This window comes from Pseudoalteromonas sp. SR43-5 (assembly GCF_014163835.1).
Taxonomy (GTDB): Bacteria; Pseudomonadota; Gammaproteobacteria; order Enterobacterales; family Alteromonadaceae; genus Pseudoalteromonas; species Pseudoalteromonas distincta.
In genome coordinates this window covers 1-57,671 of the sequence record NZ_JACJEA010000003.1, presented here as the reverse complement: position 1 = coordinate 57,671, position 57,671 = coordinate 1, and the positions used below count along the sequence as shown (strand labels likewise).

General features: G+C 37.5%; 56 protein-coding genes and 3 pseudogenes (1 of these 59 running past the window's edge). 21 read left to right on the top strand and 38 right to left on the bottom strand.

Annotated features, from left to right (window positions below):
- Together H5090_RS02695 and H5090_RS02690 are read left to right on the top strand one after the other, a co-directional pair.
- Positions 1–598: the final stretch of an alpha-glucosidase family protein gene (locus tag H5090_RS02695; protein ID WP_182694967.1), read on the top strand. 1,025 nt of this gene lie to the left of the window's left edge; the window shows 598 of its 1,623 coding nt (coding positions 1,026–1,623); its start codon lies beyond the left edge, outside the window; it ends in the stop codon at positions 596–598.
- A 510-nt stretch (positions 599–1,108) separates the two neighbouring features.
- Positions 1,109–1,351: a hypothetical protein gene (locus H5090_RS02690; protein WP_002959734.1), complete on the top strand. Its 243-nt coding sequence runs from the start codon at positions 1,109–1,111 to the stop codon at positions 1,349–1,351.
- A 355-nt stretch (positions 1,352–1,706) separates the two neighbouring features.
- Here the strand turns inward: H5090_RS02690 and topA are convergent, their stop codons facing one another.
- Positions 1,707–4,415 carry a type I DNA topoisomerase gene (gene topA / locus H5090_RS02685; protein WP_149602799.1) on the bottom strand — a complete coding sequence of 903 codons (2,709 nt, stop codon included), beginning with the start codon at positions 4,413–4,415 and terminating at the stop codon, positions 1,707–1,709.
- Positions 4,416–4,675: 260 nt separating this feature from the next.
- Entirely contained in the window at positions 4,676–8,107 is a 3,432-nt protein-coding gene (locus tag H5090_RS02680) for a hypothetical protein (protein ID WP_024606769.1), read from the bottom strand.
- Between the two features lie 193 nt (positions 8,108–8,300).
- Between H5090_RS02680 and H5090_RS02675 the strand changes: the two genes are divergently transcribed.
- Positions 8,301–9,635, top strand: coding sequence for a dicarboxylate/amino acid:cation symporter (locus H5090_RS02675; protein ID WP_024606768.1), 1,335 nt, complete (start codon positions 8,301–8,303; stop codon positions 9,633–9,635).
- A 96-nt stretch (positions 9,636–9,731) separates the two neighbouring features.
- On the opposite strand, the gene sohB is transcribed toward H5090_RS02675, so the two are convergent.
- Together sohB and H5090_RS02665 are read right to left on the bottom strand one after the other, a co-directional pair.
- Positions 9,732–10,748, bottom strand: a complete 1,017-nt coding sequence (sohB, locus tag H5090_RS02670) for a protease SohB (RefSeq protein WP_182681383.1) — start codon at positions 10,746–10,748, stop codon at positions 9,732–9,734.
- Between the two features lie 100 nt (positions 10,749–10,848).
- Positions 10,849–13,278, bottom strand: coding sequence for a VolA/Pla-1 family phospholipase (locus H5090_RS02665; protein ID WP_182694966.1), 2,430 nt, complete (start codon positions 13,276–13,278; stop codon positions 10,849–10,851).
- A gap of 206 nt (positions 13,279–13,484) precedes the next feature.
- Here H5090_RS02665 and H5090_RS02660 point away from each other — a divergent pair, with 206 nt between their 5' ends.
- A complete protein-coding gene (locus H5090_RS02660) occupies positions 13,485–14,231 on the top strand; it encodes a YciK family oxidoreductase (protein WP_002959717.1) in 747 nt (248 codons plus the stop codon).
- Positions 14,232–14,314: 83 nt separating this feature from the next.
- On the opposite strand, the gene rluB is transcribed toward H5090_RS02660, so the two are convergent.
- The 4 genes from rluB to H5090_RS02640 form a co-directional block, all read right to left on the bottom strand.
- Positions 14,315–15,187: a 23S rRNA pseudouridine(2605) synthase RluB gene (gene rluB / locus H5090_RS02655; RefSeq protein ID WP_024595359.1), complete on the bottom strand. Its 873-nt coding sequence runs from the start codon at positions 15,185–15,187 to the stop codon at positions 14,315–14,317.
- Positions 15,184–15,774 (bottom strand): SMC-Scp complex subunit ScpB, encoded by a 591-nt coding sequence (scpB, locus tag H5090_RS02650; protein WP_182672229.1) that lies wholly within the window; start codon positions 15,772–15,774, stop codon positions 15,184–15,186. The genes rluB and scpB overlap by 4 nt, the downstream gene beginning before the upstream one ends.
- A 151-nt stretch (positions 15,775–15,925) precedes the next feature.
- Positions 15,926–16,447, bottom strand: coding sequence for an EF-hand domain-containing protein (locus H5090_RS02645; RefSeq protein ID WP_002959711.1), 522 nt, complete (start codon positions 16,445–16,447; stop codon positions 15,926–15,928).
- A gap of 227 nt (positions 16,448–16,674) precedes the next feature.
- Positions 16,675–17,106 carry a hypothetical protein gene (locus H5090_RS02640; protein ID WP_007582577.1) on the bottom strand — a complete coding sequence of 144 codons (432 nt, stop codon included), beginning with the start codon at positions 17,104–17,106 and terminating at the stop codon, positions 16,675–16,677.
- 240 nt (positions 17,107–17,346) lie between these two features.
- Between H5090_RS02640 and xthA the strand changes: the two genes are divergently transcribed.
- The 3 genes from xthA to H5090_RS02625 are packed head-to-tail and all read left to right on the top strand — an operon-like array spanning position 17,347 to position 19,618.
- The gene (gene xthA, locus H5090_RS02635) at positions 17,347–18,153 is read left to right on the top strand and encodes an exodeoxyribonuclease III (protein WP_182694965.1); all 807 of its coding nucleotides are present in this window, start codon (positions 17,347–17,349) and stop codon (positions 18,151–18,153) included.
- A gap of 5 nt (positions 18,154–18,158) precedes the next feature.
- Positions 18,159–18,806, top strand: a complete 648-nt coding sequence (locus H5090_RS02630; protein WP_024596545.1) for an energy-coupling factor ABC transporter permease — start codon at positions 18,159–18,161, stop codon at positions 18,804–18,806.
- Positions 18,803–19,618: a putative RNA methyltransferase gene (locus H5090_RS02625; RefSeq protein WP_182694964.1), complete on the top strand. Its 816-nt coding sequence runs from the start codon at positions 18,803–18,805 to the stop codon at positions 19,616–19,618. The genes H5090_RS02630 and H5090_RS02625 overlap by 4 nt, the downstream gene beginning before the upstream one ends.
- On the opposite strand, the gene yfbV is transcribed toward H5090_RS02625, so the two are convergent.
- The gene (gene yfbV / locus H5090_RS02620; protein WP_024596543.1) at positions 19,615–20,061 is read right to left on the bottom strand and encodes a terminus macrodomain insulation protein YfbV; all 447 of its coding nucleotides are present in this window, start codon (positions 20,059–20,061) and stop codon (positions 19,615–19,617) included. The two genes, H5090_RS02625 and yfbV, sit on opposite strands and share 4 nt — an antisense overlap.
- A 282-nt stretch (positions 20,062–20,343) precedes the next feature.
- Here yfbV and H5090_RS02615 point away from each other — a divergent pair, with 282 nt between their 5' ends.
- The 7 genes from H5090_RS02615 (at position 20,344) to H5090_RS02585 (ending at position 27,011) form a co-directional block, all read left to right on the top strand.
- Positions 20,344–21,558: an acetate kinase gene (locus H5090_RS02615; protein ID WP_024596542.1), complete on the top strand. Its 1,215-nt coding sequence runs from the start codon at positions 20,344–20,346 to the stop codon at positions 21,556–21,558.
- 1 nt (position 21,559) lies between these two features.
- Complete coding sequence (gene pta / locus H5090_RS02610) at positions 21,560–23,719, top strand: phosphate acetyltransferase (protein WP_002959697.1); 2,160 nt, start codon at positions 21,560–21,562, stop codon at positions 23,717–23,719.
- Positions 23,720–23,946: 227 nt separating this feature from the next.
- A complete protein-coding gene (locus H5090_RS02605; RefSeq protein ID WP_002959696.1) occupies positions 23,947–24,333 on the top strand; it encodes an ACT domain-containing protein in 387 nt (128 codons plus the stop codon).
- Between the two features lie 3 nt (positions 24,334–24,336).
- The gene (locus H5090_RS02600; protein WP_002959694.1) at positions 24,337–24,834 is read left to right on the top strand and encodes a PTS glucose transporter subunit IIA; all 498 of its coding nucleotides are present in this window, start codon (positions 24,337–24,339) and stop codon (positions 24,832–24,834) included.
- A gap of 4 nt (positions 24,835–24,838) precedes the next feature.
- Positions 24,839–25,186 carry an ArsC family reductase gene (locus H5090_RS02595; RefSeq protein ID WP_165742933.1) on the top strand — a complete coding sequence of 116 codons (348 nt, stop codon included), beginning with the start codon at positions 24,839–24,841 and terminating at the stop codon, positions 25,184–25,186.
- Entirely contained in the window at positions 25,183–26,313 is a 1,131-nt protein-coding gene (gene dapE, locus H5090_RS02590) for a succinyl-diaminopimelate desuccinylase (RefSeq protein ID WP_182694963.1), read from the top strand. The genes H5090_RS02595 and dapE overlap by 4 nt, the downstream gene beginning before the upstream one ends.
- Positions 26,313–27,011, top strand: a complete 699-nt coding sequence (locus tag H5090_RS02585; protein ID WP_182694962.1) for a M15 family metallopeptidase — start codon at positions 26,313–26,315, stop codon at positions 27,009–27,011. Before dapE ends, H5090_RS02585 begins: the two co-directional genes overlap by 1 nt.
- A gap of 6 nt (positions 27,012–27,017) precedes the next feature.
- Here H5090_RS02585 and H5090_RS02580 read toward each other — a convergent pair whose 3' ends face one another.
- From H5090_RS02580 to H5090_RS02565, 4 genes are all read right to left on the bottom strand, one after another.
- On the bottom strand, positions 27,018–27,887 hold the full coding sequence (locus tag H5090_RS02580) for a DMT family transporter (RefSeq protein ID WP_024595107.1): 870 nt from the start codon (positions 27,885–27,887) through the stop codon (positions 27,018–27,020).
- Positions 27,888–27,928: 41 nt separating this feature from the next.
- Complete coding sequence (locus H5090_RS02575) at positions 27,929–28,702, bottom strand: DNA-binding domain-containing protein (protein ID WP_182694961.1); 774 nt, start codon at positions 28,700–28,702, stop codon at positions 27,929–27,931.
- Positions 28,699–29,529: a DUF692 domain-containing protein gene (locus tag H5090_RS02570; protein ID WP_182694960.1), complete on the bottom strand. Its 831-nt coding sequence runs from the start codon at positions 29,527–29,529 to the stop codon at positions 28,699–28,701. Before H5090_RS02570 ends, H5090_RS02575 begins: the two co-directional genes overlap by 4 nt.
- 71 nt (positions 29,530–29,600) lie before the next feature.
- The gene (locus H5090_RS02565) at positions 29,601–30,059 is read right to left on the bottom strand and encodes a hypothetical protein (RefSeq protein ID WP_182694959.1); all 459 of its coding nucleotides are present in this window, start codon (positions 30,057–30,059) and stop codon (positions 29,601–29,603) included.
- A gap of 225 nt (positions 30,060–30,284) precedes the next feature.
- Between H5090_RS02565 and H5090_RS02560 the strand changes: the two genes are divergently transcribed.
- The 4 genes from H5090_RS02560 to H5090_RS02545 are packed head-to-tail and all read left to right on the top strand — an operon-like array spanning position 30,285 to position 33,238.
- Positions 30,285–31,649: a COG3014 family protein gene (locus H5090_RS02560; RefSeq protein ID WP_024595111.1), complete on the top strand. Its 1,365-nt coding sequence runs from the start codon at positions 30,285–30,287 to the stop codon at positions 31,647–31,649.
- 8 nt (positions 31,650–31,657) lie between these two features.
- The gene (locus H5090_RS02555) at positions 31,658–32,083 is read left to right on the top strand and encodes a YcfL family protein (RefSeq protein WP_002959678.1); all 426 of its coding nucleotides are present in this window, start codon (positions 31,658–31,660) and stop codon (positions 32,081–32,083) included.
- 11 nt (positions 32,084–32,094) lie between these two features.
- Positions 32,095–32,715: a penicillin-binding protein activator LpoB gene (gene lpoB, locus H5090_RS02550; RefSeq protein ID WP_007375407.1), complete on the top strand. Its 621-nt coding sequence runs from the start codon at positions 32,095–32,097 to the stop codon at positions 32,713–32,715.
- Between the two features lie 55 nt (positions 32,716–32,770).
- Positions 32,771–33,238, top strand: a complete 468-nt coding sequence (locus tag H5090_RS02545; RefSeq protein ID WP_002959676.1) for a glycine zipper 2TM domain-containing protein — start codon at positions 32,771–32,773, stop codon at positions 33,236–33,238.
- Positions 33,239–33,305: 67 nt separating this feature from the next.
- Here H5090_RS02545 and H5090_RS02540 read toward each other — a convergent pair whose 3' ends face one another.
- Together H5090_RS02540 and H5090_RS02535 are read right to left on the bottom strand one after the other, a co-directional pair.
- A complete protein-coding gene (locus H5090_RS02540; protein ID WP_024597609.1) occupies positions 33,306–34,523 on the bottom strand; it encodes a pyridoxal phosphate-dependent aminotransferase in 1,218 nt (405 codons plus the stop codon).
- 367 nt (positions 34,524–34,890) lie between these two features.
- Positions 34,891–35,235: an Hpt domain-containing protein gene (locus H5090_RS02535; RefSeq protein ID WP_002959674.1), complete on the bottom strand. Its 345-nt coding sequence runs from the start codon at positions 35,233–35,235 to the stop codon at positions 34,891–34,893.
- A gap of 137 nt (positions 35,236–35,372) precedes the next feature.
- Here H5090_RS02535 and H5090_RS02530 point away from each other — a divergent pair, with 137 nt between their 5' ends.
- Positions 35,373–35,969, top strand: a complete 597-nt coding sequence (locus H5090_RS02530) for a tRNA-uridine aminocarboxypropyltransferase (RefSeq protein ID WP_024597610.1) — start codon at positions 35,373–35,375, stop codon at positions 35,967–35,969.
- A gap of 24 nt (positions 35,970–35,993) precedes the next feature.
- A complete protein-coding gene (locus H5090_RS02525; RefSeq protein WP_182695028.1) occupies positions 35,994–36,773 on the top strand; it encodes a CLCA_X family protein in 780 nt (259 codons plus the stop codon).
- A gap of 49 nt (positions 36,774–36,822) precedes the next feature.
- Here the strand turns inward: H5090_RS02525 and H5090_RS02520 are convergent, their stop codons facing one another.
- From H5090_RS02520 to H5090_RS02475, 10 genes and pseudogenes are all read right to left on the bottom strand, one after another.
- Positions 36,823–37,320, bottom strand: coding sequence for a DUF6795 domain-containing protein (locus tag H5090_RS02520; protein WP_182694958.1), 498 nt, complete (start codon positions 37,318–37,320; stop codon positions 36,823–36,825).
- Between the two features lie 32 nt (positions 37,321–37,352).
- Positions 37,353–38,204 (bottom strand): immunity 49 family protein, encoded by an 852-nt coding sequence (locus H5090_RS02515; protein WP_182694957.1) that lies wholly within the window; start codon positions 38,202–38,204, stop codon positions 37,353–37,355.
- 31 nt (positions 38,205–38,235) lie between these two features.
- Positions 38,236–38,457, bottom strand: a complete 222-nt coding sequence (locus H5090_RS02510) for a DUF6795 domain-containing protein (protein WP_182694956.1) — start codon at positions 38,455–38,457, stop codon at positions 38,236–38,238.
- Positions 38,458–38,569: 112 nt separating this feature from the next.
- Positions 38,570–39,113, bottom strand: a pseudogene (locus H5090_RS02505) (transposase); the annotation flags it as partial.
- Positions 39,114–39,288: 175 nt separating this feature from the next.
- Positions 39,289–39,741: a hypothetical protein gene (locus tag H5090_RS02500; protein ID WP_182694955.1), complete on the bottom strand. Its 453-nt coding sequence runs from the start codon at positions 39,739–39,741 to the stop codon at positions 39,289–39,291.
- Positions 39,735–40,109 (bottom strand): lysozyme, encoded by a 375-nt coding sequence (locus H5090_RS02495; protein WP_310736301.1) that lies wholly within the window; start codon positions 40,107–40,109, stop codon positions 39,735–39,737. The genes H5090_RS02500 and H5090_RS02495 overlap by 7 nt, the downstream gene beginning before the upstream one ends.
- A gap of 86 nt (positions 40,110–40,195) precedes the next feature.
- A complete protein-coding gene (locus H5090_RS02490; RefSeq protein WP_182694954.1) occupies positions 40,196–40,513 on the bottom strand; it encodes a peptidoglycan-binding protein in 318 nt (105 codons plus the stop codon).
- Between the two features lie 185 nt (positions 40,514–40,698).
- On the bottom strand, positions 40,699–41,058 hold the full coding sequence (locus H5090_RS02485) for a hypothetical protein (RefSeq protein ID WP_182694953.1): 360 nt from the start codon (positions 41,056–41,058) through the stop codon (positions 40,699–40,701).
- Between the two features lie 65 nt (positions 41,059–41,123).
- Positions 41,124–41,969 carry an immunity 49 family protein gene (locus tag H5090_RS02480; RefSeq protein ID WP_182694952.1) on the bottom strand — a complete coding sequence of 282 codons (846 nt, stop codon included), beginning with the start codon at positions 41,967–41,969 and terminating at the stop codon, positions 41,124–41,126.
- Between the two features lie 240 nt (positions 41,970–42,209).
- Positions 42,210–43,254, bottom strand: a pseudogene (locus tag H5090_RS02475) (transposase).
- Between the two features lie 456 nt (positions 43,255–43,710).
- Here H5090_RS02475 and H5090_RS02470 point away from each other — a divergent pair.
- On the top strand, positions 43,711–44,763 hold the full coding sequence (locus H5090_RS02470) for an SMI1/KNR4 family protein (RefSeq protein WP_182694951.1): 1,053 nt from the start codon (positions 43,711–43,713) through the stop codon (positions 44,761–44,763).
- Positions 44,764–44,869: 106 nt separating this feature from the next.
- Here H5090_RS02470 and H5090_RS02465 read toward each other — a convergent pair whose 3' ends face one another.
- The 13 genes and pseudogenes from H5090_RS02465 to H5090_RS02405 all read right to left on the bottom strand — a co-directional run.
- Positions 44,870–46,003 carry a hypothetical protein gene (locus H5090_RS02465; RefSeq protein WP_182694950.1) on the bottom strand — a complete coding sequence of 378 codons (1,134 nt, stop codon included), beginning with the start codon at positions 46,001–46,003 and terminating at the stop codon, positions 44,870–44,872.
- Positions 46,004–46,092: 89 nt separating this feature from the next.
- Positions 46,093–46,395 carry a hypothetical protein gene (locus tag H5090_RS02460; protein WP_182694949.1) on the bottom strand — a complete coding sequence of 101 codons (303 nt, stop codon included), beginning with the start codon at positions 46,393–46,395 and terminating at the stop codon, positions 46,093–46,095.
- A gap of 250 nt (positions 46,396–46,645) precedes the next feature.
- Positions 46,646–47,386, bottom strand: coding sequence for a DUF1266 domain-containing protein (locus H5090_RS02455; protein ID WP_182694948.1), 741 nt, complete (start codon positions 47,384–47,386; stop codon positions 46,646–46,648).
- Positions 47,376–49,478 (bottom strand): tol-pal system YbgF family protein, encoded by a 2,103-nt coding sequence (locus H5090_RS02450; protein WP_182694947.1) that lies wholly within the window; start codon positions 49,476–49,478, stop codon positions 47,376–47,378. Before H5090_RS02450 ends, H5090_RS02455 begins: the two co-directional genes overlap by 11 nt.
- Positions 49,479–49,522: 44 nt before the next feature.
- Positions 49,523–51,184, bottom strand: coding sequence for an Hsp70 family protein (locus H5090_RS02445; RefSeq protein WP_182694946.1), 1,662 nt, complete (start codon positions 51,182–51,184; stop codon positions 49,523–49,525).
- Between the two features lie 334 nt (positions 51,185–51,518).
- Entirely contained in the window at positions 51,519–51,713 is a 195-nt protein-coding gene (locus H5090_RS02440; protein WP_182694945.1) for a hypothetical protein, read from the bottom strand.
- A gap of 87 nt (positions 51,714–51,800) precedes the next feature.
- On the bottom strand, positions 51,801–51,959 hold the full coding sequence (locus H5090_RS02435; protein ID WP_182694944.1) for a hypothetical protein: 159 nt from the start codon (positions 51,957–51,959) through the stop codon (positions 51,801–51,803).
- Between the two features lie 90 nt (positions 51,960–52,049).
- Positions 52,050–53,129, bottom strand: coding sequence for a hypothetical protein (locus tag H5090_RS02430; protein WP_182694943.1), 1,080 nt, complete (start codon positions 53,127–53,129; stop codon positions 52,050–52,052).
- 21 nt (positions 53,130–53,150) lie between these two features.
- A complete protein-coding gene (locus H5090_RS02425; RefSeq protein WP_182694942.1) occupies positions 53,151–55,004 on the bottom strand; it encodes an HSP90 family protein in 1,854 nt (617 codons plus the stop codon).
- A gap of 615 nt (positions 55,005–55,619) precedes the next feature.
- Positions 55,620–56,039 (bottom strand): lipopolysaccharide assembly protein LapB, encoded by a 420-nt coding sequence (locus H5090_RS02420; protein WP_182694941.1) that lies wholly within the window; start codon positions 56,037–56,039, stop codon positions 55,620–55,622.
- Positions 56,039–56,461, bottom strand: coding sequence for a hypothetical protein (locus H5090_RS02415; protein WP_182694940.1), 423 nt, complete (start codon positions 56,459–56,461; stop codon positions 56,039–56,041). Before H5090_RS02415 ends, H5090_RS02420 begins: the two co-directional genes overlap by 1 nt.
- A gap of 289 nt (positions 56,462–56,750) precedes the next feature.
- Positions 56,751–57,248: a hypothetical protein gene (locus H5090_RS02410; protein ID WP_182694939.1), complete on the bottom strand. Its 498-nt coding sequence runs from the start codon at positions 57,246–57,248 to the stop codon at positions 56,751–56,753.
- Between the two features lie 30 nt (positions 57,249–57,278).
- Positions 57,279–57,671 (bottom strand): annotated as a pseudogene (locus H5090_RS02405) (immunity 49 family protein); the annotation flags it as partial.

The window sequence follows — 57,671 nt, the reverse complement described above, 5'->3', positions numbered from 1 at the left end:
AAATGGCGAAGTAAACCCTCAACAATGTAAAATGCTAACCGCCCTATTAGCTTCTCTTCGCGGCAGCGTGTGTATGTATCAAGGTGAAGAGCTAGGTTTAGGTGAAGCAAGTGTGGCATTTGAAGATTTACAAGACCCATACGGCATTACATTTTGGCCTAATTTTAAAGGGCGTGATGGCTGTAGAACACCAATGCCTTGGGATCTAGCTGATTCATCTCATGCAGGTTTTAGTGAAGTAAAACCTTGGCTACCCGTTGATAATGCACATAAGCAGCAATCAGTAGCTATACAAACAGATTATAACAATTCAATTTTAAATGCCTACCGTGAGTTTATGGCATGGCGAAAAAGCCAAACAGTTTTACTTGAAGGTGATATTGAATTTATAGAAACGCCAGAGCCTGTGCTTGCTTTTTATAGAACGCTTGGAAAGCAAAGAATGCTTTGTATGTTCAATCTCAGCGCTAAGCAAACAAGTATTGATATGCCAACATCAATCGTTAAAGAATACACCGAGCTTAGCCACCACAGCGCAAAGTTAGACCGAGGCACCACAATACTTGAGCCTTACGCATGTTTTTACGCTCAGTGTTAATGACTCAAAAGTTACGTTTAGTGTATACGTAAGCGCGTTACACACGAAAAAGCCCAAGCTATTCACTTGGGCTTTTTTGTATTTAACGCATTCTAGTGACTTTTAGTTTCAACATTTAGACATTCAGTTAAAGCAAATAATACGGCTGATATTACAAATTTAAAATATCCTCATAGCAGAAATATACAATGGCGCTTATCCATTTCATTTTTGAACCTAAAAAATCACTTTTCCTAAAACAATCTAAAGGTTATTAATATAAAGCGCAGAATCAAGTTTTCTTAGCTACTAAATATATTACTCCAGCTGATAATGCTGTACTTACTAAAGTTTAAAAACCGACAAGTAAATTACTCATCCTCACGATAAAAAAATTTCGTTATCTTTTATTTCAATTTCGATTAAAAATCAACATACCAACAGAGTTGTTCTGGATTGGGCACTACTGATTTATACCTAACTTTAAACTGGATAAATCAGTCATCACACCATTTTTTTAGGAATAAACGAATGAAAAAAGCATTGCTAGCATTAATCGTAGCACCACTATTTGCAGTATCTGCGACTTACGCGGTTGCAGACGATGCGCCAACAGCTTCAGCCGAAATGATAAAAGAATACACAGAAATGTGTGTTAACTGGGCTAAAGATGATGACGTAAGCAATGAAGAGCTAAATGCCTACGTATTAAAATGCGTAAATGATGAGCTTGAATCTGAAGGCTATAAAAAAGTATCTTCTGTTAAGATTTAATTATACCAATTACATTTAATTAGTGATCTGTTAAAGCTATAAGAATATAGCTCAATAGCTAAGCGAAAAAGCATGGCATATATTTGTTCTCGGCAGCTGCTCCCTGCAATGCCTACTTTCTGCATCTACGCAGTCATATATGAATAGTGTTTAACGCAGTAACTGAGTTATTTAATACGCTAAAATGACCATGTTTTTAATCAAATTGGTAACACGCTTAGGTGAATGTACTGCTAATAAAGCCGTTGCGAAAGCATTCAACTAGGCACAAAAAAACCGGAATAGACACAAGCTGTGCATTCCGGTTTTTTATGACTTTTTAAATCTACAAAGCTATGAATAAGCAATAACGAGCTTATTCATCTTCTTTTTTAGCTTTCGCTTTAGGCTTAGCTTTAGCTGGTGCCTTTTTTGCAGCTGCTTTCTTTTTAGGCGCTGCTTTTTTCTTCGCTTCTTCTGTCCATTTACCTGCCTCATAATGAGCAGTCCAGCCGGTAGCTTTACCGTCAACTTCAGTCATAACATACTGAGATTTATTTTTACGGCTATAGCGTACAACAGCAAGATTACCATCAGGATCTTTAGCTGGTGCATCTGCTAAATAATAAAACTTAGGCGAAATGCGGTCTCTAAAGCGTTTTAGTTCTTCAACCTTAGGTGCACGTGTTTCACGTGACTTAGGAAAAGTATTTGCGGCTAAAAATATACCCGCAGCGCCATCACGTAAAACAAAATACGCATCTGACTTCTCACACTCTAATTCAGTAATGTGAACAGGATCTTCTTTTGGTGGAGCAGCCTCACCATTTTTAAGTAACTTACGTGTGTTCTTACACTCGTCGTTATTGCAACCAAAGTACTTACCAAAGCGACCCGATTTAAGCTCCATGTCAGAACCGCACTTATCACATTCGATAATTGGTCCGTCGTAGCCTTTAATTTTAAAGGTACCTTCTTCAACTATATGCCCTTTACATGCTGGGTTATTACCACACACATGTAGTTTACGGGTTTCGTCAATTAGGTATGAGTCCATTGCAGTTTCACAAATAGGACAACGCTTCATCTGCATTAATTTTTCGGTTTCTACGTCTTCGACATCAGCAGCAACCGCTTCATCGCCCGACACTAAGTTCATTGTTGTAGTACAACGCTCTTTTGGCGGAAGGCTGTAACCAGTACACCCTAAGAAAACACCGGTTGAAGCCGTACGTATGCCCATTTTGCGGCTACATGTAGGACATTCTATATCGGTTTCAACCATCTCATTAAGACGCATGCCACCATTCTCTGGCTCGTCTTTAGCGACAGTTAGTTGCGTTGAAAAATCAGCATAAAACTTATCTAAAACTTGAGTCCATACACGCTCGCCTTCAGCAATGTCATCTAAACGACCTTCCATTTTAGCTGTAAAATCAAAGTTCATTAAATCAGTGAAGTTTTCAACTAAGCGGTCAGTAACAATTTCACCCATTTTTTCAGCAAAGAAACGGCGATTTTCTACACGTACATAACCACGATCTTGAATTGTTGATATAATCGACGCATAAGTAGATGGACGACCAATACCACGCTTTTCAAGCTCTTTTACTAAACTAGCTTCACTAAAGCGAGCTGGCGGCTTAGTAAAATGCTGCTTAGGATCAAGTTCTATTAAAGTAAGTATTTCACCTTCTTTAACAGCTGGCAGTGATTGATCTTCTTCGTTCTTTTTACGCACCGCAGGTTGTACTTTTGTCCAACCATCAAAGCGAAGCACGCGGCCTTTTGCTTTGAGCTGGAAATCGTTAGCAGCAACAGTCAGTGTTGTTAAGTCGTATTCAGCAGGTACCATTTGACACGCTACAAACTGACGCCAAATTAGCTCATACAGCTTTTTAGCATCGGCATCTACGCCTTCGATATGACCAGACAACACTGTAACGCTTGAAGGACGAATTGCCTCATGCGCTTCTTGTGCATTGCCTTTAGAGCTATAGTTAATTGGATCTTTTGGTAAGTATTTAGCACCAAACTCGTTCGTTACATACTCACGACACATTTCAACCGCATCTTTTGAAAGATTGGTTGAATCGGTACGCATATAAGTAATATAACCGCCTTCATACAAACGCTGAGCGAGCATCATAGTCTTTTTAACGCCATAACCTAGGCGTGTACTTGCCGCTTGTTGCATGGTTGAAGTAATTAATGGCGCACTTGGGCGACTTTTACTTGGTTTTTCTTCAACGCTAATTACTTTGTATTCTGCATTCTCAAGGCTTTTAACAGCTGCGCTAGCCTGAGCTTCATTTACAGGCTTAAATGCCTTTCCTGCTTGTTTGGTTACTTCTAAGCGTAACTCAGACTCAGTATTCTTAACATCAGCGTGAATATCCCAAAACTCTTCAGGGATAAATGCCTTAATTTCACGTTCACGCTCAACTAATAAGCGTACCGCAACAGACTGAACTCGTCCTGCAGATAGACCACGTGCAACTTTTGCCCACAACAAAGGAGAAACCATAAAGCCTACAACACGGTCTAAAAAGCGTCGTGTTTGCTGAGCGTAAACCATGTCTGTATTAAGCTCACCTGGTGTTTCGAAGGCTTGTTGTATTGCGTTTTTGGTAATCTCGTTAAAAACTACGCGCTTATACTTTTCAGGTTCACCGCCAATGATTTCTTGAAGGTGCCAAGCAATTGCTTCCCCTTCTCTATCCAAATCCGTTGCGAGGTATATTTGATCTGCATTTTCAGCCAGCTTTTGTAATTCTTGAACAACCTTCTCTTTACCTGGCAGGATTTCATAATGCGGCTCCCAACCTTGCTCAGGATCAATACCCATGCGCGCGACCAGGTTAGTATAATCTCGTTGCTTTTTATACGCTGCTTTCTCTTCAGGTTCCATTTTGCGAACTTCTGCTGGCGTTTTAGTTGCCGGCACTTTAGCTTTGCTCGAACCTGAAGTAGGTAAATCACGTACATGCCCAATACTGGACTTTACGATGAAGTCATTACCTAAATATTTATTAATTGTTTTAGCCTTAGCAGGTGACTCTACAATTACTAGCGATTTGCCCATAGTTGCCTATTTCTAACCAAATATTAAAAATGTGTTTTGCCGACATAAGCGGCGCGAATATTTATAGGTATATCTACAAACACTAGTTGTTACAAGCTTTTAATACAAACTTTTCAGTATTTACTGAATAAACGAACAATTTTTGTCGTTAAATTAAACAAACAGGTGTTTTTAGATTAATTGATGTGGAATATATAGAACAGAAACAAAAATGCCAACCTAAAGGTTGGCATTTTTTATTTTAAACTACTCATTAGCAATCAACTATCATCACTTATTGCAATTTGAGCTGTCGAAATGTTGCCTTTACCAGTCGTAAACTCAACGGTTAAGAAGCCTTCCGTTTTATCATTTCCTTCTGCTTCGCGGCTAATTGATAGAGCTTCACCAAATGCAAACGTTGCACTTGAATTGCGAATATCAAAACCGTCTGTACCGCTGTACTCACCATTATCAGCAGATATAGCTACACTGGTACCTGTAGGCATTGGGTTATTATATATATCAGAGTAGTAAACAGCGAAAGTTAATGCTGATAGCTGATTCCCTAAATCTGCAGTAGTAATGTTGATAGAACCTACATCACAGTAATCTGTGTTATCGGTTGCTTCTAAGCGCAAGATAATAGCGCCAGACTGAGTGTCAGCCTGACGATAGATATTATTACACTCTTCGATATCCTGTCCGAGCTGCATAGCATTATCAGTAAATACTGTAGGATCATCTATAACTGTTTCTTCTAATGCTTCAGCAAAGCGATAACGTAACTCACTTTTTGTGACCACAAATCTACTGTATGCGGTACTACCCGACATAATGATTTCAAAAGAATCACGAATATCAACTAGTTCTTTAGTACAAAGGCTTTCAAATGTGTCACCTTCTGTTGGTGTTGTTGCTTCTGCTTTACATACTAAACCATTGTATTTTTCATCAGCTAGCGTGTGCATGCCATTGAGATCAATATCCCAGTTTTCTTCAAAATGCCCAGCATTTGTATTCTCTGGGCTACATGGATCATCACTATCGCCTTCTTGACAGTTATCAGCGGCTTTTATCACTGTCGCTGTAACAGGATCATAAATACCCGCTAAGCCATCATAAACACCATTTTCATTGTGATCGATAAATGCCTCTGTTAGATCATAACCACTATAATATTCGTTGGTATCAAAACGCCCATTTCCGTTAATGTCAATGAAAGATTCTTGACCTTTAGCGGTAACAAGCACTGTTGCACGACCACCAAGAGGGACGCCATTTTCATTGAAAGCAGCATTTAAAATACCGGCCATACAAGGTGCTGCAGAACCAAAGTAAAGATCACAGTTAAGTTCATTAGTTTTAGGGTTAATACTGTTAATTGTATTACCCCATTTTGCATCTGTGAATGGTTTTGGGTTTTGTGAACGCCATTGAGCAACGCACTGACCGTCGACTGTATTACACTCTAGCTGCGCATTAAATTCTGTACCATCAATGGTACCAATAGCACCCCCTTCAGTTGTTAAGTATACCGATGTACCATCAGGAACAGGGTTGTTAAAATGATCAGCTAAATAAACATTAACTTCTTCAATATCACCGGTATAATTTAACGCTTCAATATTGAAGTTAGTTGGTGCAGCAGTGAAACTATTGCCATCAGGTAAACCCGAACTAATCGAAACTAAATCAGATACTGTTATTACTTGCTCATCTAATGAAACTAATGAGAGTTCTCCGGTTGGACATGAAACATTGATATCACGCTCTGCGTCATCAAGAAGACACTCATCATAAAGTTCTTTCCAGCATGTAACGTTGTCGTTTTGGTCAGCTGGAATAAGTTCATCTGGGATGTAGCAAGCTTGCACACGCACAGCCTGAGGAACAAAACCAGAGTTCACTTGAATACGTGCTAAACCTTCAGAGTCTGTTGAAACACTAGCATGCGAATAACCGGTTGCATCTGTAACTTCAGAAAGTGAGATGCCACCATTAGTCGAGCTTAAACGAAAGTCTAAGCGCTTTTGCTTAGCAGTATTACCTATTTCATCTGTTAATTTGAATGTAAGTTGGCTGATTTCTTTACGAGAAACTCCACCAGTCCCTTTTAGTGCAATTACATTTTCTGATGCTTCAACAAATTCAATCGAGCTTACTGCGGCAGCCGATACAGGTACATTAACTGTAACAACTTTTGGTGTACCACCAGTAAGCACTGTCGCTGTAACCGTATCGCCTTGTGATATGTTACAGCCATTACTTCGGTATGTCGCTGTTGCAATACCACTAATACTCGTTGCAGTATCATCCATTACCGCAAGATCAGATTCAACACAACCAGATGTAAATTCAACATCTAGTGGAGTTACAAACAAATCTCCATTTGCATCATAAATATTTACTGAAATAACCGTTGTAGCTCCAGCTGCTAGCGGCACAAATTCGTTATCAATCACATTGCCAGCATCATCTAATTTATTATATAAACCATTTGAAATTTCAACACTTAATTCTGCTGTAGCGATTTCAAATGCTTTTGAAGCAGTAACTGATTTAGCAGTAACAGATACTTCTCCCGCACCACTGCTTGCCCCTGGCTGTAATTTTAAAATTGCAAAACCAAAGTTATCTGTTAGTGCTTTACCTGATTCTGGTAACAAGGCACCAAGGTCTGTAGATAGCTCAGCTATAATGCCATCAATACCATCACCTGAACTTGTATCTGTGACTTTAATCATAACGTCAATAAGTTCATCAGAAGAGAATTGATTTACAACATTACAACCAGATGCTAGATATGTGCTTTCGAGGGATGTTGTGTTGCGATTAGCATCCCAATCACTTGCACAGCCTTGTAATAACTTGATATCAAGCTCTGCTTCAGCACTTTCCACAGGTGCATCATCACCATTTGAAATAAAGCCTGCAACTTTAGTGATGCTATTACCGCTTTCATCCGTATAGATGGCAACGACTTGACCCGCACCTTTTGAATCACCGCTACTGAGCGTTACGGAAGCTTTACCACTCGCGTCTGTTAATGCCGTACCTAACACAGGTGTGATTTTACCTGTGTAGTTAGTTGTAAAAGAAATTAGCTGGCCTTGTAAAGGTTCATCTTCATCTAACAAGGTAGCGGTAACCGTCCCTTTATTATCTTTACTGACTGGATTTTCAGCTGTAAATGGCGAACCAGTAATATCTAAAATTGAAATATCTAGTTCAATACTTCCACTCACACTTGAGTCATCATTCTCAGAACCATCTGATGCAAATCCAAACGAATCACTGTAGGTGTCTTCACCGTTAATATGGGTAGCAGTAATAATACCCGCCCCCGCAGTATCGCCTGCCGTAAGAGTGATCGATGCTACACCATCAGCGTTAGTTAAAACCGTGCCAGAGACTGGGTCAAGTAAACCAATAGAGTCTGCTAACGTGAATGTAATACGCTCGCCAGACACTGCATCACCATCTTCATTAACTAAACTAGCTCTTAATTCTAAAGGAGCATCAGCAGTCACACTATTCGACTCAGTATCACTCGCTTTCAAATAACCTTTCAAACTTATTGTATAGGTTGATGTTTCCGTCGTGGAATCACCATCACTAATAGAGCCGTCTTTTTCAAGTGACCCACCGCCACCACAGGCTGTGAGTAAAAAACTTAGCAATGAAATGCCGAGCAGTCGCATTAAAGGCATGAACCTCTCCCTAGCGTTGTTATTATAATCAAAATTAATTTTCACTTAATATTAACCTATAACTTAGTCTAAAATCTCAGTTTTTTATTACTTTTTTGCGCAAAATAATTTTAAATAAATACCAATTTTTTCTGTAGTAAATATTTCCTTGCTGGTAGTCTATGGCAAATTTATAAAATGTAGATCAGGGAATATGTCAAAAATCCGTTCAATGAGTTTAACCACTCGCATCATGATTGGTATGGCGCTTGGGGTTGCAGTAGGTTTTATATTTCAGGCTATATTAGCTGGTGAAGACGATTATCTAATACCACTTGGGTTATTCTCTTTGCCAATTAAAGCCTTTTTTGTTGATGGTATTTTCCATGTTGGTGGCCAAATATTTATTGCCAGCTTAAAAATGTTAGTTGTGCCTCTTGTTTTTGTATCGCTCGTTTGTGGTACCTGTAGCTTAAGTGACCCTAAAAAACTAGGCCGCCTAGGTGGTAAATCTATTGGTTTATATTTATTAACTACGGCTATTGCTATAACGGTGGCTATTACACTTGCCTTATTATTTAGCCCTGGTGAAGGTATAAGCTTGCCATCTAATGCAACTTATGATGCCAAAGAAGCGCCTACTCTTGCACGTGTAATTATAGATATGTTTCCTACTAACCCATTTGAAGCCATGGCCAAGGGTAATATGCTTCAAGTTATAGTGTTTGCACTATTATTTGGTGTAGCAATGGCATTAAGTGGTAAAACAGGCAAACGCGTAGCAAGTGTTTTTGAAGATTTAAACACAGTAATCTTAAAACTAGTTACACTGTTAATGAACATTGCACCTTATGGCGTGTTCTTTTTAATGGCAAAACTATTTACAACAATTGAGCTTAACTTAATTGTTAGCCTAGCCAAATACTTTGGCGTTGTAGTGCTTGCACTGTTATTACATGCTTTCGTAAACTACACATTGCTTTTAAAAATATTAACGGGCTTAAACCCGCTTATTTTCTTAGCAAAAATGAAGCACACATGCTTATTTGCATTTAGTACCTCGAGCTCAAGCGCAACTATGCCTATTACACTTGAAACTGCTACTAAAAAACTAGGTGCTAATAACTCGGTTGCCTCATTTACTATCCCACTGGGTGCTACCATTAACATGGATGGCACTGCCATCATGCAAGGTGTGGCTACCGTATTCATTGCACAAGTGTTCAGTGTAGATTTAACAATTTCTGATTATCTAATGGTTATACTAACAGCAACACTTGCCTCTGTAGGTACAGCAGGCGTACCTGGTGTTGGTTTAATAATGCTGGCCATGGTACTTAACCAAGTTGGCTTACCTGTAGAAGGGATTGCAATTATTATCGGTGTAGATAGATTACTTGATATGACACGTACAGCAGTTAATGTAACCGGTGATTGTATGGTTACCTGTGTTGTTGCCAAGTCTGAAGGTGAACTTGATGAGAGCATCTTTAACGACCCTAATGCAGCTAAAGACTTAGAAGATTATCATAAGTCTATTGACTCATAAGCTACATTTATACAGCTATAAAAAAACCTTGATGCAACACATCAAGGTTTTTTTTCGAGTAGAAATAATTAAACTGAATCGTAAAAAAATTCTAATCTAAGGATTTAGGGATTTAAATTTAGAGAGTAAGTTTATTCCCACTTTATTTACACCACTACTCAGGCCAAGAGCTAGCTTATCGCTTAATCCCTTTTTAATTTTGTATTTAATCTTATAAATTTGGCGCTCATGTTGCTGCTCCAGTAATGCATCATCACTTGTCTTTATAACATCTACCAAACCTTTATCAATCGCTTGAGTTGCAAACCAATGCTCGCCTGTCGCAACTAAGTTTATATCTAAGCTTGGGCGTTGAGTGCTTACAAACGTTTTAAATAAATCATGTGTTTGTTCAATTTCTTCACGAAATTTTTCACGGGCCTTATCTGTGTTTTCACCAAATAAAGTAAGCGTACGTTTAAACTCACCTGCAGTAATTTGCTCAAATTCCACATCATTTTTCTTTAATATTTTATTAAAGTTAGGTATTTGAGCTATCACACCAATAGATCCAACTATGGCAAAAGGGGCTGCTAGTATCTCATCGGCTACACACGCCATCATGTAACCACCGCTCGCTGCTACTTTATCAATTGCAACACTCAAAGGAATACCGGCATTTTTAATACGCTGTAGCTGAGATGCAGCAAGTCCATAGCCATGCACTACTCCGCCGCCACTTTCTAAACGAATAAGTACTTTGTCTTTACTTGGGTTAGCAATAGAGATAATGGCTGTTATTTCTTCTCGTAAGCTTTCTACTTCGTGAGCGTCCATACTACCCACAAAGTCAATTACATATAAACGAGGTTTAGGCTCATCTTTATCTGCTTTTTTACTTTGCGATTTAAGCTGCTTTTGGTGTGCTTTAAGCTCTTTTTTACCCAGCGTATTTTGTAGAAAACTTTCTTTAAGATCGACTAATTGCTCTGATATGTCGTCAATTTGTATTTCACCTTTTTTGGCTTTAGGCTTAACTGCAGCGCCAACTATTAGCATTAGAATAACTGCTATAGCGATAACAAAAGTAATTGTTTTAGCAAAAAACAAACCGTATTCGTATAAAAATTCCAACTGGTTTCTCCATTTATAAATTTCAGCTAATTTAGCATGCTTTAAAGCAAAAAAAAGCCACTTTTCAGTGGCTTTTAAAGGTTAATTATTTTACTGGTTATTAATCAGTCACAACCTCAGGGTTGGAAACTAATAACATTCGACCGCGAGCAGCTAAGTAAGTAGCTACTTGCAACTGCATTTCTGTATTAGCGGCAGCACTGCCTTCAACAGTTGCAGCTTGTGCAGCATCTTGAGCTGGCGTTAATATAGAACCATGATGCCCTTTAGTAAATTTAACTAAGTAGCTTGTTGGTGTTTCACTCAATGCTTGCGAAGTACTTACTGTTTCAAGACCCATCAAGTTAGCTAATGGGATTGTGCCAGAAATAGGATTATTAGCTGCCATTGGTGGTATCACTTGGTCAGGCTTGTTATCAACACCATCGCCCACAACAACATTAGTATAAACAGGAGTGCCTAATGCTTTTACAGTGGCTGCATAATTAGTTGGATCGCCACTATCAAGTGCTGTTTGCGCCGCAAATGCAAATTGAGTAAACACTCCTTGAATATTAGTAAGCTTACTTGTTTCGCCAGCTGTAGTTAACGAAGCTACATACTCGTTATAACCACAGGTTAAATATGCTTCCATATCTGGCAATACTGCACCACAGTTAGACACTGCATCAACTTGTAAATACGCGTTAAACTCATCAGCTTCTGTTGTACCTGCTTGTGAAAGTACTGAACCTTGAATAAATGGACCAAATGCAGCTGATTCTAGTAAGAAGCTAGCTATACCGCCGCCGCCGCTTGCAAGTGCTACTGTGTTTACATTAAATAATGGGTCAACGGTTGGCGCTAATGGGTTATTAGCTTGTGCAATAAATGCAGGGGCTACAATAGAGCCTAATGAATGACCAATGTAAGTTACATCTTGCGCATTAATCGTTGCATCATTAATAAAGTTTAGACCTAAACGTAAACCTAATAAATCAGCCGCTGATTGACGTAAGCTATCACGCGCAACAAGTAATGAACTTAAATTCATGTAACTAAGCACAGAACCTGTTGTTGCATTAAAGTCGTCTGTTCCATCACCATCAACATCTATTCCACGCTCACCATGTCTTGGATGGTCAATAGCAACTGTTGCAAAGCCTTGAATAGAAAGCTGCGCCGTTAAAGCAAGCATACTTTCTTTTTGTGTTGTAATACCGTGTTGCATAATAACAACTGGCCATCCGCTATCAGGCATTGCGATAGGATCTAATTGTAACTGTGCACGTACACCATTAATTATTGGTAAAATAGGCTTAGTAACTTGCACTGGCACATTTGCCATACTTTGTACTTTTGGAATGGAGTTATATTTTGTTAAATGACGTGTGCTATCTAGTCCTAAGTCGCGTAATTGCCCGTCACTTAATGCAGAACATAAACCATCATTTTCACTAATAGGATCTGTCGGAAATGCATCACCAGCAACGGCCTTGTAACCGATTATTGCCACCGCGTTATCACACATACCTTGCCAATATGTATCACTTAAATCACTAATATCGGTCCCCGTTGGTGTACCTAAATACATCGGTAGCATAATGCTACCTTTTTGATATTGCACACCAGAGAAAGCAGCAGACACTTCTACACCCTGAGAAGCAAATACCTGTTGTACATTTACCATCGGTTGTTCAGGAACTTGAAGCGCAGGCGTTGGCATCGCAGGCTGTTGCAAACTAGCAGCTAGCAATTTTTTAATTGTCCCAAGTACTGGCCCCGCAGACTGAATAGTCATTGCGCTAGAAAAAATAATATCTTCTTTTGTTATATTTCCTGAACTTACAACTACATTTTCGTAACTGTTAACAGCGCCCTGCAAACCAAGTTGGGCTTCTGTAATTAATGGCGCTTCTTGCTTAACCAGACCATAAGTAGAAGAAGGCTCGATAGAGCGTCCTAATGAATCTTTAAGACCAGTAGTTAGTACATTGATGTATGAGCTACCTGCCGTAAATGGTTTTAAAGGAATAATTGCAACGGCATCACCAGAAGCTTGAGTGACAAAATCAACACCAAAAGTAAGCTCACCGACCAATTTACAAGCTGTACCTGCAGCTACAACTGAACATTCTGCGTCAGTTAAACTTGCACCCATTACTACTTCAAAAATACGGACTGTACCTGGTGTCCCAGCAGACGTTTCATCTAAACTCACATTTGGCGGAAATGTTAAATCGATTTTATATGGAACCTGAGAAGACCAACCGTCAAGTGCGCCTAGAGCAAGCTGAGGGTCAGCATAAGCTGCTCGAGAAATAGACACATTGTTGTCATCTAATTCTCCAGGAATATTAAGTGTACCGTCTTGGGTTCCACTCATTAATAAATCATTAGGTACCGATAAGATACCTGCAGCAGGGTCAAATGTAACCGTTGCTGTTGGAATAACGGTTGCTGTGTCGTTCTTAACATCTTCTAACGTTTCTCCGCCGCCACAACCTGCCAAGGCAGCTGTAACAGAGAGTGAAAGTAGCATTTTTTTCATATTGTTGGCTCCGCACATATTTTATTTTTATAGTGTGTTTAATCAGTGTATTAAGTTAAAACAATGTAATCAGGTTATTAATGAGACATTAGACCAGTTAAACTTAACGTAAAGTTTCTATTTTCGCCACCTAATTTTACAATAAATTCGATTACTTCACGTTTCGCTATGTTAAAATCAAAAAAAATAGATGAATGGGTACTTTTATGCACACATATCAAGCGGCTGAAAACGCACTTAAAGATAAAATTATTTTAATAACAGGCGCCGGTGATGGTATTGGCCGAGTAGCAGCAATTACGTATGCAAAATACGGCGCTACAGTTATCTTATTAGGAAAAACAACTAATAAACTTGAATGTGTTTACGATGAAATTGTTAATGCGGGTTACCCTAAACCTGCAATTGTGCCCATGGACTTAAAAGGCGCAACTAAACAAAACTACCGTGACCTTGCTGCAACAATTGAATATCAATTTGGCCGCCTTGATGGCTTGCTTAATAATGCAGGTATTTTAGGGTCACTTGGTCCACTTGAACATTTTTGCTCATCTACGTTCGAAAACATAATGAAAGTAAACGTGACCGCGCAAGCGATGATCACTAAAGCGCTTTTTCCTGTTCTTCGTAAGTCTGATAATGCATCGATAGTATTTACGTCATCAGGTGTAGGCCGCAAAGGCCGTGAATTTTGGGGGCCATACGCCATCTCAAAATTTGCTGTAGAAGGCATGATGCAAACATGGGCATGTGAAGTAGGTAAAACGAATATTCGTATAAACTGTATTAATCCAGGCGCTACTCGCACTTCTATGCGTGCTGCTGCATACCCAGGAGAAGATAGAGACGCGCTTGCTACACCAGAAGATTTAATGCCAACCTACTTATACTTGATGAGCGATGATTCTAGTAAAGTGAATGGCGAATCGTTAGATGCTCAAGTAAAAAAGTAATTTATAGTTTAAAAAATTTAAACAACACACATTAAAAAAGCCGCAATTAGCGGCTTTTTTGTGTGCAATAAATAACTAATTTATTATTTACGTTTGGTAGGCTTAACACGTTGATTGTGTTTTTTAACTGCTTTGCGGATCTGGTTGATTTTAGCGCGTTTATCTTTGCGTTTTTCAGGCATAACAGAAAGCTTAGTTTGTGTCTCGCGCCCTAATTTAACGGTTTTGCGTAAGTAGTTTACTGTTTCTAAATCATACTCCATCCAACCACCTTGTGGCACGCGCTTATCAAGCTCTAGTTTACCGTAACGAATACGAATAAGACGAGATACTTCCGCATCTTGAGACTGCCATAAACGACGTACTTCACGGTTACGTCCTTCATTTAACGTTACGTTAAACCAGCGGTTAACGCCTTCGCCACCCATAGGGGTTACAGTCGTGAATTTGGCTGGACCATCTTCAAGCTCAACACCACGTAGTAAGTTTTTAACCGTTTCATTGGTTACTTCACCAAATACACGCGCAGAGTATTCACGCTCTACTTCATAGCTTGGGTGCATCAAGCGGTTAGCTAATTCACCATCATTAGTAAAGAGCATCAAACCCGAAGTATTAACGTCTAATCGGCCAACCGCAATCCAACGCTCACCATCAATACGAGGAAGTCGGTCAAATACGGTACGACGCCCTTCTGGATCTTTACGTGTGCTTAACTCACCTTCGGGTTTGTTATACATAATTACACGACAGATTCTATCTGCTTTTTCTTCAATCTTTACAGTGTGTCCGTCTACACGAATTAAATCAGTTTCTTCAACACGGTCACCTAACTTTGCCACTTTACCGTTTACACTAACGCGGTTTGCATCAATGTATTTTTCCATTTCACGGCGTGAGCCTACGCCTGCACGGGCTAAGACTTTTTGTAACTTTTCACCTTGTATAATACTCATTCGGATGGTTCTCTCACAGAAGGATCGCTCAATAACTGGTTAATTTTACTTTGCTGCTCTGTTGGCAGCGCAGGTAAGTTTTCAAGTCCAGTTAACGAAAAATAATCTAAAAATTGTTTAGTAGTTGCATATAAAGCCGGCTTACCCGGAACCTCTTTATGCCCTACCACTTTAACCCAATCTCTTTCGAGTAGGGTTTTAATAATATTCGAACCCGTAGTAACACCCCTTACTTGCTCAATTTCACCGCGCGTAATGGGCTGCCTATATGCAATAAGTGATAATGTTTCCAGTAAAGCACGTGAGTATTTTGGTGCGCGTTCTTGCCACAAGTTATTTAACCAAGGGCTTAAACTACTACATGCCTGAAAACGATACCCACTACCAACTTCAACTAAGCGAATACCACGAGTTTGAAAATGTTCTTGTATTGTATCTATTGCGTCGTTTATTCGCGCCATAGAAATAGCTAAATCTATTAATACAGTATCTTTAAGGTGGCGTTTACTCACAGGCTTATCTGCAACAAAAATAGCTGCTTCAATGATCTCAACTAGTTGTTCATCACTAATTCGCCGACCCGCCATACACACTCTTAACAAATAAAAATACACAGCCATCTATTATGACAGAACAACACCAAACTAGGAAAATATATCTACTAAATAACTAGATTTTAAATACAAAAAAGCCAGTGATTATCACTGGCTTCTAATTTACTCTTTAAAACAACAAATATTAGCTGTGTTTAATGGCTTCTAATGCATCATCTTCAGCTACTGCGTTACCGTATTTTTTAATGTAACCCATAAACTCGCTTTTACTGATGCGCTTATCTTGGTTTTTATCCATGTAACCAAAGTGATTTGAAATATCATCATCGTTACCTTCAACTACCGAAATATAGCCATTACTGTCGTTATCTAAGCTTGAAAAGCTGCTTTCAATTTTATCGAATTTAGCGATTTCAGCTTTAAATGCCGACTCACTTACTTCAGAATCAGTGGCTACTTTACCATTGTTTAACTTCATGTAAGTGTTGAATTCTTTGCGGCTAATTTCGTTATCCATATTGGTATCAATATTTGAAAAATGGCCCCAAATGCTATCGTCATCAGCTTCAACTTTTGAGATGTAGCCATCGCTGTCATTATCTAAACTTGCAAAGTCACTGTCTATTCTTTCAAGACCTTGATTAGATGAACAAGCCGCTAGGCTTAATGATGCTAAAATAGTGGCTGCTAATGTTAACTTTTTCATAAGACGTATCCTTCGTAATTAATTAAATGTCACTTTAACTAATACAAATCCAATGCCAATAATAGTTAACTTATAACAATCAACAACTTAATCTTGATTTGTGCATTTGTTGAACAGTTTCAATAAGTTAAGCTTGCAAGCTTTGCAAACAACCTTGTAATTTTTGCAAAAAAATACCCGGTAAAAAACCAGGTATCTCAATTTTAGTTATATAGTTCAGCTAATAATTAGATTGCTGCGTTTTGGTAGCGTTTAACAAACTCAGTAACGTTTTGACCATTACATTTTAATGAGTTTAAGTTACCAATTTTTTGACGAACAGGTGCTAAACCTTGTTTTAAAGCCGTCATACATAATTGAGTTTCTTGTTGAGCGTCTTTTGCAAATACTTCTACTTTCTCAACTGATGCGTTGCTTAATGTCGTTTTTTTAGCAATATCGCGAATATCTTCACCATTACATAAAATGCTTTTAGAAAAACGAGATAAGTAAACACCGTGCTGAGCAGCTTCTTTACGAGCAACACTAAAGCCTTCGTTTGCGCTTAGTACACATAACTTAGACTCAATTTTATTATCTTGACTGAAGTAAGTATTGCTTTGTGCTGAAGCAGTTGCAGATGCTAATAAAGCAGTAGCTAAAAGTAGTTGTGTTTTCATGAGAGATCCTATTTGAACGAGCTAAACAAGTGAATTTCGCGCATTATATATTCAATAAAGTTAAGTTCAATTGAATTTTTTATTTATTTAAAAAATTAATACTGCATTTACAATGTTTAAACTTTACTCACCAATTGATCAACATTTGTGCAGCTATTTTCTCATTTCAGTCATGTTATATACGCGTATTTACTGATACAATTTAATTCATTAAATAGATCCAATTTTAAGGTAAATTTTATGAAAGTGATTTCTTTCAATATCAATGGTCTGCGTGCTCGTCTTCACCAATTACAAGCAATTATCGACAAACATCAACCAGACGTTATTGGTTTGCAAGAGATTAAAGTTCATGACGAAGCATTCCCACTAGAAGATGTACAAAAAATGGGATATCACGTCTACTTTCATGGCCAAAAAGCCCATTATGGCGTAGCTATGTTATGCAAAAAAGAGCCTAAATCGGTCTTAAAAGGCTTTGCTACCGATACAGAGGAATCGCAAAAACGCATGATAAGCGTCACTGTTGAACAAGATAACGGTCGCGACCTTACCGTCATGAATGGCTATTTCCCACAAGGTGAAAATATTAATCACGAAACTAAATTTCCTTATAAACGACAATTTTATAAAGATTTGATGACACACCTTGAAACCAACCACACCCCTGATCAAGACGTCATTGTTATGGGCGATATCAACATATCACCCACCGATTTAGATATTGGGATTGGCGAAGTTAATGCAAAGCGTTGGTTAAAAACGGGTAAGTGTTCTTTCCAACCGGTAGAGCGTGAATGGCTTTCAACATTACTTAATTGGGGCTTTAAAGACACCTTTAGAGAACAAAACCCAGAAACAGACGATCAATATTCGTGGTTTGACTATCGCTCTAAAGGGTTTGTAGATAACCGAGGGCTTCGAATAGATGTAGTACTTGCGACTAATGAGCTTGCAGCACGCTGTATAGATACTGGTATTGACTACGAACTGCGCGGTATTGAAAAACCCTCAGATCATGCCCCTATATGGTCAACATTTAAGTAATTACTATGCTCAGCATAACAATACAAGGGCTACTTTGGGCCCTTGTAATTATTATTGCCCTACTAAGCTTTGATAAAAAAACATATAAAACATTGCTTAATACGCCAGCCCGTCAAACTGGAGTTCTTGCATGTGCGTTAGTGTTTGCAGTGCTTTGGCGAATAAAGGCTGGCATTTTAACTGGCCTTGATTTACACATCCTAGGTGTTACGGCTGCTACATTAATTTTAGGCTGGCGATTGACTATTTTAAGTAGCCTACTTGCCACAGCGCTACTCGCTGCCTTTGGTCAAATTGAACTTGAGCTGTTACCAGTACAACTGTTTATTGGTGCGTTTATTCCTATTTTATTGAGCTATCTTGGCTTTATAATTAGTTACCAATATTTACCTCGTCATTTTTTTGTTTATATATTTGTTTGTGCGTTTATAACCGCAGGATTTATAGCCTGTATAAAAATAGGCCTAGGTGCTTTATTTTACTTAGCTATAGGGCAATACAATTGGCAAGAACTTGCAGATAACTACGTTTATTTAAGTGCCATAATTTGGTTTCCTGAAGCAATGCTCAACGGCATGGCTATAACAATTATGATCACCTATCGCCCGCATTGGGTAAAAACTTTTTACGATAAGGACTACCTAGACTCATGAGTCTACAATATCAATGCCCGCTATGTAACCTCGCACTTTTGAAAGCTGATTCAACACTTCGTTGTGCTAATAACCACAGCTTTGATTTTGCCAAAGAAGGGTATGTTAATTTACTGCCTGTCCAACAAAAAAATTCAAAACAACCGGGTGACTCCCTTGAAATGGTACAAGCTAGACGCGCATTTTTAGAGCGTGGATACTACCGCTTTTTACAACAAAATCTTAGCGATTTAGTCGGTCGAATAAGTGCGAATACGGTTATAGATTTAGGATGCGGTGAAGGGTTTTATACCCAAGCAATAGCAAGTAAAACAGACGCAGTTGTATACGGTGTCGATATTTCAAAATCTGCCGTGAAATATGCGGCAAAGCGCTACCCTAATTGCTATTTTAGTGTTGCATCAATTAGCCAAGCGCCTTTTAAAAGTCAATTTGCTGATGTACTTATTAGCGTATTTGCACCTTTGTTTGAGGAAGAGATTGAACGTCTTGCTAATAAAAACGCAACATTAGTGGTAGCAAGCCCAGGCCCTTATCATTTAAAAGAGCTAAAATCGTATATATATTCAGAAGTAAACGAACATACTGAAATAGCCACGCCAAAAGGGTTTCAAAAATCAGAACAGGCTATTTTAACAGAGCATGTAGCGCTTAGCTTTACTGATATTAAAAACTTAATAATGATGACGCCATTTGCATGGAAATTTAGACCCGAGCACTGGACAGCACTCGAAGAAAAAGGTGAACACAATGTCACCTTATCATTTTATATTACTCAGTTTACCAAAATAGATGATGGTATAACCCGCTAAAACTGCTCTTTAGTAAATGCTCTATCCATTTTTTCAAACATATCTTTAAGTAAGTTAGCAAGCTCCATATAACGGGGCTTGTTCTCACTTAACTGCGTTTGATATCCATTAGCCGCCATTTTAGTGTACAGCTCGTTGTACCATTTTTGCATCGCAGGATCTAAAGGCGTTTGCGCTCGTTTACCTAACCAAAATAAACCTTGTAAAGGTAACGATATAAAAAATAATGCACTCGCAATAGCTTGCGGTAAAAAATCAGAACCTAAGTAATTAAGCTGAAAAAACAACGTTAGCATAGCCAAGATTGGCATTACTGTAATGGCAAGCTCAGTCGCTCTAATCACTCTAAACTCTAAAAACAAAGGCGCAAGCTCTTTACGCATTGGCCATTTTTTACCATACAAACGGCCTGTTTGTAGTTGTGACATCACACTTTTTTGCATCATGACTCCTCACAGATACTGCTTTTAAATACAATAGAAAACGAGCTATACCAAAGTGTAACACAAAATGAGGGAGTTACACTTTCTCAGTAAAAGAGCTTAAATTTCCCCTTTAATGGCGAACAATCCTAACTTAAACATCATAAATAAGGTAAAATATTTAACATTGAGTTAACCACTTTGCAGTTGAACATTTAATTGTTTTAGCTTTATTTAATACCGTAAGTGTAACTATCACGTATTAACGTTCACTTACTAAATTTGTTTATGGAAATTGAATCTATGCCAACAACCTCCCCTGAATCCCAACATGTTTTAGTTTTAAACTGTGGTAGCTCTAGTTTAAAGTTTGCCATTATTGATGCAAACGACGGTCACGAAATTATATCAGGCCTTGCTGAACGCTTGGGTGCCAAAGCCCCCTCCATTAAATACAAATTTAATGGAACTAAGACGGTTATCGACTTAGCGGCTAATCAAGCACATGCTGAGGCTATAAATACGCTTGTAAGCTTAATAAAGGATCATAACCTTGATGAGCACCTTATTGCTGTTGGGCACCGTGTTGTTCATGGCGGAGAGCATTTCACAAAGTCAGTCTTAATTGATGAAGACGTAATTAACGGTATTACTAAAGCGTCTTCTTTAGCGCCACTACATGGTCATGCGAACTTGTTAGGTATTTCATCTGCACAAGCTTCATTTATAGGTTTACCCCAAGTAGCAGTATTTGACACAGCATTTCATCAAACTATGGATGAAGTTGCCTACCTTTACGCCCTACCCTATAAGCTTTATACAGGCTACGGTGTAAGACGCTATGGTATGCACGGCACAAGTCATTACTATGTAGCAGGACAAACTGCTAAATTATTAAATCAGCCTATAGAGAAGAGTAATTTCATTAGTGCTCATTTAGGTAATGGCTGCTCTGTTACTGCAATAAAAAATGGTAAAAGTGTTGATACCAGTATGGGTTTAACGCCATTGGCTGGTATTGTTATGGGTACTCGCAGTGGAGATATTGACCCCGGTTTATTTAATTTTTTAACTACACAGCTTAGTTACAACGCTCAGCAAATAGATAATTTATTAAACCAAGAAAGCGGCCTACTAGGTATTAGCGAACTCTCTAACGATTGTCGAACGATTGAAGAAGCCGCTGTTGCCGGACATAAACAAGCACGTTTAGCGCTGGATATTTTTTGCTACCGACTAGCCAAACAAATTGCAGCCTACATGGTACCATTACAACGTTTAGATGCACTTATATTTACTGGCGGCATTGGCGAAAACTCCGATATCATACGTGAAAATGTCATTAATCAATTAGCTTTTTTAGGGTTCAGTTGTGACCAGAAGAGCAATCTTGATGCACGTTTTGGTAATCAAGGTATTATTAGTTCAGCCAATACTTCATCCAAAGTGGTAGTAATGCCGACCAACGAAGAGTGGGTTATTGCACTTGATGCCGCTAACATCGTAAAGGAGCTTTAATATGGCACGTCGTATTATGTTAATTCCTGTGTCTACCGGTGTGGGTTTAACGTCGGTATCCGTTGGTTTAGTTCGCGCTCTTGAGCAAAAAACAGTTAAAGTTAACTTTTTTAAACCCATCGCTCAGCCTCGTTCAGGCGAAACAGGTCCTGAAAAATCAACACAAATAGTCACTCAAGGTTCACCTATTAACCCACCCACCCCTTTTGCTCTTGATTATGCTGAGCAAATGATTGGCGACGGTAAAGGTGATGATCTACTAGAGGAAATTGTTGAACGCTTTGAAAGTAAAATAAACGACGATGAAGTAGCTATTATTGAAGGTATGGTGCCTACTCGTCGCCAACCTTATGCTGGGCGTGTAAACCGCGAAATTGCGCAAACACTCGGCGCTGAAATTGTATTTGTACTTACCCCTGGTAATTACACCATTACTCAAATAGAAGACCGCCTAGAAATTGCAGCAGGTAATTACGGTGGAATCGATCATCCTCGTGTACTGGGCTGTATTTTTAATAAAGTAAATGCGCCACTTGATGAAGAAGGCCGTGCACGCGCCGATTTAGTCGACGCTTACAAACCCGAAGAGCTTGAAAACGAGTTAAATCGTTTAGCGTCTTTACCTATTTTTAAAAAAAATCCGTTTATGTTGCTTGGCGCAATCCCGTGGGATTTTGACTTAGTAGCGCCACGCGTAAAAGACTTAAGCGCGTATTTAAAAGCAACAATAATTAACGAAGGCGATATGCTTCATCGTCGCCTGCGTCGTATCACTTTTTGCGCTCGTACGGTTTCTAATATTTTAAATTATTTTACGCCAGGTGCTTTATTAGTAACACCGGGCGATCGCTCTGACATACTTGTTGCTGCGTGTTTATCTGCTATGAACGGCACTAAACTTGGCGCTATATTACTCACCGGTGGCTTTGAGCCAGAGCCACGTATTATGGCTTTGTGTGAACAAGCTATGCAAACCGGTTTACCAATACTCGCAACCGATGCTGACACATGGCGCACATCACTATTACTGCATAACTTTAATATGGAAGTACCAAATGATGATGACCAACGCATTGAAAAAGTAAAAGATCACAACGCAGAACATATCAATTCAAGCTGGCTCGATACTCTAGCTCAAAGTGTAGGCAAAACGCGTAAGTTATCACCACCTGCATTTCGTTATTTATTAACCGATAAAGCACGTAAAGCAGATAAAACCGTAGTATTACCAGAAGGGAATGAACCTCGTACAATTAAAGCGGCTGCTATTTGTGGTCAACGTGGCATTGCTAAAACTATATTGCTTGGCGATCGCGAAGAAATAATGCGTATTGCACAGCAGCAAGGTATTGAGCTAAACGAACATGTAAGTATCATCGAGCCAAAAAGTATTATAAATGATTATATTGCGCCTATGGTCGAAATTCGTAAAAGCAAAGGCCTAACTGCTGTAGTAGCACAAGAGCAACTACAAGATAACGTCGTACTTGGCACAATGATGCTTGAGCAAGGTAAAGTAGATGGTTTAGTATCGGGCGCGGTTAATACCACTGCCAATACAATTCGCCCGCCCCTGCAGTTAATTAAAACAGCGCCAGGATCATCGCTGGTATCTTCCGTATTTTTTATGCTGCTACCTGACCAAGTGTTAGTTTACGGTGACTGTGCTATAAACCCCGACCCTAATGCTGAACAACTTGCTGATATAGCGATTCAATCTGCCGACTCTGCAGCTGCATTTGGCATAGAGCCACGTGTAGCAATGATAAGCTATAGCACGGGTACATCAGGTACGGGTGCCGATGTTGAAAAGGTACGTGAAGCCACAAAAATAGCAAAACAAAAACGTCCTGATTTAATTATCGACGGCCCACTACAATACGATGCCGCTATAATGGAAAATGTAGCACTTAAAAAAGCACCTAACAGCCCTGTAGCTGGTAAAGCGACTGTATTTATATTCCCAGATTTAAATACAGGTAATACAACATATAAAGCAGTACAACGCAGTGCCGACTTAATAAGTATCGGCCCTATGCTTCAAGGTATGCGCAAACCCGTAAACGACTTGAGCCGTGGTGCATTAGTTGATGATATTGTGTATACAATCGCCTTAACTGCAATTCAGGCAGCCCAAGCAGAAGCGCTAATAGCACATTAAACACAACGTGTGCTTTTTATAGCCTAGCTATTATTTATTTAATAATTAACTAGTTAGGATATTTATACCCTGCAACCCCCATACTTATCCACAGAAATTGTGGGTAAGTTTTTAATCTCTATTAAAACCCACTTCCAAATGCTCATTTTAGTCACGCTTACACCTTTAACTTGAAGGCAATAATCTATACTATAAAGCTATCAATAATGCTGTATCGCAGGCGTTTAATGTCAAAACAAACATTACAATTACACAGCACGGTTTTATCTATTCACAGTTTAGATGTTGACGCCGATATACCTGCGGCGCTACTAAAGCTTCCTTTATTTTTTATATCTAAAACCCAGGATGAACTATCTATCGTTTGCCCTAGTAGCTTTGAAATAGAGAGTTTAGATACCGAATCTGATTGGCAAGCACTTGAGGTGGTTGGCCCACTTGGTTTTTCGCTGACCGGAATAATGGCTAATATATCTGGTGTATTAGCACGCGCTAAAATTTCTATTTTTTCAATCTCAACCTACGATACCGATTATATTTTAGTAAAAAAGCAAACAGCCTCACTAGCACTTAATGCCTTAAAAAAAGATGGTTACAACGTGGTGGCCCAATAGCATATGAAAGCACAAACAATTGAATATCTAGCACTCAATAAAACGCCCCGCAGTGCCATCCTTATTACAAGCCCATTTACAGGTAAAGTAATACCGCTTCAAGAACACCCCGAACCTATTTTTAGGTTTGGTATTCTCGGTCCTGGTATTACTGTAAAGCTCAGTAGCCACAAAATTTTAGCCCCGTTTGATGGCACGTTATTACAAGTAAAAAACGCAGGTACTGAGTTTATTTTACAGGCTAAAAATGGTTTAAAAGTTTTAATCAACTTAACTATTACCGGTTCGCAATCAATTACACATACTCATATTGCACAATTAAATGGTAGTGAAATAAGTAAAGGCCAGCGCCTCGCTTATTTTGATTTACGCGAACTAGAAACGCCTATGCTGGCCAGTTTAATCTTACTTAACGGCCATAATCTCGGCACATTTCATTACTCACATTCGCATGTAAATGCGGATGTAGATACCTTATTAACTATTATTAAGAAGAACTAAATTTATGATCACTCTATACGGTATTAGCAATTGCGACACGATAAAAAAAGCAAAAAAATACTTAGCCGACAACAACATCGAATTTACGTTTCATGATTACCGCAAAGATGGCGTAGATGAGCAAATGGTAAGTGATTTTGCAGATAAACTCGATTGGGAACAGCTTGTTAATAAACGTGGCACAACTTATCGCGCACTAACTGATGAGCAAAAACAGAGTTTGACTAAAGAAAGTGCTATCCCATTGTTAGTTGACCAACCTGCAATGATCAAACGCCCAGTACTTATTAACAATGGCAGTTACCATTTAGGTTTTAAAGCAGCTCAATACGATGAGATATTTAAATCATGAAAGATGATGTAATTAAACTCGCCCAAGCACTAATACAACGTGAGTCAGTAACGCCCGAGGATGCTGGCTGCCAACAGATGATGAACGACCGCCTTGCTGCGGTTGGTTTTAATATTGAGTCATTATTTTTTACCGACACATTAAATACATGGGCTCGAAAAGGCACACAATCACCGCATTTTTGTTTTGCAGGCCACACTGATGTTGTGCCAACAGGCCCAGAGAAAAATTGGCAACACCCGCCGTTTTCAGGATTAATAAAAGACGGTTTATTACATGGGCGCGGCGCTGCCGATATGAAAGGCTCGTTAGCTGCAATGCTTGTTGCAACCGAGCGGTTTGTTACTAAACATCCAGATCATAAAGGCTCAATTTCTTTTTTAATAACCTCTGACGAAGAAGGCCCGTTTATAAACGGGACTACCCGTGTAATTGATACGCTAGAGGCGCGCGGTGAAAAAATTGATATGTGCCTAGTAGGCGAGCCTTCATCACGAGATGTATTAGGTGATGTTGTTAAAAATGGCCGCAGAGGTTCACTTACCGCTTTTTTAACCGTTGAGGGTGTACAAGGGCATGTCGCCTATCCACATTTAGCACAAAACCCAATTCACCTAGCAACCCCTGCCCTTACTGAGCTTAGCCAAACGGTGTGGGATAACGGAAATGAATACTTCCCTGCTACCAGCTTTCAAATTTCAAATATTAATGGCGGCACAGGTGCAGGCAACGTGATCCCGGGTGAGCTAGAAGTACAGTTTAACTTTAGATTTAGCACGCAAGTAACACATGAGCAATTACAACAACGTGTAAATGACATACTACAAAAGCATAACTTAAATTATGAATTAAGCTGGATAGTAAATGGCTTACCTTTTATTACCGAGCACGGCCCACTTGTTGATGCCACAGTAAAAGCGATTAAATCAGTAACCGGTTTAACCACAAACCTAGAAACTACCGGCGGCACATCAGATGGTCGCTTTATTGCACAAACAGGTGCTAAAGTAATTGAACTTGGCCCACGTAACGAAACTATTCATAAAGTAGATGAATGCGTAAGTACCGATGATTTAATAGCCCTTACCGACATTTACGAGCAAATACTAGAGCAACTTTTAGCATAATGGATGTAACTAAACCAACATCGATAATGTGTATCACAGGGCAAAGTGATACACATTTAACTGACATACAAAATCATCGCTTGCACAGCGCTATTATTAGCGACTTTTTAGCGCTGCAAAGTGCAGCTCAAAAAGCGGGATTTGATCTTACTATTGCCTCAAGTTTTCGCGACTTTGAACGCCAGTCAATTATTTGGAATAATAAGTTTTTAGGTATTCGACCTGTTTATAATAAACAGCAAAAGGTTGTAAATTTAACTAAATTAAATGATGTAGATAAATGCATAGCAATAATGCTCTACTCTGCACTACCTGGCGCAAGCAGACACCATTTAGGGACTGACTTAGATGTGTTTGATAAAGCTGCGGTCAGTGATGATTATAAGCTACAGCTAACACCTGATGAATACTTGCAAGGTGGGCCGTTCGCACCTTTAAGTAATTGGCTTGATTCTAACTTAGTTAAATTTGGTTTTTATCGCCCTTACCAGCATGATTTAGGTGGCGTAGCACCTGAGCTTTGGCATATAAGCCATATTAAGCAATCACAATTATTAGTGAATAAACTTAGCGAGCAAGTACTTTTTGAGTGCATAAAAAACAGTGAACTACAGGGTAAGCAGGCAATACTTGATAACTTACCTGCTATTTATAAACGCTTTGTAACAAACGTAAGCCCACACCTAAAAGAAGGTTAGGTTTTATTAAGCCTTCTTTTTATTTAAAATAAACACCAGCACGGCCCCTAATATTAACGAGCTTGCTACTATAAACTCAATTGTTACCTGCTCTGATAAAAACATAACACCAGCAATGGCAGCAAGTACCGGCACACAAAGTTGCACAACCGCAGCTTGGGTACTTTTAAGTAGTGGCATTGCTACATACCAAACACTATAACCAACTCCAGACGCTATTGCCCCCGAGGCACACGCAAGTAACACCCCTTCAATACTCATATTTTTTAAATAACTCATACCTACAAGTAATAAAACAGGGATAGCAACTAAGCTTCTTATAAAGTTAAACCCAGTAGTACGCAGTGGCGATACGCACACTTTACCGCGAATACTGTATATACCCCATGCCACACCACTGAGTGCCATAAGTGATGCACCTAATAATGAAGGCACAGCTGCAGATGGCAGCATTAAATATACAAAACCAGATAACGCCACTATAAATGCACACCACTGAAGTACGCTTAATTGCTCTTTTTGATAAATACCCCAGCCAATCATAGTAAGTTGCACAGCGGAAAATAAAATTAGTGCACCGGTACCGGTATCTAGCTCTACGTAGGCAATCGAAAAACAAAGCGCGTAAACAAGCAGGCTAATACTGCTTCGCCAGCTTCCTCTGTCACTTAAAATAGCGGGATTGAATGTGCCTTTACGTTTTAAATTATGGGTATAAATAGCCATTATAATGCCCAAACATGCAGCCCCACTAAGTAAGCGAATAACAGTAAAGTTCCAAGCATCTATATAACCTTCTGCTAAGGCCATTCTGCAAAAAAGAGAATTTGCGGCAAACGCAATTAAAGCAATTAATGTGTATATGGTGGCTTTCAAAAAAATTCCTTCGCAACGAAAAATAACTATATTGTTTTAACTCACTCGCTAATTAACCAACCACGTTCAAGCCATTGATTAATTTTAGTAATTAAAAACCCAGCGATTTGCTCACCAGGGAGTTCATTTAAACAGGATTGACATAACTGTGCAAAGGGTGTGTTTTGTTTTAATAAACTCAGTAAGCGATATTCTTGTGCATTAACGCTTAAATACTGTGTACGTCTTTGAGCATCACGTGCTACAACCCAAAAGCGAGGTTCTGAGACTCTTGGCTCTGGCGGTGTTTGCTTTTGTTTTATTGCCTGCCAACTTTCAACCGCCAACGTATTAAACGCAACTAACTGTACACTTGGATGTAATTTTAATAGTAAATTTGGCCATTGTTGAGGTTCAATACTTTCAAGCTCTGATACATTAAGTAATGTTTTATCGCTTGCATCAAAAGTACTTAGTAATAGTCGTTCAAATTTGGCTATATCTGCAAGTATGGGGTAATCACTAAAAGGAGTATTAGCGGCTAAATAATCTGGTAGTTGCTCTGCAAAAATTCGTAGTGACGTATGAGTTGAAGGATATAAAGCTAAATAACCATCAACCATCATCTCAAATAAATCATCACCTAAGTAAATGCCCAGCTGTTCGTGATCTTGCTCAATCACGGCTCTTAAGCGAATTTTATAAGCGCTTTGATAAATAGAGAGTCGCTGTTGTGTATTTAACTGCCCTTGCTGCGCAATTTGCTCGCTAATATCCGAACTTTCTCCTTGCAGTAAATCCATAAACTGTTGTTGCAGCTTTGCTAAATCACTCATGATCTTACATCCCAAAATGGTTTCACTAGCGCTTTAGCATGCTCAAGCTCAGTAATTAAATCATCAAGGGAGCCAATATTATCATCGCGTTCAATCATGGTACTTACCGGATTTAATGTTTTTGCATACTGAGCATATAAGTCCCACACCGCATAGGGAACATCTTCATCGTGCGTATCTATAATATGCGTACCAAAGTCTTGATGTCCTGCTAAGTGAATTTGCGCAATAGCAGTACTCGGAATAGCCGATAAATAATCCATTGCATTAAAGTCGTGATTTCGTGCACTTACATAAACATTATTTACATCCATTAAAAACTTACAGCCTGTTTGCTTATGTAATTGCGCTAAGAATTCCCATTCACTCATTTGTGAATCGTTATAGGTTAAATAGCTCGATACATTTTCAAAAATCATTTCGCGCCCTAGGTAGTCCTGAACTTGAGAAATCTTATTTGCTAAATGATCAAGCGCTTCTGGGGTGTAAGGCATTGGTAGTAAATCGTGGCTATTAATACCGCCCACTTGGGTAAAACATAAATGATCAGACACCCACTGCGGCTCAACCCTCGCAATTGTGTTTTTTAACTGATTTAAGTAGTCCTTATTAATAGGGTCAATACTACCAATCGACATTGATACCCCATGCATAACAATCGGATAATCTGCTCTTATTTTATTTAAATAATGCCAAGGTTTTCCACCGGCTACAAAATAGTTTTCTGAGATAATTTCAAACCAATCTACAGCTGGTTTCTCTGAAATAATTTGCTCAAAATGCGGGGCTCTCAGTCCTAAACCAAAACCTAAAAAACGATTTGTCATAAACTTCCTTAATAAGCCTGAATAAAAAAACACATCGTTCAGGCTTATTTTATGCGTTCGATAAATTGGTATTAGCTACCTACAGAACCACCAATATCACCACATGCTTTTGCAGGCATTGATACAAAACCGGTGCCTTTACATGATGCATGTCCAGCACAAGCATTATTAGCAGTCTTACAATCGTTATGACCGCCACACACATTTACATCGTTACAATGTACTAAATCTGCTTTAGCTACACTGCCAACCCATTTATCTTTTACTGTACCGCCAACGTCAGCACATGATTTTGCAGGCATTGCTACAAAACCAGTCCCTTTACATGACGCTTGACCTGCACATGCATTCTCAGCTGTTTTACAATCGTTATCGCCACCACATACATTCGCATCATAACAATGAACTAAATCAGTTGTTGCGCCATTACTAGCAACTGCACTTGATGTTGCCGTTTCTGCCTCTGTTGCATTACAACCAACTAAACCTGCTACCATTACAGCCATTGCTGCACCTGTAAACTTTTTCATTTTTTAATTCCTCTAAGTGATATAACTCTTAGCAAGACCGCTAAAGCGAAAATACTATTTCAGTGGAGTGATAATAAACCAAAAAAAATTCACACTTTGTTCACTAATGTCACTTTATATTTCTTTATTAGCAGGCAGTTTTACTCTACGATTTTTTACAATATTTCACACATTTAGCTAAAAATAGTATGTTAATGTATACAGGTAAATTAAGAGGAGTGCTCAGTGCGCCGCAGTATAATTTTAAGCTTTTGTTTTATTTTAAGTGGGTGTAGCACAATGGGTTTTAATGACCTATTTAATGACTATGCCACACAAATGACACCAATAAGAAATGCGATCGAGAAAAACAACATCGAAGAAGCGCAATCCCTTATTGCTAATAATAGCACCCTGCACAGCAGCTACTTACTCAACCAACTTGAGCAAGCTCGTTTAAACGACTTAGCAAATACACCAGATGATGCACAAAGTAAATTTGAGAACGTGTATACGCAAATGCAAAAAAAGCGTGAAGCCGCCAAAATACAAGTTAGTGCGGGCCTTGAACAAAGTAACGCTTTATTTACCAACGACTCAGCAATAACTTATGTGCCACCCGCTTACGAAATGAGCATGCTTCATAGTTATAAAGCACTTAACTACGTGTATAAAAATGATGTTGAAGGCGCATTGGTCGAAATTCGCCGAGCTAATAAAGTACAAGTTGATGCGCTTAGCGAGAATGAAGCAGAAGTAGACTCAACCGTTAAAGAAGCTCAGCAACACTACCCAAGCATGAGCAATGTAACCAGAAACATAAAAAATGGCTTTCAAAATGCCTACACATTTTACTTATCTGCTTTGCTTTACCAAAGTGCTAAACAATACGACGACGCCTATATCGATTATAAAAAAGCATTGGCTATACAACCTAACAATATTTATTTACAGCAAGATGTGATGCGCCTTGCTAAAAAACAAGGGTTTGACCAAGATCTAAATGAATTTAAAAAACGCTTTGGCGATACGCCCACTATTTCTTCATCACAAGGCGAAGTAATTGTTTTATTTGAACAAGGATTAGTACCAAAACAAGATGAATTTAAACTGCGCTTGCCAATTTATTCATCACGTGGCGATGCACGCTTTTACAGCTTGGCGATGCCGGTATATAAAGATAATGCCTATGTGCGCCGCCTTAACAATATAAATATAGATGCACAAAGCTTGGCGCTTAGCCCACTGGTACACATTGAGGCACTTGCAGCTAAAACTCTAGAAGATCAAATACCTGCAAAAGTCGCTCGCCAAGTACTCAGATTAGTAGCCAAAGAGAAAGTACGGGCAGAACTTGCTCGCAGTGCCGGTGATGTAGGTAACATACTTGCTAATATTTATAATTTGGCGTCTGAGCAAGCTGATACACGCAGCTGGCTTACACTTCCAAATCAAATAAGTGTCGCAAGGCAAAGCCTAAATACAGGTGAGCATTCTGTGCATATAGGCACACAAGCACCCATAAATTTTACCATTAGTAAGCAAGGGTTAACGTTAATTTACTTAACCTCTATTAATAACTACTTTAATTACCACGTAGTTCAACTTTAGGAGCCATCATGAAATACATAGCGCCATTATTAGCAGCCTTAATGCTCAGTGCATGTTCCAGCCAACCGGTTACATCGGGTATTTCTGTTGAACAAAATAAAAACCAGTTTAATGAGCAATTACGTGTAGATAACCCAGAGCTTGGTAAAAAGCTGGCCATTACTGATGTGAAAACACGTCAAACCAACCAGTTAACCGATGTGGTAGTGACACTTTCGAGCCAGTATAAAAAATCACAGTATTTACAGTATCAATTTAATTGGTTTGATAAAGACGGCTTTGTTATTAAAGGCAACCACTCACCTTGGCAAGCACTCACCTTATTTGGTTTTGCAAAAACACAATTACCGGGCTTAGCACCGAGCTCTGATGCGGTTACCTTTTCTTTAGCAGTAAGAGAAGTGTCTACCGAATCACAAGAATTTAAAGATTAAAGGAAACAACCATGATCATCAGTAACAAATTTAAAACAGCATCAACTTACGCTTTAGTTGGCCTGAGCGCTTTAGTATTAAGTGGCTGTGCTAATAAAGCCGTAGTAAGTTATGGCGACGCACAAGCAGTAGAAACAACCGATATTAATTTTGGCTCTACCGACTTACAAAAAGTAGCGAGCCAAATGACCGATTCATTACTCAGCTCACCCGTTGTTGGCACAATGACCGCTAATAAACGCCCCGTAGTATTTGTTGAGCGTATTAAAAATAAAACTAGTGAGCACATTGATACTGAATCAATCACCGATTCAATCTCAACGCAAATGCTACGCAGTGGTAAGTTCCGTTTTGTAGATATGACGCGTGTTGAGTCAGTACGTGAGCAATTAACGTTTCAAAACGAAGATGCCCTGGTTAACCCTGCAACAGCCGTTGCATTTGGTAAACAAATTGGCGCGCAATATATGTTATACGGAAATTTATCGAGCATAGTTAAATCAAATGCCGATAAATCAGACGTATACTATAAATTTACGATGCGTTTAATGGATATGGAAAGCGGCCTAGTTGAATGGGCTGACGAAACTGAAATTCGTAAAACTAAAGAAAAATCGACATTTGGTTGGTAGTTACTAAGCCTTTACGGGCTAATAAGCCCATAAAGGCTACCAATAGGAGATTATTATGAAAGCTATAATATTAATAATGTGTGCCCTACTTAGTGTGAGCGCGCCAACTTTTGCTCAATACGAGCGCAATAAAGCAGTCCCTGTGCAGCAAGTTTTATTTGGTGACGTAAAATCGGTACGCAATATTACCGAACAAGAAATCATTCAAGACAAAAACAACGGCTGGAAAACCTTCGGCGGTGCATTACTCGGTGGTGTTGTAGGCAACCAGTTTGGTGGCGGTAGCGGCCGCACAGTAGCAACAATATTAGGCTCGGTAATTGGCGGCAGTGTTGCACACAATAGGCAGCAGCAAAGTCATTATCAGCAAAATCATTTTGTAGAGTTATTAATACAAGTTGAAAACGGCGACCAGTTTATGGTTGTTCAAGATCAAGACCAATCAATGCGCTTTAGCAAAGGCGATAATGTAAGATTAGTGTACTTGAACGACAACACGGTGCGTGTAGATAAAGCGTACTAGCCAATATATTCATGACTAAAGTAAAAAAACGAGCCAAATTTGGCTCGTTTTTTTACTTTTTAAATAACTATACTTGGCGATAGTCTTTAAAAAAACGCTTCATTTTTAACATCGCATCCGATAAATCATCTTTGCTTGGTAAAAATACCAATCTAAAATGATCCGGCTCGGGCCAATTAAACGCCCTGCCATGTACAAGTAATATTTTTTCGGCTTTTAGCAAATCGTACATCATCTTTTCATCATCTTTAACGTTAAAAAGTGCTGTATCTACTTTGGCAAACGCATAAAGCGCGCCTTTAGGTTTTTTACAACTAATGCCTTCAATAGCGTTTAACCCGCGCCATGCTATATCGCGCTGCTCGTATAAGCGCCCGCCTGGGTTAATTAAATTATCAATTGATTGCACGCCGCCCAACGCTTGTTGAATTGCATATTGCGCAGGTACATTGGCGCACAAACGCATAGATGAAAGTATTTCAAGACCTTTGCGTAAATCATCCATTACCGAGGTACGACCGCTTAGAACCATCCACCCCATTCTTAGCCCCGCTGCACGGTAGGTTTTTGCTAAACCATTAAAAGTAATGATTGGTACATCATCACACAGTGAGCCGATTGAAGTATGCGTTATACCATCGTATAAAATCTTTTCGTAAATCTCATCGCTCAATAACAGCAGTTTATGTTCACGCGCTATATCAATTAATTGCATTAACAAATCATCACTGTAAACCGCACCTGTCGGATTATTAGGATTAATTAATACCAAAGCTTTAGTTTTAGACGTTATTTTGCTTTTTATATCTGCAATATCCGGAAACCAATCTTGCTCTTCATCACATAAATAATGCACCGGATTACCACCCGATAATGTGACAGAAGCAGTCCAAAGTGGATAATCTGGAGCTGGAATAAGCACTTCATCGCCATTATTTAATAGCGCTTGGGTGATCATCTGAATAAGTTCGCTTACGCCATTACCAATATAGATACTATCTACATCTAAATTATGTAATCCACGTTGTTGGTAGTGCTGATAAATAGCCACGCGGGCTGAATAGAGGCCTTTAGAGTCACAGTAACCTTGGGCTGAATATAAGTTGCGGATAATATCGCGGTGCATATCTTCTGGCATATCAAAACCAAAAGCAGCTGGATTACCTATATTCAATTTTAATACTTTTTGACCTTCGTCTTCCATTTTTTTAGCTTGTGCTAAAACCGGCCCACGAATGTCATAACATACACCTTCTAATTTGTGACTCTTTTTAATATCAGACATTTTTACCTCTTTAGGGCGTATTGACTTTATGGATTAAATTTGTTCAACCTAGGGGCGATTTAATCGCGGCGCGAGATTTGTAACCTAGTGGGCTAAGTAAAAATTGAGTAACAAAGAGAAAATAGCCCCTAGGAAGAACCCTCTGGGCAATGCGTGTTTGGATTTTATGTGTTGTTATCGCCTATTTATGTGGAAAAACCACACTGCATAGGCTCTGCCTAACCTAAAAACCAGACACTCGTTGCAAATTCAATCCCGAAAGATCAACACGCCCTAGTGAGTCTTTAGACTAACCTAGTAAAGGCGTAAAATGCCAGTCAATTTAGGTGCTTAATACTGAAATAAATTCACGTTTCGGCTTCAATAATTAACGAGATGCTAACCATTCATTTAGCTTAGCTTGAGAGCCTGTTACTTGAGCCATTAAGCTATTAGATGCGTCGATAGCTTCAGCTAAGTTATCTAGGTTTAAATTTTGTTCAATAACACGCGATACTTCAGCAAGGCTTGAAGCTCCAAACTGCGCCGCATTCGATTTTAAGCTATGGGAGTGGCGAATAGCTGCTTCTTTATCTTTACCAATGGTTGCTAACACTTCTGAGCCCAAACGTTCAAACTCTGAGCAGCAAAAATCAAGTGTATCAGCAAACTGCTCACCCAATAACGATTCCATACTCTCTAATGCTGATGTATCAATATTTATTTCTGTCATATTTTAAGCCCTTAAAACAATCCATGTAAGTTACAGTTTAATAGTACTACTTTATATTGATGCGTAAAAAAAACCAACTTAATTACCTTATAAATGTATAATTGCGAGGATCATACTGGCAACAAAAAGTTTATTAAATGGCACGCACACTTTGTAATCATTGTAACTTTTCAATAAACACCTGTATTTGCAACGCAATTACAAATATAAACAACAAAGTTACGGTTATTATTCTACAGCACCCGAGTGAAGAAAAAATAGCAAAAAATACCGCTAAACTACTCAATTTATGCCTAACTGATTGCCAAATAATCAAAGGCGAAAATAATGATGACTTTTCCATACTAAAAACACTGCCAGTAAGCTCAACTGTTTTACTCTACCCTAACGAACACGCTGTAAATTTAGACGATAACACTGAGCAGCCAAATGTAAAAAACATCACCCATTTAATCGTGGTTGATGGCACATGGAAAAAAGTCTACAAAATTTTGCAGCTCACCACATTACTAAATCAATTTAAAACGGTCAGTTTTAAACAGCTACCTAAAAATCGTTATGCTATTCGTAAAGCTCCTCGGGCCGACAGCCTATCCACACTTGAAGCTGTAGCGCATAGTTTGTTTTTAATAGAGCAGCTAAATCCCGCACCACTTTATAATGCGCTAAATGAATTAATACAAAAACAAACCCAACACATGCCTGAGCACGTAAAAGCACGTTACTTAGATTAAATTCGTTACTATATGAAACTTGCAATGCGTAACTACCCTAACAGACTAAAACGTGGCTTTACTCGCCAAGGACCCGACTATCGCTTTGACGACCAAGTCGACTTTAGCGATATAAGAGATACCTTCGGCTTTAGGTCAATGGTCATTGGTAAATGGGTAACTAAAGAAGAGCGCTACATTAGCGCCAATTTAATTTACGATGCACTGGCCGACCTTGCGCAAATACTGCATTTACCACCTAAAGCAATTGGCCTGCGCGGCAAGCTTAACTTTGCATTTGGCCATGGTGGTCAAAAAGGCGTGCAAGCTCATTATAATGCAGCCTCTCAAACACTTGCTCTTGCAAAAAATGCAGGCGGTGGTGCACTTGCTCACGAATGGTTCCATGCGTTTGATCATCATATAAGCGAGCACTTATTTGCAGCAAAACCCCGCTTTGGTTTTGCCTCAAAATTATGGCTTTCAAACACGCCTAATTTATCGCATCCACTTAATAATGCTTTGAACAGTTTTTATAAACATGTATTTTTAGATGAAGATGGTATTGATGCAAATAACTTTGTACAAACGTGTATAGAACACGATAAAGCCCACAATATGAATTATATGAGCATGCCCGAAGAGCTTGCAGCACGGTGTTTTGAAGCCTGTATTGAAGGCCACACATATATAAAAAATAGCTTTTTGGTGGGAGGCTTAAAAAGCAGTAATTTAATATACCCAAATGCTCAGCATATTAATAAAACAAATAAAGCGCTTAACCACTATTTTGAACTACTAGGTACTGCGCTTCACAGAGCCTAAACCTCACCAGACACACTACAAACTTCCCAGTATTAATTATATCCTTTTATTATGTAAAATCTTTAAAGTAATTCGTATCGTCGTCTTCAGTTTCATAGATTTCAAAGTCACTTTCCCATCTACAAATAGTCGAGCCATAAAAATCTAAATTTTTATGAGCATGGTTAGGAAATATAAAATCTACATTAGGTGATACTAAATCAGCGTTTAGACTGTTTAGCTTTTGTTTGTACTCGTCGGGCTCATCAATACCACGTAGCTCACTATTCCAAAGCTCATACTCTTCACCGCCATGAATTGCAGTAATAAGTTGATAAGTAACTTCATGGGAAAACATATCACCGGGAATTTTTGACTCAACAACAACTTCTGGCATATTAAACGTGCCATCGGAAGCTGTGATAACCTGATCTTCTTTTTCAATTTTATGTGCAAATTTAAGGCTGCGATTAATTAAAACACCTTCAACGGGATTGCCGTTTAAAGTAATAATCCCTTTAACTTCAGAGCACATGTGTACGTCATATTTTTTTATTAAACCAAACATAGTGGTTTGGGCCTCCTTACCTATATTTCTAATTATTTAAAATAAGTTCCATTAATTAAAAAACGAGGAAGTGAATCACTTTCAACCGTTACCTCATTACCCATATCGTGCCACATGCATGCCATACCTAGTAACTGTATGGGTAAGAATGATTCAACCGGAACAGTGTCTGGTTCACTTGCATTCATCCAGTACTTCTCTTGCAACTGCACATTTTTTGCAAGGGTTTCATTAAAATCAAAGCCAATATCTGTAGAAAGTGCGGCAAAGGTTTCTAAATACCCCATCGCTATACCTAATGCCCAGTCATTACCTTGCTCTACCGCCATTTTCATGCCCTCATTAAGTAGCGATGGATAATTCTCTTGTCGGTGATGATAAGCTTGAAACACCTCTACTAATTTATAAGAGACAAGGCCAGACTTAGTGGCACTTTGTTTCATAACTTCAACAGGGAAGCTCGCCAAGCTATTCATACTTTCAGAATCGCGAGTGACCATAGCTAAAAAATAGGCGTCAAGCCACTCTGCAGGATTTGCATAACCTGCCTCTAACATTCCCTTACCATTCCAAGTTACTTCAGGTAAATCGAATATTTTAAAGGTAAGGTCTTGCTCTGGATGCTCTGTAAGCTTCAAAAATGCAGCATACATTTTTGACGCATAACGTAAACCCATTGCAGACTCACTTTCGATTTCGGGTGTTTGAACTTCCCATGTAAGCCAGCGAGAAAAATCAATATACAAACTTGAAAACCTTAATAGACTATCTCTTTTTTTTGATATATTAACAGGAATTTTCTTTATTCTTCTCTTTGGAGACTCTAGCCACTCATCCAACGACACATTTTCAAATTTAGGTTTATATATTCTTTCAACTTTCATTTGCTATCCTACAACTATTGATTAATCGATATCAAATTCTGAAATCACCGGGTATTTTTGACTCAACTACAACTTCTGGCATATAAAACGTGCCATCGGAAGCTGTGATAACCTGATCTTCTTTTTCAATTTTATGTGCAAATTTAAGGCTACGATTAATTAAAACACCTTCAACAGGGTTGCCGTTTAAAGTAATAATCCCTTTAACTTCAGAGCACATGTGCACACTGTATTTTTTTATTAAACCAAACATAGTGGTTTGGGCCTCCTTACCTATATTTCTAATTATTTAAAATAAGTACTATTAATTAAAAACGTGAAAGTAAATGACTTTCAACCGTTACCTTATTAGCCATATCATGTTGAATTCGCGCAATACTCGCAGCAAGTGCAGCTTCATCTGATAGTGCTTACTATTTGAATTGGCTCCCAAAAGAAACCTGTAACGTTACCTTATTTTTTGCTCTACTATCTTGTTTTCATTAAATAAACGCATAAACCAGATAATACCTCTCAGTTACTCGCGATGCTATTTGACCGTTCGATTAAAAAATAGATTCAGCTTTACTTAGCTCTTCACCTTGCATGACCTTTTGCGTAAGTTCGGTGCCCTTACACAGCTTATGCCAGCGAATAACAATCGCTTTGTGATTTAATCGATTCGCTTTTTTATCATCTAAATACAGCACTAAATGGGTGTGGTTACTCATTACTGCATAAGCACACACGTCAATACAAAACACTTTGGCAAGCAAAGTAACTTTTCTTCAACCCAGCCTCTGAGATGCGCGTAATACTTGCCAGAGAATAGTCTTCACTACACTAAAAAGCTCGCCGAACACAACGCGAGGTACAGTGGTAATATTTTGTATCAGTCAAACTTACTTGACGCTTTCTTACGATTGCCATAAGACACCCTGCTTGTTTTTTACACTGAAAAAAACTAGTACTTAGTTAGCCAAACTGTATAAATTAGGATGGGTGTCTTGTTTGTTTTCCCACTATTTAAAGTAGGTGCCGTTGCTATTTTTTGGTTATTTTGAAAAATTTAAAATGGATGCATCTATTTTCCAAAGACTATTCTTTATAAAGCTGGATAATTTTTCGCATAATAATAAAGAGTAATTACCCGCTGTTTATTTATACTATTAGTGTAATTTAAACGAGATAATAAATAAGAAGTACCAAAGCTCTCTCTAGTCCAATTAGCCGATACAAACTCTTTCTCTTTTTGAGAGAATATCTCCCAAGCTGCTTGAGAGGAAAGAAACTTTTCCTTTGCTTCTCCCTTAACAAAGTGTCCGACTAAACGTTTTGCATGTGATAATTTTTCTTCTAAAAACATATTGAAATCACCATATCGATCCCGTAGTTCAATAGAGTCACAATTACACTCGGATATCTTATCTTCGTACACTTTTGCTTCAGTTAAAAAATTATTAACGTAGTCTGGTGCATCAGGATTATCTATAGCAAAGCATGATGAAACGCTCACTAACATGGATAACACGATAATTGCTTTAATTTTATTTACCATCCTTTATAGATCCCTTTTGTATAAATATTCCACTCACTATTTCTGCGATTATTTAATCCCTTCATAACTTCACCTTGAGATTTATTCCATGCTTTCCACGCTAACTCTAGGCTGGAATAAGATGTAATCGCTGTAGGATCATTAATAAGCTTTAACACAGAAGAAAATTTAAAGTTATCACCAATATTAAAAACCAACAGAACTAGTGCATCGAACTGTTGCTGAGTTAGTGGTACTTTTACATGTTGTCTAACTATGTTAACGAATGGAGCTAAATCACTCTTAAATAGAGTTAAAGCATCGCTTTCTGTAATTGGGGTACTATACTTTTGCCAATCACTTTCAGCAATCAAATGGCCATAGCCTATAGTTGCCCCCTCTACCCACGAAGTAATTTCATCTCATCATAAGGTTTTCTTCGAAACCTCTCGATTGACTTTAATAAGTCAACTCCCTAAGTGCTGAATACTATAGATAAATTAGCATTAGTCGAAGCTGCTAGCTTTTCATTGATTTTTCGATGTGTACGCCCATTAGGATCTATTTTTCCATCGGGACGAACAATGTTTAATACTTTACTTTGAAATAATTTAATGGCGGCAATAGTTTTAGAGCTATCTGGGCGAGGGTGTAAGCGACCATCGACGACTAAAGCTTGTGTAAGTGGAATAAGTTTTAGTAATTTATTCAAAGCCGTTTGTACCGTTTTTACATCATTTAAACTGTTAGTGTCGCCCAATCCAACAGATTGAGTTATTCTTATTGATGACATCAATAAAGTCCTTTTCATTAGTATTATATTTTATAATTACAATATTTTAGTGCTGTATTAACAGCTGCTCTCTAAGTGGAAGTCCTTGTTATTTATTAAAGTCAATGACTTAGTTGCTAGTTTAACTATATTTGTTCCCCATTATTCTACAGAGTGTAAAATATGATTCTGTCTACTATTTCAACCTAAATTGTTAACCCTGATGGTGAAGGAAGATTATTCAAATCAAATTTTATTTTCTCCATATATTCCTTAAAGCAATAAACACAGTGTCCTCCACCTGAAAAAGCACTTCTAATTTCATTCGAAAAGCCTTCAGATTCTTGTTCATCTTGAATTATATAATTACTTTTCAAGTTATCGTATTTGAGGTGTATAAAGTATATATCTTCTTCTAAGAACTCACCCTCGTCATATATCTTTAAATGAACTATACCAACATCACTCGCTTCGACTGTTTCTTCCTTTATCCCACGAGATAACATTGCAGATACGGTTGGAATTAACCCTACCTCACCATGCTTTTTACATAAAATAAGGCTCATGATATTCCTTTTTAAAAGTTAACGAGCCAACAGCTTATATTAAGGTTGGCATTTACATTGGTAATTTAATCACGCTCTACTAACCAAGACGGTATATACTCATTTTCAACTTTTACTTTATATTTTTTGTGATCATAAGCTAAAGCGGCTAAAGCTGTTAAAGGTAGAGAAATAGCACCTTGATAATCTACATTGTGATCTTCATGTGAGTAATATTCTTTATGAAGGAGTAGCGCTTTTTCCATTGCTTGATTAAATTCTTCTTCTGCATCAGCAGTGAAAATAGCCTTAATAATCGCAACTAACGGCCACTCTAAACGACTAACAAAGAAATAAGCATCATCGTTATATGCATCAGGATCAAAGCTTTGAATTGTTTGTTTAAGTAAACTGCTTATATTCCCATTTGTAAATATGGCTCGGTAAAGATCTGCTCGACAATAATCGAACTCTTTAGTCTGATTACCAAAGTTTGAGGCTTCAAATGTATTCTTACCAACTAGCATTAGTTCATTTATTGACTCTTGATGGCGTAAAATGATCGCACTATAAAGAACTTGGCACCATACGGATTCATCAGTACGGTATCCTGTTTTCTTGCCCATGACTTCGATATAGCTATTATCCAGAGCAAAGGGAAACGTTTTCCCATCATTCGCATTACTTTGAAATATCCCGACACCTAATTGAGTTGCACGTTGTAAATAAACCCATGCCTTATTTGTTTCTTTAAATTGATGAAAAACATTTTCTTGAGCAAACGCCTTTAAATTTGATTTCATCCAAATATACATTTTTTCTTGAGGGTTTTTTTGAATAACTTGTAACATTCTTTCAGAGCCACTTTTATCAGCACGCCCTGTTATATCACTATGAATTTCTTCATTATTCTTATAATGATTTTTTATCATATAAATCTCTTAAATTTCAAAAATATAAATATCAATTTTATTGCAATTAAACTAGACAGCCATCTTAATTAAACAAAACCATACCTCTAAATTTACTTTTTAGGTTTAAAACTCATATTTACTACTAGGTTATTTTCATTTCATCTATTAAATGACCCATTATCACTATTAAACCTAAATTACGCGCACGGAAATGACTGCATAATTGCAGTTTTAACTTTTAACGATGTGATTTTTAATTTATGCGAGTAGCTTTTTGCAATTACTGATGTTCGCTCGCCGTTTTCTGTTTAAATTTTCACAGTAACTTATTTGTGAGCTAGGCCTGCCTACTGCGCCGTGGAATACACGTGTAAATTGTGTCGTGAGTTTTAACCAGTTTTCGGGGGATATTTAATCTTTCCAACAAAGGAAGGTGGGTATTATCAATGTGGCCGCGTTTGTCCTCTTTTATTATTCGCCCTGTTAATTCAACAAGTTCAAGGTACGATTTAAGCTCAAACGGTAGCCCTTTTGGCATTATCTGGCGTGGCATACCTGCAAAGCGAAGTAATTGTTTTGACTGCTTGCCTTCTTTTGCGCACATTAAGCGTACTTGAGCGCTGGTATGGTCTGATTCTTCTGGTGTATTTGCCATTTTTGCTCTGATGGGGTTTAAATCTACATATGCCATGCAGGCCACCAATGCAGCTTCATCTAATAACGCTTGCGAACTAAAACGTCCCTCCCACAAATTTATAGGGAATAAATTTGAATGCCGTTAGGCAGCCTGAAAGGTGAGCGCCATGGATGGCAGCGAATAAAACCTGCCAGTGCAGTTATCTTCTTTATTTGCCCTGCGCGCAATGTCTTCATTTAACATCCGCATAAACCAGCTAATACTTGATAGACGCTCTCGATATTCATTTACTGTTTGATTGAAAAAGATAAGCTCAACTTTACTTAGCCTTTCACCCTGTATGTACTTTTGCGTAAGTACGGTGCCTTTATAGAGCTTATGCCAGCGAATAACAATCGCTTTATCATTTAGCCTATTCGCTTTCTTATCATCAACATACAAGACTAAGTGCGTATGATTGCTCATAACAGCATAAGCACAGACGTCAATACAAAACACCTTGGCTAACTCAAGCAGTTTGACTTCAACCCACCTTCGTCGATGCGCGTAAGACTTGCCAGTAAAATGGTCTTCACCACATAAAAATGCACGGCGTACGCAACGTGATATACAGTGGTAGTACTTTGTATCAACCAAACTTATTTGACGCTTTCTTGCTATAGCCATAAGACACCCTGCTTGTTTTCACAATGATAAAAGTCTAGTACTTAGTTCGCCAAACTGCAAAATTAGGATGGGTGTCTAGTTTATTTCCTTTTTCTTGAAGATAGAGTTTGTAACAAGCTTGAACACAGACAAACGATGGAAGGAATATTAATAAGGTTGTTCAAGTCGTTATCCGCCAATAGTGTGTATAAGCCTTTACTATTTCTTTAGAATTAGGTTTCGGTTTTTTTAAGCTAGTTGTCACATCAAGTTAAATTTTATAGCGCTACATTTCTTCTTTTTTTGATTTACTTCATTTTAGACTGTTTGCACCTGTTATTTTAAAGTATATTCATATGCCTGATTAATCTTGAGAGTTCTTTTAGACATTAGCGTTTATGGTTCGAACTTTTTGACCTATAAAATACTTGCGGGCCATCAGGTATTAAATTTATCATAACAAGGATGTAACTATAGATGCAGTATTTAGACCCCTTCCCAGTCACGTGTGAGTTTTGCGAACACTTAGCTTACTATCCATTAACCCCACTTAAAGCTGAAAAAGCAGCTTGTACAGCTTGCAAAAAAGTTTTACGCCAAACTCCTCGTAGCCTTCGTAGTTCAAGCCGTAAACACGGGATTGAAATTTGGCCTATCGCTTTTGTGTTTGAAGTTATCTCAGATTTTGATCTTGATTGTGATCTAATTTATGATGAAGACCCTAATGAGGAAACAACTCTATTAGCATTTATTGAGCTAATACAGAAAGTTAATCCAAGTGTTTCCACCCGTAACCTACTTGATTTTGATATGTTAGACATTGCTCGCTCTACCTGTGATGAGGAGCAATTATTAGCGCTAAAATTAAAAGAACTGGCTTTGTTGTCTCACCCTGAAGAACCATTGCCAGACAATAACTCTCTTGCAGATCCTAATGTAAAAGGTATTGAGAAAAATGAAGTATTCGCGAAGTATAAAAAGCGCCGAATAGCACGCCAAGCGCAAGATACATTGACAGGTCGTGTTCCTAACGAACAGTCCTCTTTTAATATTAAAGCTCCTATTAATAATAACCTCACCCTTTTTTGGGAAAAAGAAGACAACGAAGATAGCAATCAACCATTAACCGATCAGGAAGTTCAAAGTACGCTAAATAATTTGGCCTATACACTGCCTACACTTTATATACAGTTAATGAAAATACACAATGGTGGCGTCCCACAAAACACGCTCATTCAACTCGGTGAAGAAAAACCAACTAACTATCATATCAGCACATTTATCAGGCTAGAATCTATCGCAGCAGAAAGTGAATATATGAGAAACGAATGGGGTTATCCTGATATCGGGCTTTATATATGTAATTGCCCTTCGGCAGGACACCAGTTAGTTGCGTTAGATTACACTGAGTGCGGCCCCACGGGTGAGCCTACAGTGGTACATGTCGATCAAGAAAATGACTTTAAGAAAACCATACTTGCTACAAACTTTGAGCAGTTCATCAAGACACTAAAATATGAGGATGATTAACCTCATAAAATTTATCGTCGCTTTTATATTTTTCTAACGCACACAATTAATATGGCTATTTAAGCGTACCACTCAAATAGCCTTGATCTGGATAAAATTTATGTAATTAATCTAACGGCTGCTCTTGTAGCTTAATTAATAACGCTTGTAATTGGTTTGCAGGTAATGTGAGTTTAGAAAAAATTTCGTCGCGGTCAAATCCATATTCTAATTTAATAATCCATTGCTTAAACTTTTCTATATACTGTTCGGGTATTATAGCCATAGGGATAGCTTCCAAAGTCTCTGATCTAATATAATCAGTGGTGCTAGCAAAATGCTCTTCAAGCCCTGACATAAAGTATGCCCAGTGTTGTTCAGTAAAATTAGCCGTAAACAGTTTATAATCAATGTAATCGCTTGGTACCTCAGTAAAAAAACGTTTAAATGCGTGCTCTGGTTCAACATGAATAGTGTGTGAGAAAAACTCGGTATTAGCTTCAATTATGGTCCATAAACTTCGGCTCTCTCTTCCCAATACTAATAATGATTCAACCTTGTCAGGTGCATGTGTCAGTGCATAAGAAATGAATCCTGGTGCGTATTCACGATCTAAGCGAGCCATAAGTGTATTATTTAACGCATGTTCACTGGGAATGCGCTCACAAATTGTCAACAAAGTATTTGCATTTAACTTATCGTTTTTGTTATCGATTAAGCTTGCATCTGCAATGGCTAGAAACACCTCAGACTGCTTCTCTAGTGCAAAATAATCACGTAAAACCTGTAGATTAGGTTGTATGGGGTAACCTAGCAGAAGTGCATCACACGCTGTTGGCAAATCGATCAAACCATGACTTAAACGATAAAAAATAAGATCTTCGCTGGGCATTGAACTAACGTTCAATTTCATTGCAAGTGCAATATATTCTTGTGCCAGTGAGTGATGACTCGCAGCTAGCACTAAAGCCGTGGCAGCATCTCTCCAAAATGGCATAATGCCTTTCACATTAAACAAGCTCTTTAATTTTTCAACAGTTTGATTAATGTATTCAAGCGGGAATTCATGTTTTAGCATATACTTTAAAATATGCAAAAGACTCATCGCTTCATCTCGACCATCCGCCACATAACTCGTTAGCTGAATATCTTCGTTAAACCAGTTGAATATATTACTATGATTGATGACACCTGATTGCCCCTTTAAACCTAATAATGCTATTTTGGCATTGGTTCGATATTCAGGGTCATCATTATCCATTTCATCAAGCAGTGTTTCTGCAATATCATAATCACTGATATAGTTAATAAGATCTAATAATAAATACCTTGAAAAAAAGTGACGAGGTATTAACGCCTGAATGATACCTGCGCCCCATTTATCAATGATCTTATATAACCATTGAGTATTGAATTCATACTTATTCTTATTTGATAAATGCTCATAACAAGTACATCTTTAATTTTTTCATTCAACGTGAACTTATTATTAGTTTCATCGTTAAAGGCTAATAAAAACAACAAGCTTGTTATCACTTCATTACTTTCGAATTCAGTAAACATGAGATCAGCTGCGCTGACTGAACTGGTATCTAAATTAATAATGGCTGATAATGCTGACTTTTTTAAATGATCCGTTAACTCTGTATTCAAAGTTATCTCCTGAGTGTTTATCTTTTAGCTTTAATGTTGATGCTGGGGAGTTTTAAGGAAACTAGACAGTCTGTTTTTTATCGACCTAACCACTTACAAATAGTAAGCCTAAATATACCGCGTCTTCGGCACACAGTGCCTACACTTTTAGTTTCTTCGCAAAGTTCAATCCATTTAAAGTACTATATAATTTCATTGTTCATGAGGCCGTATAATATTAAAACGATCTCTATGAATCATGCACTTTAGACTACAAATCTATTTGCCAATCGAGCTGGCACCATGGGTGTTCATCGTCAGCTAAAATTGATGTCAATTCTTCGACATCTAATTGAATCTTTTGCTTTATATCAAAATCATTAGGATAACGTTTATTATCCGACGGATCAGTTAAGTTAATACCAACCCAAGTTAAGCGGCCAACAAGGTGACTCATGCCAAATTCTTGCCAATCAATAAATAATTGTTGTGCAATTTTGCCCAGTACTAGTAAATAATACCAAGCCTCTTGCTCTGTGATTAAACCAGTAGTAAACGCACACCGGCATAAAAACGCAGAACGTCCTATATCAAAGCCTTTAATTCCACAGCTTGATAATGCAACATTATGTTTTTGAGCCCATGCACTAACCATATACTCATCACTGTTTTTATCTTCATTTTGATTTAAAAAAAAGCGTTCAATATATAAATCATGACGAACACTTTGGACTAAACAATTCATAAACTGACCACTTCGGGCAGTGTCTGTAAAAACATCTAGGGTTTCAACTAAATCAGCTTTACTATGTATATCATAACTATTTTTTAATACTTTTATATTACCGTTAATAATCGCTTGCAATGGATATGTCTTACTTTTATGTAACAAACAATCCAGAGAATAGCCATTTTGCATCGATAGGTAACCAGATAAACTAATCAACCAGTGTTTTTGCTGATTAGTTAATAATTGGCTTTTAAGCATTAAATCTGCTGGACTAATCTCCATCAACTATCTCCTTTTTATTCTGTAATTGCAGACATAATTCATTGTGTGTTGCTTGATAGGGCAATTCTTGTTCGATGAGTTTTTCAGCACACTTAATGGCTGAATTCAAAGAGTGAACAGCGTATGGATGAGTATTATATTCGTATGCAGCTTGTTTAAATGACTCTAAAGCTTTGCCATACTCATTTAATTCTAAAAGTGCACATCCTTTAAAATAATATGCTTGGGGTGCTGTGCGTAGAGCTTTAATTGCAATGTCAGCTAACATAATACAAGTATCATAGTCTTGCTGATCAAATGCAGCCTCTAAAAACTTTAAACAATCACTCGGGTTATAAAGCATAAATTGTTTAATTTCTTTGACACAATTAAGGGCATCACGTTGGCGGTTTTCAACAACACTATGGTCCTCGTAATCAACTAACTCTGTATCTCGAATACATAATATAGCCAGTGCAAAGATTTGCATTGATTCAATATGCCATATTGATTCAAGTGATCGTCTGACTGAATCTCGCTCATTTGTTAGTTCAAGTATTTCCATTTCTTGTTCTGTATAACAACGAGGTTCTAAAGAACCAGAAAAGAAGGCTGTTTGATAGAAATCGCTAAAAGTAGCAGTATGTTCTTGTAATGTTTCTACTAGTAACTCATAGGTAATTAAATCGTAGCAATACCTTACTAGTTCAACAATTAGTGGCCATAGCCACAACTGGCGTTCAATATATAGATCTATAAACACTAAGAACTCAGAATATGCTTCATCTAAACGATGTAATTTACATAAGCATAGAGCCTGGAGGTAGTTGCCCTGCTCTTTAAATACATGTTTATATTGCTCAGTAATTGACAGAGCATCCTGATATCGCCCATTTTCATACATTAACGTCGCAATTTTTATAGCGTTTTGTGTTTCATCAGCTCTCAACTCTCGAATATATCCGCGTCTTGCTGTTATTAATGCAACCTCAATTTCCATATCGGCAACAACACGTGTTTCTGCATCTAAATAAAGGTAGGCTCTTTCAAAATTATTAAGCTTTAAGTAACACAAGCCAATGTTTTTAAACATCACCTTGGTGCAGAAGTCGCGATAATTTCGCTCTTGCTGTATATAAAGCTTAAGTGCAAGCTCATAATTTTTTAGTTTATACTCAGCATGTGCCTGATAATTTAAGAGGGACTCTTCGGTGTAGGGAATTGTTAAAGGTGTTAGGATAAGTTTGATACTACTATAGCCGTTAATTGTCCATAAATACTTAACTATATAATTGTAAAGAGGAAAGTCAGTTTTAAACTCCGGCTCTATTTGCTGAACTATATCCTCTAGTTCTTCAGCAGAGAATGTATCGTACAAACATTTATCTTCAAGATAACTACGTATTTTAAGATGACGATTAAAAGCTTCAAAATCAATATCATCACTAATGTTCTCAACTAAGCCATCATTAATTCTTTTTGGTAACGTTTTTATGTAACGGGATAAAGCGATAGCCATTTTTCGGGTCGTATCATTACTACTGGTAGACACACCATCTGTAATTTTTAAGCTATCATCCAAAAACATCCATATATTTTCAGGTAAAAAGTAGTGATTAGAAAAAAAGCCAAGTAAATTCTCGGTCAACGTTTTACTTTGATTAACGTCCCAAAATATCGGGGCCGCGAATAACATTTTCCACTTTTCTAAACTGTGCCTACCTAAAATATCACTATAAAGCTGTTCTAAGGCAAGGTTGAGTTGGGGAATCGTTTTAATGATTGAAAACTCAACAGGCTCGCCGTCATCAATATTGTGATTTGGAGTAGCCGCAGGTTCAAAAAAAACTTCAGCCTGTGTATTTTCAATATCAGAATCTAACTGTGGTTGATCATCTTTAAGTAATACATCATCAAGCATTACTGAATTATCATTTTCAGCATCGTCACTTTTTGAGATTTCTTTTAGTGCTTGATCATACGCTTTACGTAACGCTTTAAATTCTTCTGGAAAATCTGCGGGCGGCGTTTTTTTTAATAACTGTGTATATGCTAATTTTACGGCGCGTTTATCTTGTGTTGGTTCTATACCTAACACTATCCAATGGACCATTTATTTAACTCTTATATTGTAGGCACAAATAATAAAATGCATGATTAGTAAGACGTATTCAAAAATATTTTAATACGTTCTTTTGCAGCATCAATTTTATGATTATCATGGGTTTCCAACGCACGATCAAAAAGCCCTATAGTTTCACCTACCTTCCTGCGCTTATCGCCTAAGCTCTCTTGGAACATACGCTCAAGCTTTGCTTTAAAAGAGGTATTAGCAAGTTTGTTCTTTGGTAATATTTTTAAAGCTTGAAGCCTTGCAAATTGCTCTTGTAATTGATTTTGGTCAAGCTCTTTCACATTCTCGCCAACATAAGTACGATATGTTTTTTCAGAATCCTTATTTTTAACTTCCACTTCAATAACCCCATTGAGGTCATATGTGTATGTTATATAAAAAGACTGAATTTTGTTTAAAGGCTCAAGTGTAATGTCTAATGATCCCATTAATACATTATCTTCAGGTAAGTAATTTTCACCTTGGTAAATGTTAATCAAGACGCTTTCTTGACTTGGATGTTTGGAAAATAAAGAGCGAGTTTCACTAACAGGGATTGTAGAGTTACGCTCTATAATTGGTAAAAATTCAGGTTGGTTATGCTCGTTCGATATCTCAACGCCCAATGTAAAAGGGCAAACATCCGTCATAATTACATCTTTGAACTGAATATTACGTGCATTCATACTTGCTTGAATAGCTGCACCTATAGCAATAGCATAGTCTGGATTGTATTGAATTTGTGTAATGCGTGAAAACACATGATTAATTTGCTGTCGAAAAATTGGCATACGGGTGGCACCACCTACAAAAACCAATCCATCTATATCATCTATCGATAATTGTGCATCCGTCATTGCCCTATGAATAGGAAACTTAACACGTTCAATTAAATCACTACAAATATGCTTGAAGTCGTTTTCATCAAGAGTATAAGTTAAAATATTCCCTTCATATTCAAAATCAAAGTAGGCAGAGTCTTCGGTGGTTAGCTGACATTTTAATTGATCGCATAAAGACCAAATATTTCTCTCATCGCCATTAGTTAAACAGTTTGGTTTAATACTGTGTTTTTTATATAAATCGTCTACGATTGCTTGAGTAAAGTCGTTCCCACCGAGGTAGTTATCACCACCAGAAGCGTGAATCTCAAAAATGTCATTAAACACTTCAATAACAGATACATCAAACGTTCCCCCCCCGAGATCAAGCACTAAATAAGTGTTATCTGAATCTTTGTTGTCTAGTCCGTATGCAAGCGCTGCGGCGGTTGGCTCGTTAATTAAGCGCTCGACCGTCAAACCAGCAAGTGAAGCTGCCTGCTGTGTTGCTTGTCGTTGTTTATTATTAAAATACGCTGGTACCGAAATAACAGCTTCGGTAATCGGTTGTTGTAAATATGCTTCAGCTTGCTCTTTAAGGTGCTTAAGTAAAATAGCCGACAGCTCTATTGGTGTATAAGATTGCTCTTCTAGTTGGTAAACTTTGTCCGTTCCCATAAAACGTTTAAATTCAGACACTGTCAACTCTGGGTGAGTCGCTAAGCGGTCGCGAGCAGCTTGACCCACTAAAACATAATCACCTGTAAAGCTCACAATAGATGGCACCAAAACATTGCCTTCTAAATCAGCAATTAGTTTAACGCCATCATCTTGCCATACACCAATTAAACTGTGTGTCGTTCCCAGATCAATCCCTATCTTCATATTAATACCTTTTATTCTGACAATTATTAAATCGCTTTTTATGTTTTAAAGCCGCGATTTATAAGACTACTTATTATATTGGCATTGATTGTCATGTGTAAAATAAACCCTCATTCCAAATGAGCGCTGTCCAGTTTGAGTTGACCAGAAGACACATCTATAATGGAGATACATAATGACTTTGATTTAATTTCTCCACTATCGTATTTTGCTAATAATTCTATCTCAAACTCGCTTACTTTCAGAGTTTGCCCTTACCCCTTATTATCTACTTTCATTAACGTATCAGCATTTGCTAAAACTATAGTGTTTTCGCCCAATACTTAGGCTAACTTTAAGGCAAACCGTCCCAAGACTTAATTTTATTAATAACGTCTATATCAAGATCTTCATATTCTTGACTATCAATATCAAGCGACTTATACCAAGCAAAATCTTCATCGTATTTAAAATCAATTGAGAAATAACCTTCCGTAGTTATTTCAACACGAACTTTGTTCCAAGGAACATCATCTTTGTCTTTTTTCATAATGTGGAAAAGTGCATAGAAGGCATCAGAGACTTTTGATTCATAAGCAAGCCCATTTCGCTTATTAACAGTAAAATATTTATAATTTTAGGAATCATTTTTATCTAAATATTTCTGAGACATAGTTACTGAAACATTAACTTTATCCATTAATAACGTCAATGTAGCTGTATCCCATTGTTCAGGAAGAGCATCAAACATTGCTTGTCCTATATGATTGTATATATCGTCAATTGTATCGAACATTCCATATCCTTAATTAGTAATAGACTGGCTTTATAGATATAAATACCATCCAATTGGCTAGCTACTTATGCTGGTCTTTTAGTTATAAAGTTATAATTTAATCATTTCTAATTTATGTGTAATTTGAGATTGATAAAATTCATTTCCATTTCGTTTGTCAAAAGCCTGCGCTACTTCCAATGCTTTATTATAAAAATGATCAAACAGTGTTTGAGGTTTGTACCTTTCATTTTCATCATATAGTTCAAAGCTTTTAGGCATTGTTAAGAGTATTGATGTTTTACCATTGTTTAGTATTGATTTTAACAACATAGAAATACCTAAGTAATATTGGTAATGCCCTCGTTGATTTATGTTTTTAGAAAGCCAATCATAATGAATTTGTATTCTGTCTGTACCGGTTTCAATTAAATTATGAATAGCACAATACTGTATTTGTAAGCCGACCTGATGTAAAAAATTTGGATTGTCACGAATAAGTTGATAGCCAGAAGTAAGTAGCATTTGCCCTAAATCATCTTTACCCAGTTGGCTTGCAGTAATAAGTAATTCTGGCAAGGTTAAATGAGGTACTTCAGCACAACTTTGGTTACCTTGAATTAAAGGTAATGCGGTATTTAATGCCTCAGAATACCTATTCAACGCGGTAAGAAGTACTACCATAAAATGGACTTCACATGCTGCACAATCAGCAAAACGGTCATTTTCTAAACCTTGGCTAATTTGCAGTTGCTCAAGGCTCTTATCTAGTTCACCCATGCTTAAATAAAGTTGGGCTTGCATATAATGTACTGGCCTCAAGCTGAAACCTGCTTGTGCGTAATGCTGCTTCATATTATCTATTAACTGCTCTAACTTAGCCCGGCTTATAGAATGAAAACCAATAGCACAATCTATTACATATTTATATTTCCACAGCATATTAGTTAAAGGAAATTTCTCTGGATATTTTTCGCATTGCGTAATACACCAACCAAAATTAACGAGTGCTTTTTCAGGTTGCCCCGCAAATGCGGCGTCTTCAATTAAACTAACTCGGCTTCTATATTTTAAATTAATATCATTACTATGATCGGCTAATAAAATAGCTTGTTCCCCAAGTTTTATTTTTACTGGGTCACCGTCTTTTAAACGGCTTGCTTGAAGTATTAAATCATTAACTGTGCTCATTTTTCTTCCTTAAATAATGGCTTAGTGCTGGGTTTTGTTATTGTCTTGAAAATCTAAACTCGTTGTCATCATAGATATTAAACCTGTGTTTAAAATATCCATTTCATTTTTATTAAGAGGAAAATGTCCCATTAAAAGTGATTGCACATAAATTATTTTTAGACATTGTTGAAGTTGAGATAGATCTTGGCAATGAATTAGTGAAGTAATTAATTTATGGTTTGCATTTAAGCATAATTCAGAAAACACATAGCTTTCCATTGGCTTTGTTACTGTATCAATAATGTCAGACCAAAGTTCGTCACTTTCTACTTGGTTTATTTTTGCACTCTTTATGAAATATTGCTTTTCACAACTAATATACAGCGCGGGGACTTGCTCTGGTTTAAATTGCTTAACACTGACATTTGGGCAAATATCACTCATTACAGTATTTGCTTTGTTTATAAACTCAGTTAATAACGCAGGGTTGATATCAGTATCACTTAGTTGGCCAACTAAACTTTGCGGGTCAAGTACCTCAATATGCGTTTTACTGAGATGCGCATATAAATTTAATATTTCAGTGTAATATGCATAACCGCCGTTTATTAAGCATTCTTGTTTTGCACTCGATATTTGAGCAAATTGACGAAAACTATCAACATTTTCAACGTAGGTTATGTGCTTATATTTTTCGATATAATTACCTAAGGTCATACTGCCTAAGTTTGTTTCGAATTTAAGAAATGGTGTTATTTTTAAACAAAAATAATGATTATCTAAAACAAGTGATTTTAATGCCATTTGATGACAACTTACAAAATGCTCAAATTTGTCAGGGGCATTTTCAGCCATATTTACAAGGTAGGTTATTAGCTGTTCACCAAGCTCCTGCTTGGCTTCAAGTAATGTAGCATCTTCGTATAATGCCTCACGAGAAGCGGTAGGTCTTAAATCGTCGGCATTAATGATAGTACGAACAAAAAAAGCCCAGTCCGGCAAAATATTTTGAGCGCTTTTCGTTAACCGCATTCCTTTTAAGTAAATTAAGTGCTGCTGTTGATGCTCTGTGGTGGCATGCGAAATAATGTAACCCAAACCTTTTACTTTACCTGCTTTCGTTTTTAAGGTTATGGTGTCAAAAAAAGGACCTCTAAAGTATTTTTCGCCTATTAATATTGCCCTATCTAAAAACTCGGTGTTAGATAGGCTTTCCCATAGCCACGGTGGTTTTGTTGCGTTTATTCTAAAGTTAGTTTTTGAAGGCGTATTTAAGGTGATCGGGTAAGGTAAATAACTGGCGTAGTATTGCATCCAATGAGTTAGTGAGCTGTGAGTAAAATAATCTTCACCTTCAGTTTTTGCAGTTAATAAAACACGCGTTCCTATTTCCATTTGCTGGTCAATTTCAATAACTTTATAAGTACCATCAGGGCTCCCCGTCCATTGTAGTACTTTATCTTTTTGCTTAATACTGCGAGTTTGTACACAAATAGTGTTTGAGACCATAAAACAAGCCAACAAACCAATACCAAACCGACCAATATAGTCATGCTGCTGTTTATCTAATAACTCTTTTTTTGATGACTCACCAATAACCGCCAAAAATTGATGTATTTCTGCCTCAGTCAACCCAGTTCCATTATCTTCAATAATAAGCTGTGATTGAGTTTGAATAGAATTTTTAGGAAGTAAAGTTACGCTAATATTGTCTACTAGCTCGCTTTGTGAGTCACTATAATTATGCCTTGCAGAAATAGCATCGGTGCTATTTTGTAATAGCTCACGAATAAAAACGTGCGGACCACTGTATAAGTGCTTAGATAATATATCGATGATCCCTGAAAGGTTTACTAAAAACCTTTGCTCAATCTTTTTGCTTGAGTCTGTCATATTCATCCTTAAATGTTAGTTTCGCATTGTTTTTTACCATAAACTTTGTCTAAAATTAAGCGGTTTTATAATAATTTTTACTTTAAGACAAACACTCACCTTTTAAATTAACTATTTAATTTAATATAGTGAGCGCTTTTATAAAAATTTATTAAAGAGACCATTAATGGTTATGTTTATTAAAATAATGTAGGGGAAAAGTATCGGGGCTAATAATGTTCTTCAGGAAAAGACTATTATTGCTTATGAATAGCTTTTTATAAATTAACGCTTTTAAGGCTTAAAGTAGCGAGCTGAACGGGAAAACTGAGGATCGAAAAGAAAGTAACCGTTTTCGGTTGAACCAACTTTTTCGAAAGCCTTGGTTTTTAGAGCTTGAATGTCACCAACAGAGGCTATTAGATTATTCAACGCTTGTGTTTTATAAACTACATCTTCAGAGCAATGTGACGCACCATCAAAACAGCAGCATTTGATTGAAGTGGTATTGAACCTAAAGTAATTGCTAATGCAATGTATTTAGTTTTTAGCATAATTATATCCTTTTAACATTTAAACGTTCCCAATTCGGGTAATTGCAACGTAAAAGATTATAAAAACAACAATAAATTAAATCTATAAGTTGATTACAGAAGACAGAAAATCATAAAAAAACAACCCTTCTTCCTCATGTTCATCAAAAATCTCTTTACCTGCAAGCATATAAGCTTTTAACAGTGAATTTTTACTACTATCTTTATCCCCAAGTTGGTAATAACATTGCCCTATTCTAAAGTGTATAAATGCATTTTCATTTGCTTCAGGATAATTTAAGGAGCCCAATAAAGAGTCTAAAGACTTTTCATATTCATCAATCATGTAAAAACTATCACCAATCGAAACCTTGAGCCACAGCACTTCATTCCAATCTTCATTAGGGTCAACGATTAAATCAAGCGCTTTTTGCCAAATGGCTATAGCACCTAAAAAATCATCTTCATCGAACAAGTCATTACCTTGTTCGCAATACCGCTCTATTTGATCATGAATATCCATTATTTATACTCACTATAGAAAGTTTTATACTTCTTCGGCTGACTAACAAAGCAACGCCCCTTAGATATTGTATTCGCTTTATCAAACCATACTTTTGCTAACTCTAACTCACCTTGCTCAAAATATATTGCTCCCCTTAAGAATATAGGTCCATCTTGATACGGCTTTAAATTTCCAAATTCAAAAAGTTCATCCAAAATCGCATGAGCTTCTTTATGAAGCTCTAACTCCTTATACATTTCACAAATTCCAGAAACAAAGCTGAGAGTTACGTCCCAGTCAAATTTAGGCTCAGGTAATAACTCCCATGCTTTTTCTGCTTGTTCTTTCGCCGTAATAAAATCTTTTCTTTCTAATGCTTGAAAGGCAAAAATATATAGTTCGTCAATTTTATCTCTTAATTCTACAGGTAATTTTTTCATTACAACCCTATAATTTTAGGCTTTTTATTTAGTCTTAGCACGGCATTTAAAACCTAATAGTGGGAGCATAATTATTTGAATTAAGCTATCACTTTTTAGCTACTTTAGCTACTTTAGCTTTCACCCATGTTAAAGCGATATTATTTTAATATTAATAAGTTTAAAATGTGTGAGGATATATATACCCAAGTAAGGAGACTTAACTAAAGAGTATTTATTCACTTTTATATTTGTATAAATCCCATATCATAAGTAAAAAATACTAAACTTTAATTAGAATTTTTTAGGTTCACTCTTCTATCAATACTACGATAGATTTTTTCTGCTCTGCGGCGTCTCTAAACGTAACAAAGTAGCGATCGCGAACTATTTCATAAGCTTGCGGGTCGAGCTCACCAGCCCGATGCTCAACATCATCTACTAGGCCTTTACTTTCACTATTATCTATATCAACCTCAAAATACTTTTTTAGCAAAGGAAATAGGTCTTGCACCATCTCACTTGAAAAAAAGCCAAAAGAACCACTTATGTTAGCATCGGGGCCAATTAATTGATGAGGAAAATAGTTAAATGTACAAACTGGCAACAACCCCTGGGCACCTACTACGCCATCAAGTAACTCAATAGCCGGAATAAAACCACGCATATTGAGCTCTATAGATTGCCATCTAGTAGCTTCATCTTGAGTTATATCTAACAACTCTTGATATTTTTGCTCATCACTTAAATTCAGTTTTGTGGGATAAACATCTTCATCAACAATAAAAAGATTAATTACACTACTCATCATTACCTCTTAAAATTAGTGGTGATAGATTTAATCATTAATTAAATATAACGGTAAATAAAGTGAATCAGTTTTACACTGCCAGCCATGCATATCTTTGCCCAATTTAGCCATGCTAAGCGCATTTAATGACATAACCGCATTTCCATCTTCTTTGAAGTCACCGTATTTACACTCATCAGCGTGCCATGCAATTACTTTATCAATGCTTGATTGCCATAATAAATCATCGCCAATGGTAAGACCTTTAATGGCCTCAATAAGCGGAACAATGCATTGTTGTACATCCTTATCTTTAGTTGATTTAGCCTCAGTAAGCGCATTTTCAATTTCTTCTTCCGGCAGTACTTTACCTGTGCCTATTTTAATTAGTAAGTGATCATATAAAAAAATAGCTTTTTTAGTCACGCTGCTGGTTGTAAA

Excerpts from the sequence above, each read along its gene's own strand:
- H5090_RS02690 (WP_002959734.1), top strand. The coding sequence starts at position 1,109 with ATGAAAAAAGCATTGCTAGCATTAATCGTAGCACCACTATTTGCAGTA.
- topA (WP_149602799.1), bottom strand. The coding sequence starts at position 4,415 with ATGGGCAAATCGCTAGTAATTGTAGAGTCACCTGCTAAGGCTAAAACA.
- H5090_RS02680 (WP_024606769.1), bottom strand. The coding sequence starts at position 8,107 with ATGCCTTTAATGCGACTGCTCGGCATTTCATTGCTAAGTTTTTTACTC.
- H5090_RS02675 (WP_024606768.1), top strand. The coding sequence starts at position 8,301 with ATGTCAAAAATCCGTTCAATGAGTTTAACCACTCGCATCATGATTGGT.
- H5090_RS02665 (WP_182694966.1), bottom strand. The coding sequence starts at position 13,278 with ATGAAAAAAATGCTACTTTCACTCTCTGTTACAGCTGCCTTGGCAGGT.
- H5090_RS02660 (WP_002959717.1), top strand. The coding sequence starts at position 13,485 with ATGCACACATATCAAGCGGCTGAAAACGCACTTAAAGATAAAATTATT.
- rluB (WP_024595359.1), bottom strand. The coding sequence starts at position 15,187 with ATGAGTATTATACAAGGTGAAAAGTTACAAAAAGTCTTAGCCCGTGCA.
- scpB (WP_182672229.1), bottom strand. The coding sequence starts at position 15,774 with ATGGCGGGTCGGCGAATTAGTGATGAACAACTAGTTGAGATCATTGAA.
- H5090_RS02645 (WP_002959711.1), bottom strand. The coding sequence starts at position 16,447 with ATGAAAAAGTTAACATTAGCAGCCACTATTTTAGCATCATTAAGCCTA.
- H5090_RS02640 (WP_007582577.1), bottom strand. The coding sequence starts at position 17,106 with ATGAAAACACAACTACTTTTAGCTACTGCTTTATTAGCATCTGCAACT.
- xthA (WP_182694965.1), top strand. The coding sequence starts at position 17,347 with ATGAAAGTGATTTCTTTCAATATCAATGGTCTGCGTGCTCGTCTTCAC.
- H5090_RS02630 (WP_024596545.1), top strand. The coding sequence starts at position 18,159 with ATGCTCAGCATAACAATACAAGGGCTACTTTGGGCCCTTGTAATTATT.
- H5090_RS02625 (WP_182694964.1), top strand. The coding sequence starts at position 18,803 with ATGAGTCTACAATATCAATGCCCGCTATGTAACCTCGCACTTTTGAAA.
- yfbV (WP_024596543.1), bottom strand. The coding sequence starts at position 20,061 with ATGCAAAAAAGTGTGATGTCACAACTACAAACAGGCCGTTTGTATGGT.
- H5090_RS02615 (WP_024596542.1), top strand. The coding sequence starts at position 20,344 with ATGCCAACAACCTCCCCTGAATCCCAACATGTTTTAGTTTTAAACTGT.
- pta (WP_002959697.1), top strand. The coding sequence starts at position 21,560 with ATGGCACGTCGTATTATGTTAATTCCTGTGTCTACCGGTGTGGGTTTA.
- H5090_RS02605 (WP_002959696.1), top strand. The coding sequence starts at position 23,947 with ATGTCAAAACAAACATTACAATTACACAGCACGGTTTTATCTATTCAC.
- H5090_RS02600 (WP_002959694.1), top strand. The coding sequence starts at position 24,337 with ATGAAAGCACAAACAATTGAATATCTAGCACTCAATAAAACGCCCCGC.
- H5090_RS02595 (WP_165742933.1), top strand. The coding sequence starts at position 24,839 with ATGATCACTCTATACGGTATTAGCAATTGCGACACGATAAAAAAAGCA.
- dapE (WP_182694963.1), top strand. The coding sequence starts at position 25,183 with ATGAAAGATGATGTAATTAAACTCGCCCAAGCACTAATACAACGTGAG.
- H5090_RS02585 (WP_182694962.1), top strand. The coding sequence starts at position 26,313 with ATGGATGTAACTAAACCAACATCGATAATGTGTATCACAGGGCAAAGT.
- H5090_RS02575 (WP_182694961.1), bottom strand. The coding sequence starts at position 28,702 with ATGAGTGATTTAGCAAAGCTGCAACAACAGTTTATGGATTTACTGCAA.
- H5090_RS02570 (WP_182694960.1), bottom strand. The coding sequence starts at position 29,529 with ATGACAAATCGTTTTTTAGGTTTTGGTTTAGGACTGAGAGCCCCGCAT.
- H5090_RS02565 (WP_182694959.1), bottom strand. The coding sequence starts at position 30,059 with ATGAAAAAGTTTACAGGTGCAGCAATGGCTGTAATGGTAGCAGGTTTA.
- H5090_RS02555 (WP_002959678.1), top strand. The coding sequence starts at position 31,658 with ATGAAATACATAGCGCCATTATTAGCAGCCTTAATGCTCAGTGCATGT.
- lpoB (WP_007375407.1), top strand. The coding sequence starts at position 32,095 with ATGATCATCAGTAACAAATTTAAAACAGCATCAACTTACGCTTTAGTT.
- H5090_RS02545 (WP_002959676.1), top strand. The coding sequence starts at position 32,771 with ATGAAAGCTATAATATTAATAATGTGTGCCCTACTTAGTGTGAGCGCG.
- H5090_RS02540 (WP_024597609.1), bottom strand. The coding sequence starts at position 34,523 with ATGTCTGATATTAAAAAGAGTCACAAATTAGAAGGTGTATGTTATGAC.
- H5090_RS02535 (WP_002959674.1), bottom strand. The coding sequence starts at position 35,235 with ATGACAGAAATAAATATTGATACATCAGCATTAGAGAGTATGGAATCG.
- H5090_RS02530 (WP_024597610.1), top strand. The coding sequence starts at position 35,373 with ATGGCACGCACACTTTGTAATCATTGTAACTTTTCAATAAACACCTGT.
- H5090_RS02525 (WP_182695028.1), top strand. The coding sequence starts at position 35,994 with ATGCGTAACTACCCTAACAGACTAAAACGTGGCTTTACTCGCCAAGGA.
- H5090_RS02520 (WP_182694958.1), bottom strand. The coding sequence starts at position 37,320 with ATGTTTGGTTTAATAAAAAAATATGACGTACACATGTGCTCTGAAGTT.
- H5090_RS02515 (WP_182694957.1), bottom strand. The coding sequence starts at position 38,204 with ATGAAAGTTGAAAGAATATATAAACCTAAATTTGAAAATGTGTCGTTG.
- H5090_RS02510 (WP_182694956.1), bottom strand. The coding sequence starts at position 38,457 with ATGTTTGGTTTAATAAAAAAATACAGTGTGCACATGTGCTCTGAAGTT.
- H5090_RS02500 (WP_182694955.1), bottom strand. The coding sequence starts at position 39,741 with ATGGTAAATAAAATTAAAGCAATTATCGTGTTATCCATGTTAGTGAGC.
- H5090_RS02490 (WP_182694954.1), bottom strand. The coding sequence starts at position 40,513 with ATGTCATCAATAAGAATAACTCAATCTGTTGGATTGGGCGACACTAAC.
- H5090_RS02485 (WP_182694953.1), bottom strand. The coding sequence starts at position 41,058 with ATGAGCCTTATTTTATGTAAAAAGCATGGTGAGGTAGGGTTAATTCCA.
- H5090_RS02480 (WP_182694952.1), bottom strand. The coding sequence starts at position 41,969 with ATGATAAAAAATCATTATAAGAATAATGAAGAAATTCATAGTGATATA.
- H5090_RS02470 (WP_182694951.1), top strand. The coding sequence starts at position 43,711 with ATGCAGTATTTAGACCCCTTCCCAGTCACGTGTGAGTTTTGCGAACAC.
- H5090_RS02465 (WP_182694950.1), bottom strand. The coding sequence starts at position 46,003 with ATGGATAATGATGACCCTGAATATCGAACCAATGCCAAAATAGCATTA.
- H5090_RS02455 (WP_182694948.1), bottom strand. The coding sequence starts at position 47,386 with ATGGAGATTAGTCCAGCAGATTTAATGCTTAAAAGCCAATTATTAACT.
- H5090_RS02450 (WP_182694947.1), bottom strand. The coding sequence starts at position 49,478 with ATGGTCCATTGGATAGTGTTAGGTATAGAACCAACACAAGATAAACGC.
- H5090_RS02445 (WP_182694946.1), bottom strand. The coding sequence starts at position 51,184 with ATGAAGATAGGGATTGATCTGGGAACGACACACAGTTTAATTGGTGTA.
- H5090_RS02440 (WP_182694945.1), bottom strand. The coding sequence starts at position 51,713 with ATGAAAAAAGACAAAGATGATGTTCCTTGGAACAAAGTTCGTGTTGAA.
- H5090_RS02435 (WP_182694944.1), bottom strand. The coding sequence starts at position 51,959 with ATGTTCGATACAATTGACGATATATACAATCATATAGGACAAGCAATG.
- H5090_RS02430 (WP_182694943.1), bottom strand. The coding sequence starts at position 53,129 with ATGAGCACAGTTAATGATTTAATACTTCAAGCAAGCCGTTTAAAAGAC.
- H5090_RS02425 (WP_182694942.1), bottom strand. The coding sequence starts at position 55,004 with ATGACAGACTCAAGCAAAAAGATTGAGCAAAGGTTTTTAGTAAACCTT.
- H5090_RS02420 (WP_182694941.1), bottom strand. The coding sequence starts at position 56,039 with ATGGATATTCATGATCAAATAGAGCGGTATTGCGAACAAGGTAATGAC.
- H5090_RS02415 (WP_182694940.1), bottom strand. The coding sequence starts at position 56,461 with ATGAAAAAATTACCTGTAGAATTAAGAGATAAAATTGACGAACTATAT.
- H5090_RS02410 (WP_182694939.1), bottom strand. The coding sequence starts at position 57,248 with ATGAGTAGTGTAATTAATCTTTTTATTGTTGATGAAGATGTTTATCCC.